A 57,671-nucleotide genomic window follows, 5' to 3' on the forward strand; every position below is an offset into this window, starting at 1 on the left:
ACTCCGAGTAGGCGGACTGCCACATCAGGAACCCGGAGAGCCGCTGCTCCCCCGAGGTGCGGATGACCAGGTCCGGATCCGGCTGGCCACGGGTGTAGAGGCGGTCGGAGATCTGCTCGTCCGTGAGCTCCTGGGCGACCTCGGCGGCACCGCGCCCCTCGCCGTCCGCCTCCACCAGCAGCTCCTTGACCGCGTCCACGATCTCCCGGCGTCCGCCGTAGCCCACCGCCACGTTCACATGCAGGCCTGTTGCATCCGCGGTGCGGGCCTCGAGATCCGCCAGGGTGCCGGCCAGGCCGGCCGGCAGCAGCTCCGAGGCGCCCACGGCCTGCACGCGCACCCGGTGGCCGTTGGGCAGCCCGTCCCCCAGGCGTTTGAGGGTGGTCCCGATGATCCCGACGAGTTGGGCCAGCTCCTCGGGCGGCCGGCTCATATTGTCCGTGGAGAGCATGTACAGGGTGACGACCTTGATGCCGAACTCGTCACACCAGCCCAGGAACTCGTGGATCTTCTCGGCCCCGGCCTGGTGCCCATCCGCGGTGGTGGCCCCGGAGGCCTTGGCCCACCGGCGGTTGCCGTCCAGCACCACCCCGATGTGCCGGGGCAGCTTGTCCCGCTCGAGGCCGGCCGCCAGCCGGCGCTCATAGAAGCTGTAGAGGACGTTCGGTAGGTGCATGCGCGTCCTCTTATCCGGTTTCCGGCGCGGCCGTGGGTGCGGCACCGGACTCATCGATCTCATCGTCGTCCCTACGGTAGCGAACTGACCCCGGACCGCGTTGTTACCCGCGGGTAACAACCAGCGACGGGACGTATCCTGATCCCATGGCACACTCCCCCTCCGGCGACCCCGCGGCTGCTCCCGCGGCGTCCGCCCGCCGCTGGCGCATGGACCGCGTGCTGGACCCACAGCACCCCGACTTCAAGCCGCGGCTGCGCGGGTGGAGCCACGCGGCCATGACACCCATCGCCCTGGCCGCGGGCATCGTCCTGATCATCCTGGCCCCGACCCCCACCCTGACGTGGGCCAGCGCCGTCTATGCCACGACCGGACTGCTGCTCTTCGCGGTCTCCGCCACCTACCATCTCGTGCAGTGGTCGCCCCGGGTGGCGATCGTGCTCAAGCGACTGGACCACACGAACATCATGCTGGTCATCGCCGGCACCTACACGCCGCTGGCCCTGGCCCTGCTGTCCCCGGAGAAGGCCACCGTCCTGCTGGTGAGCGTCTGGATCGGGGCCGTGGCCGGCGTCGCCTTCCGGGTGTTCTGGACCGCGGCCCCCCGCTGGCTCTACACCCCCGTGTACGTGCTCCTGGGGATGGCCGCCCTGCTCTACCTGGGCGACTTCTTCGCCGTCAGTCCCACCGCCGCGGTCCTGGTCTGTGTGGGCGGTGCCAGCTACATCATCGGCTCCGTGTTCTACGCCCTGAAGCGCCCGAACCTCCACCGTGAATGGTTCGGCTTCCACGAGCTGTTCCACGTCTTCACCATCGGCGGCTTCGTGTGCCACTACATCGCGATCGTGGTCGCCGTGCTCCAGCCCTAGCCTTCAGTCCGGGTTTCCGGCCCCAGTCCCCGGTCCCCGGTCCCCGGCCTCAGGGCCCAGCCTTAGGGCCCGGACCGGTCGACGAGCCCATGATTGGATAGGTCCATGCCCGCCGCCCAGCCCTCCGCGTCACCGCCGCCTCCCCACCACCCCGTGGGGCGGATCACCGCCGTCCGGGTGGGGGCCGTGCGCACGGTGCACTGGCGGGGCGAGGAGGTGCCGACCGGCGCCTTCAAGGAACCGGTCGAAGGGCCGGTGCCACTGGGGATGACCGGCCTGGCCGGGGACGAGCAGGGCGATACGGTGCACCACGGCGGACCGGAGAAGGCCGTGATGTGTTATGCCCGCAGCCACTATGCCGCCTGGCGGGCGGACGGGATCGATCTGCCCGAGGGGGCGCTGTTCGAGAACCTGACGGTGGACGGGCTGACCGAGGCCGACATCTGCCTGGCGGACGTGTGGCAGGTGGGCGATGCCGTACTGCAGGTCAGCCAGTCTCGGCGGCCCTGTTGGAAGCTGTCCTCCCGCTGGGGCATCCCGGATCTGGCCCGCCGCGTGCAGGCCACCGGGCGCACCGGCTGGTACCTGCGGGTCCTCACCCCGGCGACCGTGCAGTCCGGCCAACAGATGCGCCTGGTGGAGCGCGCCCCGGGTGCCGTGGACCTCGCCGAGCTCTCCCGCGTGATGACCGTGGACAAGGACGACCTCCCGGCCATCGAGCGCATCCTCGCCTCCCCCGGGGTCCCGGACGGCTGGCGCCGCACCCTGCAACGCCGGCTCGAGAGGCATCGGCCGGAGCAGGACGGGGCGCTGCCGGACGAGGATTCGGACCGCCTCGGGGCGTGACCGGGCTCACGACCGGAATACTTCCACCCCCGTGGAGTGTTCCCGTGGTGAACTCTGATCCACGAAACGTTGACCCGGCAAAGGAACCCATGACCACCTCGGCAGACAGCATCCGCAGCATCGGCATCCTCGGCGCAGGCCGGGTCGGGGCGGCCCTGGCCCGCCGATGCGTGGCCGCTGGATACGAGGTGCGGATCGCCACCGCCAAGCCCGCGGCGGAGATCGCCCTGCTGGCCGAGATCGTCACCCCCGGCGCCACGCCCGTCGACGCCACGGAGCTGGCCGGAACGGACCTGACCATCGTGGCGATCCCCCTGCGGAAGTACCGCGATCTGGAGCCGGCGCACTTCGCCGGCCGGGCCGTCGTCGACGTCATGAACTACTGGGCCCCCACGGACGGCGAGCAGGCGGACTTCGAGGCCGACCACCGCACCAGCAGCGAGATCATCCAGGACCACCTCGCCGGAGCCCGGCTGGTCAAGGCCTTCAACCACATCGGCTACCACGACCTCGAGGCGGACCACCGCCCCGCCGGCACCGGTGACCGCCGGGCGCTCGCCGTGGCCGGCGATCACGAGGACACCCGGAGGGCCGTGGCGGCGGTGATCGACCGCCTCGGCTTCGATGCCGTCGACGCCGGCCCGCTCGCCGCTGGCCGTGCCCTGCAGCCGGGCACGGAGATCTTCAACGGCAGCCACTCGGCCGCCCAGCTCAGCGGCCTGCTGGCCGAGGCCTGCGCCGGCGTACGGGTGTGAGGTCCACGTCGGCTGCCTCGTCTGTGTCGTGGCTGACGTCGTGGCTGAACATCGGCTGAACGTTCACCGGGGGTTCATCAGGGGTCTGGGCTGCGGCCCCAAGGGCTTGCTGTAGTCAGTCCTGATGCCGTTGGTCCGCCCCACGGGGAGAACCGGCCGGGGCATCGTCTCCACCCACCCCCACCGACCCGCGGCCTTGCCCTGCCCTGAAATCGGCCCTCCCGCTGCTGCCCACCGACGGGCGGCACGGTCGGGGTCTGCCCTTCAGCTCGTCCGGCCTGTCACCGTCGGGTCACCCGAGTGAAGGAACATCACGCATGCATCAGCGCCGCCTGCTCGCCCCCGTGGTCGCCAGCGCGATCGGACTGTCCCTGGCCTTCGGCACCGTGCCGGCCATGGCTGCCCCGACCGCCGAGCCGACCTCCGTCTCGTACTCCAACATGGTCCTGAACATCGGCTCCACCGAGGCCGACCGCAACTTCGTCTGGTACTCGTCCTCGGACTCCGCCGACCAGCAGGTCCGACTGGTGGAGAAGGGCGCAGAGGGCACCGAGGGCGCCGTCCGGCTCCTGGACTCCACGGACACCGGAACCTCGAAGGACTTCCCCGAGCTGACCTGGAACCACGCCGGGGTGACGGGCCTGAAGCCCGGTACCACCTATGTATGGGAGGCCGGCTCCGAGGCTGAGGGCTGGTCCGAGGCCTATGAGTTCACCACCCAGTCCGATGATCGACTGGATGTCCTCGTCTTCGGCGATACCCAGATCGGCTCCGGTGGGGGCGTCCCCACCGACGGCGGCGCCTGGCAGAGCACCCTGGACACCGCCCTGGAGGGCGTGGCGAACCCGGACTTCCTGCTGTCCGTGGGCGACCAGGTGAACACCCATGACAGCGCCTCCGAGTACACCGACTACCTCACCCCGGACGGGGTGCGCGGGCACGCCCTGGCCACCAACATCGGCAACCATGATGACGGCAGCGCGGCCGACGCGCAGCACTCCTACGCCGAGCACTTCAACATGCCCAACCGGACCGCCAACCCCGGCTGGAACAACGAGATGGGCAACTACTGGTACATCCAGGACAACACCCTGTTCGTCTCGTTGAACTCCAACCACCGGGTCGCCGCAGACCACGAGGAGTACGTGCGCGCGGTCGTGGCCGAGCACGGCCAGGACGTGCAGTGGAAGGTCGCCACCTGGCACCACTCCCTGTACTCCACCGCCTCCCACGCCACCGACGGTGACATCGAGGACCGCCGCGAGTGGATGCCCTCGCTGATGACCGAGCTCGACTTCGACGTGGTGCTCTCCGGTCACGACCACGTGTACAACCGCTCCAACCTGCTCTACAACGGCCACCCGGTCAACAACCCGGTGACCGAGGCCACCCCGCAGGCACCGTCCGAGCTCGCCAAGTACGAGGGTGAGGTGCTGTACATGACCATGCAGTCCTCCACGGGCTCGAAGTACTACGGCATCCAGGACGGGATCGAGTTCCCCTTCAACGCGGTCCAGTCCCAGCTACGCACTCCGGCCTACGCCCACCTCGAGGTGGACGGGGACACCCTGAGCATCACCGAGCACCAGGTCGGCGGCGAGGTCCTCGACGAGGTCTCCATGACCAAGAACGGGACCGCGAACCCCGTCGCCCCGCCCGAGGGCATCGGCCAGACGAAGTTCTCCGGCCCCGGCGTGGTGGACACCCCGATCGAGAACGTGGTCAACGAGGAGACCGGCGAGGTCACGGTGGAGGCCCGCACCCTGTCCCCGTTCGACGATGTCGAGGAGAGCGTCGGCGACGGCGCCATGGACATCGGCTCCTCGGACATCGAGATCGTCCAGGAGTCCCCGGGCGACGAGGACCCCGACGACCAGTTCGCCGGGCTGCGCTTCGACCAGGTCGGTATCCCGGCCGGCGCCACCGTCACCGGGGCGTACCTGCAGTTCACCACGGACGAGCATGACAAGACCGGCGATCCCTTCGACGTGCAGATCCACGTCGAGGACACCGGCGCGGCAGCGAAGTACACCGATGAGAACTTCGCCGTGTCCTCGCGCAGCTACCTCGAGCAGACGGTGGCCTGGAAGGACGCACCGCTCTGGACGGAGAACGGCGAGCAGGGCGAGGCCCAGCGCACCCCGGACCTGACCGCCTTGGTCCAGGCCGCCGTCGACCAGGACGACTGGGCCCGGGGAGGTGCCCTGAACTTCATGCTCTCCGGCACCGGCACCCGCACCGCCGAGGCCTACGAGGGCGGCGGCAGTGAGCAGGCCCCCAAGCTGATGGTCACCTATGTCCTGGAAGACGGGGTGACCGAGGTCAAGGGCGAGATCGTGGAGAACCGCGACGACGTCGAGCAGTACGTGGACGGTGACGACGCCGGGAAGATGGACCACGGCTCCACCGACCTGGAGATCGTGGACGAGAAGACGGACCAGAAGCAGGCCGTCGGGCTCCGCTATGCCGACCTGCAGATCCCAGCCGGTTCGGAGATCCTCTCGGCCCGGGTGCAGTTCACCACCGACGAGGCGGACAAGAACGTCGATCCGTTCAACGTCGCCATCGCCGCCGAGGCCACCGACGACTCCGCCGCCTTCTCGGACGAAGCCGGCAACCTGACCTCACGGACCCTCACCGGGGCCGCCGCCGAATGGTCGGGTATCCCGGCCTGGGACATCGAGCACGAGTCCGGCACAGCCCAGCGGACCGCCGACCTCTCCCCCGTGCTCCAGGAGGTCGTCGATCGGGAGGGCTGGGCCGCCGGCAACGCCCTGTCCCTGCTGCTGACCGGGGAGGGCCAGCGCTCGGCCGAGTCCCGTGACGGCGAAGAGGAGATGGCCCCGGAACTGTGGGTCACCTACCGCAAGGCCGGCGCGGAGCCCACGGAGCCCACGGATCCGACGGATCCGACCGACCCCGAAATCCCGGAGGTTCCGGAGGTTCCGGAGGACTTCTCGGACAACGTGCCGGGAACCGTCTACTACGCCCCGGTGCGCTGGCTTCAGCTGGAAGGCATCACGACCGGGTACACGGACGGCACCTTCCGCAAGGGCGAGGAGATCTCCCGTGGCGAATCGGTGGCCTTCCTCCACCGGTACCTCAAGCCTGAGAATGCCGCGACGCAGGAGGACCTCTCCGACGTGCACGAGGACTCGAACTTCTTCGAGGCGATCGCCTGGGCCGACGGTGCTGGCGTGACCACCGGCTACGCCGACGGCACCTTCCGCGCCGGCCAGGACGTCACCCGTGCGGAGTTCGTGACCTTCCTGTACCGAGCCTCCGGTGAGGACTTCACGGCACCGGCCGGCTCACCCTTCCCGGACGTCAACACGGCCAGCACCCACTACGAGGCCATCGCGTGGGCCTCGTCCCGCGGGATCGTCAACGGATACCGGGACGGCGACTACCGCCCCCAGGACCAGATCACCCGCGCCGAGGTCGCCAAGGTGCTGCACTACGACGACAACGTGCAGACCGACTGACCCCTGCCAGCTGACGGCTGACGGCTGAAAGCCAGAGGTCAGAAGAGGCCCGTTCCCGCAGGGATCCGTGCGGGAACGGGCCTCTTTCACCCTGCAGTGGCCTGCGGTGGTCTGCGGTGGTCTGCTGTTGTCTGCGGTTGGCTACAGTCTGCAGTGGTCCGTGGTGGCCCCGAAGGGCCACCGTGTCAGTCGCGTCCGGAGTCCGGGGCCTTCGGCTCCTGGCCCGGGCTGTCCAGATAGCCCGGGTACTTCTGCTGGAGGCTGGTCTTCTGCCGATCGAGGTCGGAGGCGGACCGGACCTGCGGGTCCCTCTCCTCATGAGGCCGGAGCTCGTCCTCGGCCAGGTGCCCCTGGTAACGCTCCACCAGCATGTCCTCGGCGTCCACCGAGCGGTACTGCACGCGGCGCACCGAGCGGACCATCAGGCGCATGACCACGATGACCATGGCCACCATCAGCGCCGTGAAGAGGAAGCCCTCGATCCCGGGGGTGACGTCGGCCTGGTCCAGTCCGGGCCGCAGCGTCGGTTCGCCCACGCCCGGCACCGGCTGCTCGGTCGCATCTGTGGCGGGGCTCGCGGCGGTGGAGGAGGTCACGGCAAGCGGGAGGAAGGCAATCACGGTAGACCAGTCTACCGGGGTGTTCCGGTGGACCGGCCGATCACCGCAGCCCGGTGAACAGGTCCGTCTCGGGCAGCGTGGTCTCCACACGCGAATCGATCAGGACGTAGTCCTCCCACGGCCAGGTCTGCCGCTGCCGGGCGATCGGGGTCGAGAAGAAGTGTCCCGCCGGGTCGATCTGGGTGCGGTGCGCCCGCAGTGCATTGTCCCGTTGTTCGAAGTAGTCGGCCACGTGGATCTGTGTGGTGACCTGGTGGCGCGTCAGCCGGAAGCGTGCGGGGGCAGTCGCACTCGAGGCCTGCTGCTCGGTCTCACCCTGCTCGGTCTGGTCCTGCTCGACGCGTTCCTGCTCGTCCTGGAGTTTCCGGAACCACGCCAGTCGCTCCACGTACGGGGATTCCTCGCCCGCGCTCAGGTAGGCCTCGTGCAGGGCCTGGAACTTCGCCGGGTTGAAGGCACGGTCGTAGTAGAGCTTGGAGACCGTCCAGGCCTCACCCGTGCCGGGATACCGGTCCGGGTCCCCTGCGGCACGGTAGGCCTCCACCGTGATCTCGTGGGATTTGATGTGGTCGGGGTGCGGGTAACCACCGATCTCGTCGTAGCTGATCAACACATGCGGGCGGAACTCACGGATCACCCGGACCAGCGGTGCCGCAGCCTGTTCCAGGGGCACCGTCCCGAAGCTACCGAACGGCAGCGGCGGCATCGGATCACCCTCCGGGAGTCCTGAATCCATGAAGCCCAGCCACCGGTGTTCGATCCCGAGTGCTGCTCCCGCCTCCTGCATCTCGGTCCGCCGGACGCCGGTGATGTCCCGGTCCAGACGCACGGAGTCCCCATAGCCCGGATTGAGCAGGTCGCCGCGTTCACCGCCGGTGCACGTGACGACCATGACCTCGGCCCCGGCGGCCTCGTAGGCGGCCATCATGGCAGCGCCCTTGGAGGACTCATCATCCGGATGCGCGTGGACGGCCATCAGCCGCAGTCCGTCCGAGGGCGGAACACCTCCGGCCTCGGGAACCGTGTGGTGTTCCTCGGGGTCCAGGGAGCCGTAGCCGGTCTGTCCCACGGACACTCCGAACTCCGGCGCACCGGTCCCGTCCGGGACATCCCGGTCGTTCGGCTCGATCCGGTCATCGGGAGAAGGGGCGTTCACGTGGCCTCGATTACTGTCGGGACTGCGGGGGGCGGCGGGATACCATGGCATGACATGACTTCCACACCCCAGACATCGGCTGACCCGGTGCCGAGTGACAGCCTAGCGAACCGGTACGGGCGCTCCCAAAGCGCGGGCCCGTCGTTCCTGAAGCGCCGAGGCAAGTGGATCGCCCTCCTCGCCCTCGTGGCGGCCATCGCCGTCACCGTCTGGTTCACGGCTTCCTCCCACAGCCGGGCCCTGGACTGGAAGGACGTGGGATTCACCATCGACTCCCCCACCCAGGCCTCGGTCACCTTCCAGCTCACCAAGGACCCCGAGGAGACGGTCCAATGCGCCGTCCAGGTCCTCTCTCCGGAATTCGCGGTGGTGGGTTGGCGCACCGTCACCATCGGTCCGGAGACCCCCACAGCAGACGCCCTCCCCTCGGACCGCACGACCATGTATGACGTCGATCTGCGCACCGACTCCCTCGGCACCAATGGCGGCGTGAACAAGTGCTGGTTCCCGTGAGGGGTGACCGGACCCGCCCGGCGTCATGACGGGTTGTTACCTGCGTCACGGCAGGAATGACGCATCTGAAGCATTTCCGTTAGAATAAGGCCCAGTACATTGTCACCCCGCCTGCCGGGGGTCGCCCGCACAGTGCCGGGTGGCTCCGCTGGCGGGGTTCTTGCATGGTCGCCCCACGGGCCGCAATCCGCGGCACAGCGTCATGCGCGCGGCGGCGTGGTGGCCCATCATCGGTCCCGCACTACCGTTGACCAGCAGATTTAAGGAGATTTCGCGTCCATGAGCACCACCGACAACGCTCCCTGGCTGACCCAGGAGGCCTACGACCGCCTGAAGCGGGAACTGGATCACATCTCCGGACCGGGGCGCCAGGAGATCATCGACCGCATCGAGCAGGCCCGCGAGGAGGGTGACCTCAAGGAGAACGGCGGCTACCACGCGGCCCGCGAGGAGCAGTCCAAGAACGAGGGGCGGATCCTCGAGCTCAAGCATCTGCTCGAGACCGCCCAGGTCGGCGCCGCCCCGGAGGACAACGGGATCGTGGAGCCCGGCATGGTCGTGGAGGCCAAGATCGCCGGTGATCTGGAGACCTTCCTGTTCGGCAATCGCGAGATCGCCGATGACAAGGACGCCATCACCGTGTACTCCGAGCGGTCTCCGCTCGGCGTGGCCATCCACGGCGCCAAGGTGGGAGACAAGCTCAGCTACGCCGCCCCCAACGGCAAGGACATCGCCGTCGAGGTCGTCTCCGCCAAGCCGTACAAGGCCTGAACAGCCTGATCGGCTGGTCCGGTCCCACTTCACAGCGCACGACGGCGGCGCACCGGTTCCCCGGTGCGCCGCCGTTGCGTTTGGGTGGGCTTGCTAGGTTGAGGGCATGCTCATCGTTGAAGAGATGTTCCTGTTGCTCACCCAGGACAACGGCACCACCGACCGCGCCCGCAGATACCGTCGCTACGGGCTCGTGGCCGCGGCCCTGACCGACCTGGCGGAGGCCGGCGTCCTCAAGATCGCCGCAGAGGGCAAGGACCCGAAGGTCACCGTGATCAGAGCGGGGATGACCGGCCAGGCCCCTCTGGATGCCATCCTGCCGGCCCTGGACGGACTGTCCGGGAAAGGGATCTCCCAGCTCACCGCCAGCTCGAAGTTGAACCCGGAGCAAGCCACCGGCCAGGCCCTCGCCCGCCAGGGAATCGTCCGGGAGGACTCCACGCTCCTCGGGGGGTCATCGTTCATGACCATCAACCCGGCCCCGGAGATCGCCCTGCGCGAGCGGCTCGGTCAGGTCCTGTCCGGGCACCGGGATCCCGGTCTGGCTGACACCACCGAGCTGGGAATCCTCAAGGCACTGAACGTGGCCCACGGCCTGTTGGGGCCCGCGCGCGGGGACCTGGACCGGCACGGGCTGTCGCGCCGCATCGAATCGGTGGCTCAGGGCATCCCGGCCGTGGAGGCCCTGAAGAGGATCGTGGACCCGATCACCGCGTCCACCCTGACGATGGCCACCGCTGCGGGGTCCGCCGACGCGAGGTGAGTGCGTGCTCTGAGCGTGTGTTCTGCGCTCGTGTTCTACGCGCGTGCACTGAGCATCTGACGTCTCCTCCACACCCGACCGTCCTCCCCTCTTGACCCACAACCCTCCCCCGGCGCCGCTAACGTGTCCGACCCCTGTGATCGAATACCAGTACTAGGACATCCGCTGGTGGGTCACCGCGGACGTTCCCATGGCGGACACGGCGAGGAGGGGAGGGACCATGGCGGAGAGCAGCGGAGGCAAGGGCAGCGGCGGAAGTGGCGGCGACAGCAGCAGCAGCAGCGGCGACGGCAGCGGCGACGGCCTGGCCGGCCTGCCCCTGACCGAGCTCTTGGCACGGTCCCGGGCGCTGGCGACCGAGTTGTCGTCCAGACTGTCCGATCCACGGCTGGTCGATTCCCTCCCCCCGCTCCGGACGGTCACGGAGGACCGCGATCACCCGGAGGACTGGGGCCTCTACGCCCATGCGGATCGCGCGGACTCCGGCCCCCCGGCGGAGGGACCGGACACCGAGGCCGCGGCGCCCACCTCTGACATCCCAGGCGGCTTCCCCGGCCCGGCCGGATCTCTGCCCGAGTTGCAGGTCGGCGTGGAGGACCTGGCCCGCGTCATCGACACCGCCCGCACCGCCCTGGCCGGCCACACGGACCGGATCTTCGAGACCCATCAGCTCCGGGAGGAACTCCTGGGCATCCCACCGGGCAAATGCGCCTTCAGGAACGGTGCGGAGTATCTGCGTGATCTGCTGCGCATCGGCCGGAGGGAGGCCACCTCCCGGATCTGCCACGCCCAACACGTCATGGCCTCGCTCACCCTGGACCACACCACGGTCGTGGAAGCGGGCATGCCCGCGTTGGCCGAGGCCGTCCAAGGTGCTGAGCTCGGCGGCACGGCGGTGGACCTGATCGTCACCACGGTGGCGGACGCCCGGCGGGAGGCCGTCTTGGCCGACGCCCCGCGCAGTGCCGTGGACGAGCTGCTGGCTGACGGCGAGGCGTTGCTGGTCGCCCAGGCCCGGGACGTGGATCCGGACACCCTGAGGAAGGTCTGTGCGCATTGGCGGTTGAGGTTCGAGGCTGCGGTGAATCCGGACGGATCGGAGCCCACCGAGGCGCAGCTCAACGCCACTCAGGGCCTGTTCTACCGGGGCAGGAGCAAGGGACTGCACGAGTGGAACCTGTGGGCTGACGATGCCCAGCACGAGATGCTCAAGACCGTGGTCTCTGAAGGGTCGAATCCCCGGCGGATCCCCGGGGACAACGAGGCCAACGGAGACCCGGACTCCGAGCCGGGTGGCGGCGGCAGTTGCGGTAGCGAGTGGTCCCGCAACTTCCTTGACGACCGCAAGGCCACCCTCGACACCAGAAGCCGGGCGCGGCTCGAACTCGACGCCCTCGTCAGTGCTTTGACCGGTGCCCTCGCCCTGGTCGGAGTGGGACCCGGCACCGGCGGTACTGGAACTGACGCCGGCACCGGCACCGGCACGTACCGGACCCGCCCCCAGATCATGGCCGTCATCGACTACGAGACGCTGTTCGAGCAGTTCGGGGCGAGCCCGCCGGGAACCAGCAGGGACCGCAGGCCGCCGGATGGGCCCGCACCGCCTCAACCCCGCATCAACAGGATCTCGACCGCGTCCTACGTGGGAGACATCAATCCGCAGACCATCCGTCGACTCGCCTGCGAGGCCGATCTGATCCCGGTAGTCCTCGGTGGCCGCGGCGAGGTCCTGGATGTGGGCCGGTCTCGGCGGCTGTTCACCCCCAAGCTCCGGCGGGCCGTCACCGCCCGCGACGGCGGGTGCACGGCGCCGGGATGCTCCATCCCCGCGCCGTGGTGCGAGGCGCACCACATCCAGCCGTGGGAGGACGGCGGACCCACCTCCGTGGACAACGGAACGCTGCTGTGTTCGCATCACCACCATGCCGTTCACGCCGGGGCGTGGGGGATCTCCGTGTGGCAGGGCATCCCGTGGTTCATCCCGGCGCGATACCTGGACCCGGGTCGGCGACCACGCCGAAATCTCTACTGGCGGCCGGGTCTGGCGGCGTAGTGGCGGCCCGGGCTCGCTGACTGTAGTGGTGGCGGCTGTAGTGGTGGTGGCTGTAGTGGTGGTGGCCAGCGGCGGCGTTACGGCGGCTAGTGCTGCACGAGCGGCTGATACCCGGAGGAGCGCAGCCGCCCGAGCACCTGCTCGGAGTGCTCGCGTCCCTTGGTCTCCATATCGATCGTGATGGTCACGTCCCCCATGCTCAGGGAACCGCCGATCCGGCTGTGGTCCACGCGGGTGACGTTGGCGTCCGTCTCCGAGATGATCCGTGAGATGTTGGACAGCTCCCCGGGGCGGTCTCGCAGGGAGATCTTCACGGTCAGGTAGCGTCCGCCGGCGGCCAGACCGGATTGGATGACCTTGAGCATCAGCATCGGGTCCACGTTGCCGCCGGAAAGCACGGCCACCGTCCGCCGGGACTCGATCCCGAGCTCTGCCAGCTTGCCCTCGAGCAGGGCGGCCACGCCTACCACGCCGGCGGGTTCCACCACCATCTTGGAGCGCTCCAGCAGGAAGACCAGTGCGTTGGCGATGGCGTCCTCGGAGACCGTCACCACCCCGTCCACGAGCTCCTTGATGATCTGGAACGGGATCTGGCCCGGCTTGCCCACGGCGATGCCGTCCGCAATGGTCGAGACGTGGGTCAGCGGCACCACGGCGTCTGCGGCCAGGGACGGCGGATAGGCCGCCGCATTCTCCGCCTGCACGCCGATGATGTTGATGTGCCGGCCTTGACGGCGCGCCATCTCCTTCACCGCCACGGCCACCCCGGCCAGCAGCCCGCCGCCGCCGATGCCCATCACCAAGGTGTCCACCTCCGGATCCTGTTCGAGGATCTCGAGGCCGATGGTGCCCTGGCCGGCCACCACGTCCGCGTTGTCGAACGGATGGATGAACATCGAACCGGATTCCTCAGCGAAGCGCTGGGCCTCGGCGAGGGCCTCGTCCACGTTGTTGCCGAAGAGCACCACCTCGGCACCGTGGTCCTTGGTGGCCTGCAGCTTGGGCAGAGCCACTCCGAGTGGCATGAAGATGGTGGCCTTGATCCCCAGCTTGGACGCCGCCAGGGCCACGCCTTGGGCATGGTTGCCGGCGGAGGCCGCCACCACGCCGTGGGAACGCTCCTCCTGCGTCAGCTTCGCCATCCGGACGTAGGCACCCCGGACTTTGAAGGACCCGGCGCGCTGCAGGTTCTCGCACTTGAGATGCACCACCGACCCCGTCAGCCGGCCCAGCGCCCGCGAGTGGTCCACTGGGGTGCGGACGATCACGCCGTCGAGCAACCGTCGGGCCTTCTCGATGTCCGCCAGGGTGACGGGCAGGGTGACGGGAAGGTCCGAACGGTCTGCCGGGGCACCGGTCGGCGCCGCCACCGGATCTGCGTTGCTGGGGGGCGTGGTGGTCACGTGGTTCCTCCGTCCTGGTCCGGCCGTCGGCCGGAGTGGTCCATCCCCGTATTCTCCTCCCCCGCCGTGGACGTGTCGCGCAGGTTGCCTGCGGCACCGTCCTCGGTGACCGGGCCGGCGTCGTGTTCCTTGCGCGAGGGGGTCTTGGCGCGCTTGAGTTCGCGGCGCGCCCTCCGTCGTTCCCGGGCCGTGGCGCCGGACGCCGCGGCACCGTCTGGCCCGTGGTCGGCCGTGCCGCCGGCGGCACGGCGGACCACCCCGTCGAGAGTCTCGTAGGCCCGGCCCCAGGGGCCCTCCAGGCTGGCGGCCCGGACCTTGAGCCGGGTGTCGCGATAATCGGACGCGCCGGCCGGTGCCGGCTCTCCCTTGAGCCACGACTCGGCGTGGAAGTACTTGATGGTGGCGTTCAGAAAGGCCATCACCGGCACCGCGAAGATCGCTCCGACCAGGCCCAGCACGGCGGTGCCACCGGCCACGGCCAGGAACACGGCCAGCGGGTGGAGACTGACGGCACGGCCCATCACCAGCGGTTGCAGCACGTTGCCCTCGATCTGCTGGACCAACAGCACCACGCCGAGCATGATCAGGGCGTTGACCCAGCCGTTGGCCACGAGGGCCAGCAACACGGCCACCGCGCCGGTCAGGAAGGCACCGACCAACGGGATGAACGAACCGAAGAACACCAGCACGCCCAGGGGCAGGGCGAGTGGGACCCCGAGGATCCAGGCGCCGGCACCGATGCCGACGGCATCCACGAAGGCCACGAAGATCTGGACCCGGACATAACTGCCGAGGGAGCTCCAGCCGGCCTGACCGGCGCCGTCGATGGCCTCACGGTGGCGGCGGGGCACGAAATTCAGGCAGAAGCGCCAGATCCCCTTGCCGTCGAACAGGAAGAAGATCAGGGCGAAGACCACCAGGACCGTGCCGGCAGCGATGTTCCCGGCCGTCGACCCGAACCCGAGCGCCCCGGAGACGATGGTCTGGCTGTTGTTCCGCACCGCCTCCGTGAGGTCGCCGGCGATGTCGTTCCACTGGTCCGTGGTCACGCCCAGGGTCTCCAGCCAGACGACGATCCCCTGGACGCCGACCACGATCTGTTCCCACATGTCCGTGAACCCCACGGCGAGCTGCTGGCCCACCAGCGTCAACAGGCCCAGCACGATGAGGATGAAGCCCAGGATGACGGCCGTGACAGACAGGCCTCGCGGCACGCCCCATCTGACGAAGCGCCGGTGGATCGGCATCAGGAGGGTGGCCAGCAGGGCGGCGACGATCAGGGGGATGACCAGGATGGAGACATGGCTGAGCAGCCAGATCCCCGCACCGGCCATGGCGAGGACCAACAGGACACGCCAGGACCAGGCGGCCGCCACGGTCAAGCCGTAGGGGATGTCCGCGGCCAGACGGTCCGCCGCCCGCTCCGCGCTCAGGTCCGATTCGTGGACCGGCCCCGTAGCCGGGGTGCCGGATGGTGGGCTCGTGTTCAACGCGCTGTCTCCTGTCCGTCTACGCTGCCAACCGTCGTCCTTCCGGTGATCCCCCAGGACGCCGAGAGCGATTCGTCCGGGTCGATCCACACGAGGCCGTGCCCGCTGTTCAGGGCGTTCGCCGGTGCGGTCATCGGTTCCACCGCGACCGCCCGGTGCCGGCCGGGGAACCGGTCCGTGAAGAAGACCTGGACATAGCCGTAGACGGGGTCGGTCCAGAGCTCCACGGCACGACCATCCGGCGCCACCAGCCCGTAGTGGTTGCGCCCGTCCTCCCCGGGGTCCAGATCCGTGAACGCGGCATCCAGCAGGTCGCTGCCGACCACACGTCCGGCACGGAAGTCCTCGTCTGTGTCCTGCACGGGACGGGTGCCGGTGGGGATCAGCCTCTCGTCGGCCAGGATCCGGGTGGCGGCTGACAGGGTGAGGGTCAGCTCCTCACTGGGCACCTCGCCCAGGCGCAGGAAGGGGTGCGCGCCGAAGGCGGCGGGCGCGGGGCGCGGCCCGCGGTTGGTGAGCTGTTGGCGCACGGTGAGGGAGCCGGCGTCGTCCAGGGTGTACGTCACCTGGTGGGTGAGCCGGAACGGGTAGCCATGCTGTGGGTGGATCTCCCCGCGCAGTGTCACCTCGCGCGCGGAGTGGGCGGTGGCCAGGAAGGCGGTGTTGCGGAGCAGCCCGTGGGTGGCATGGCCGCGGGAGGGCTCGGTGATATCGAGCTGCTGGGCCGCGCCGTCCAGCTCCCAGCGGCCGTCCCGCACCCGGTTGGGCCAGGGGGAGAGCTGGATCCCACACGCCGACGGCGGGAGCTCATCTGCTCCGAAGCTCTCCACGAGGGCGGTCCCGCCCACCTCGTAGAGGCGTAGTGCACCGGCCAGCGAGGTGATCGTGGCCTCGGCTCCGCCGTGACGGAGCTCGTACTGGGTCCCCGTGGCGGCGGGACCCCCGAAGTCGGGTGCGGTCATGGGCGTGACTCCTCGGTCAGTGACAGCGGCTTCAGTCCATTCTGCCGTGCCGCCGGAGCAAAAAGGCCGGTCCGGCACCGGGGATCCCGGGGCCGGACCGGCCAGTTGCCGGTCATTCTCAGTCGCTGCCGCGCAGGATCGCCAGGATCCGCAGGATCTCGACATACAGCCACACCAACGTGACGGTCAGGCCGAAGGCGGCGGACCAGGAGTACTTCTGCGGGGCGCCGGCCTTCACACCCTGGGTGATCGAGGTGAAGTCCATGACCAGGGAGAACGCCGCCAGGAAGACGGCCAGCAGGCCGATGCCCAGGCCGAGCAGCGGGAACTCACCGCGCAGGCCGAACATGGAGTCGGTGACGCCGAAGAGCATGAGGAACAGGTTCACCAGCGAGAAGGCTGCGTAGCCGATCATCGCGATCATGAAGATCTTCACGGACTTCTTCGAGACGCGCCACTTGCCGGAGGCGAACAGCGCCAGGGTGACGGCGAAGACGCACAGGGTGGCCAGCACGGCCTGGACGGCGATGCCCGGCCACATCTGTTCGAAGATGCCGGAGATGCCTCCGAGGAAGAGTCCCTGGGCCGCGGCGTAGATGAGGATCAGCGCGGGCGAGGGCTCGCGCTTGAAGGCGTTCACCAGGCCCAGCACCAGGCCGACGATGGCCCCCGGCAGCATCAGCGCCGGCATGTTCCAGCCGATCGCGGCACCGACCACCACGAGCAGCAGCGTGATCACGGTCTTGCCGATCACGTCGTTGTAGCTCATCCGACCGGTGTCACCCGGGCCGGCGGCGGGCTCGCGGTAGGACTGCTCCAGCTGCGCCAGCTGTTCCGGCGTGTACTGCTGCTGCTGTCCGTACTGCGGCTGGGCCTGCTGCTTCCCCTGGGCACCGCCCTGGTACCAGCTGGGCGTCTGGCTGGCGGTCCGGCCGTCACCGGAGTGCATCTGCTGCTGGAAGTTCTTGGTGTTGAAGACGGGGTTGGCCACGGGCCATCTCCTCAGGTTGGTGGCGTGCAGTCCACGTCGCGTGGATCCGGCCGGGTGTCTCGTGGAGCAAATCCGGCCTGGACCTGCAGTGGGGGCTGCGCTCAGTCTATCCGCCTTGGCTGAGAAGCAACCCGGAGCGGCCACCAGAGACGGGTGATCCGCGCTCGGCTGAATCCGCGGCGTCCCGCTCGGCCGGGTCAGGCCGCCGTCGGCCGCCGTCCGGCAGGGTGCCCCCAGTGGGACTCGAACCCACAACACAGAGATTTTAAGTCTCCCGCCTCTGCCAATTGGGCTATGGGGGCGTGGCGAACCGACCACAACGACGCCGGCCCGGCACCTCTCAAGGGTACCGGGCCGGGCGTCGTGGACCTGGGTCACATCCAGGTCAGCGCGTCACTTCTTCGCGGACTCCAGCGCCTTGGGGTTGTCGAAACGTCCGGGCTTCAACTCGCCGCCGGCCGCCTCCAGGAAGGGGTTGTGCGGGTTCTCGAGGCCTTCGAGCGGGGTGGTGTCCCGGCCGAAGACGAGCTCCATGACCCAGCCGGAGACCACGCGGGCCTTGCGCTCGTACATCGGCATGGCCAGGCCGTGGTAACCGCGGTGGGCCAGCCAGGCCGGGACGCCGGAGAGCTTCATGCCCATTGGGTTGCCCACGCCCTTGCCGAAGCCGAGACCGGCCACGGCGCCGAGGGACTTGTGCACGTATTCCTCCACGGCGCCTTCGCCGAAGCGGACCGCGAGCAGGTTGGCGGCGAGGCGCTTGGCCTGGCGTACGGCGTGCTGGGCATTCGGGACGCAGAAGCCGCCGGGACCGTCACCGGTCAGGTCGGGCACGGCACACACGTCGCCGGCGCCCCAGGCACCCTCGAGCACGCCGCCGGTGCCGTCGGAGATCTGCAGGGTCGGAGTGACCTCGATCCGGCCGCGCTGCTCCACCGGGAAGTCGGTCTGCTGGGCCACGGCGTTGGCGGCCACACCGGCAGTCCACACCAGGGTGTCGGTCTCGAAGGAGCCGGCGTCGGACTTGTCCGCCATGTTCATGAGCTTGAGCACGCCGCCCTCGGCGCCGGCCAGGGAGGTGTTCAGCAGCACCTCGATGCCGCGGGACTTCAGGTGCTCCACGACCTCCACCGCCTGGTCCTCGCCGACCTCGGGCATGATCTTGCCCATGGCCTCGATCAGCACGATGCGCGCATCCGACTGGGCCAGACGCGGGTTCTTCTTGATGGAGGACCGGATCAGGTCCTCCATCTCGGAGATGGTCTCCACACCGTTGAAGCCGCCGCCCACCACGGCGAAGGTCAGGGCGCGGGAACGGGCCGCGGGGTCTGTCAGGGTGGACGCGATCTCCAGGCGGTTCAGGATCTGGTTGCGCAGCTGGACGGCCTCCTGCACGGTCTTCATGCCGATGCCGGCCTCGCCCAGGCCCGGGATCGGGAACACGCGGGTGGTGGCGCCGGCGGTCATCACGACGTCCTGGTACGGGATCTCGAACTCGGAGCCGTCCTGGGTCTGGACGGTGGCGGTCTTGCGGGCGTGCTCGACCTTGACGACCTTGCCCTGCACGACCTCGGTGCGCTTGAGGTGGGTGCGGTGGTCCACCACGATGTGGCGTGGCTCGATGTGGCCGCCGACGACCTCAGGCAGGAACGGCTGGTAGGTCATGTACGGGTTCGGGTCCACGACGGTGACGACACCGCCACGCTCCTGAACCTTCTTCTCCAGGTTCTTGGCGACATACAGGCCGGCGTAACCGCCGCCGACAATCAGGACACGGGGCTTCGGGGACAGCTGCGGAGTGGTTGCCATGCCCCCTACCCTAAGCCCGAAGCCACCACTTCGTGAAATTTCTCACAAAGTCACAATCTCCGCTTCCGGCTGGCCCGCTTCACCGTTCGGAGGAGGACCTGCGCTGCCGCAGGAACAAGCCCACGGATGTCCCGGCCAACCCGATCACCAACACCGCGGTGCCGATCACCAGCGCCGGCTGCAGTCCGGGCGCCGGGTCCCGCGCCGCGGTGGCCTGCGGCAGGTCCGTGGGCAACGGATCCGTGCCCGACGCCGGCCCGGTCGCCTGATCGCTGGGCGCTGCGGACGGCGTGGGGGCACCGGAGGACTCAGCACGGCGGTGCACCCGGATCCAGTCGGCGAGGGTGTCCATCGGGTTGCGGTCCACGGCCCCCACCTCTGCCCCCACGGCTGCGGCGGCGTTGATGATGCCGTGGCCGTAGACCGGATCCACGCCCGGCACCCCCGCGTCCTCGGCCGTGGTCAGGATGCGGTGGATGACCTGGTGGGCGGGCATCTCCGGATGGGCCGAACGGATCAGGGCGGCCAGGCCGGCCACCATCGGTGCGGCCCCGGACGTGCCGGCCCACTCGCGCCGGTCACCACCCGGCACGGCGCCGACCAGCGGTTCCGCCGGTGCCGCGACGCCGATCGAGATGCCCTCGGTGGAGGAGTCCCAGCTCGCCGTGCCGTCCGCGGTCAGGCCCGCCACGGTCAGCACCCCCGGAATGGTGGCCGGTGCACCGGCGGTCATGGTGCCCGAGGCCCGGTTGCCGGCGGCGGCCACCACCACCACGTCGTTCTGCTCGGCGTGCAGGAAGGCCCGGTCCCAGCTCTCCGGCCAGTCCTGGCGGGTGGAGCCCAGCGACATGTTGATGACGTCCGCCCCCTGGTCCACGGCCCACGTCACGGCGCGCGCGATCTGGTCCTCCGCCGAAGGACCGTCCGTGTCCTGGGCACCGAAGTTCACGGAGACGGAGAGGAGCTTCGCCTGCGGCGCCACCCCGACGATCCCGTCCGGACCTGCCATGCCGTCCACTGCGGCGGGGGTGTCGGCAGGGGTACCGGAGGCGAGGGTGGAGGGCACGGGGCTCGCCTTCGCGCTGCGGCGTTCCTCCTCGGCCTGACGCAGCGCGGCCTCGTTGTTGCCGTGTCCGGCCAGGACCGAGGCCACCATGGTGCCGTGCTCGGCCATCTCGCCCACGGGCTCGGTTCCGGAGGCGTTGCCGGTCCCGGAGACGTCCAGGCCGCCGGCCACCTGGCCGGTCAGGTCTGGATGGTCGGCGTCGATGCCCGTGTCGATGACCGCCACGGTGACCCCCGCGCCCCGGGAGGTCTCCCAAGCCTCGCTGAAGCCGTATTCCTCGAGCCAATACTGCTGGTCCCGCCACTCATCGGCGGTGGCCGCGGGCAAGGTGCCCGGCGGGAGGACTCCCATCATCAGGGCCCCCAGCAGTAGCGGGACGGCCGCGGCGAGTGCGGCCCGGCGCCGGTTCATCCCGCCTGGGACAGGGCGATCCCGTCCAGGATGTCGTGCTCGGAGGTGGTGGCCGTGGTGACCCTGCCTCCACCCGACTGGGCCACCCTGCGCACGATCATGGACCAGATCAGGGCCCCGGCCCCGATCACGTCCGCACGCCCCGGGTGCATGTAGGGCAGGGCGGCCCGCTGGGCGCGGGTGGCCGCGAGCAGCCGTGACGCGGTGTCCGCGATGACGTCCACGTCCAGCTCGGTGCCGTGGATGGTGTCCGGCTCGTAGGCGGACAACTCCAGCGCGGCGGCGGTCACGGTGGTCACGGAACCGGCCACGCCCACGACGGCGGCCGCCTCCCCCAGCGGGACGCTCGCCTCAACCTCGTCCAGGACTGCCTCGATCTCCTGGACGGCGGCCTCGATCTCGGCGTCCGAGGGCGGGTCCGAGTGCAGGTGTCGCTCGGAGAAGCGCACGCAGCCCATCGGCACGCTCACCGCGTGGGTCACCACCGGCCCCGATCCCCCGCCCTGACCGCCGGCCGGCTGGCCACGGTCTGCCCGATCACTTTCCGTCCGATCACTATCCGCCCGATCACTTTCCGCCCGAGCACTGTGAGGGCGGAGTTCACTAGTGATCTCTGCCCTCAAAGTGCCGAGGACGAACTCGGTCGATCCCCCGCCCAGGTCCACCACGAGCACCGGGCCGGGCCTCTGGCCATCGGTCTCGTCCGCGAAGCGCGAGGCCAGCACGGAGGCCGCACCCGCGAAAGACAGGGCCGCCTCCTCCTCGCCCGAGACGACCTCCGGCTCCACGCCCAGACGGTCCCGGATGCCGGCGGTGAACTCCGCGGCGTTGGCGGCGTCCCGGCTGGCGGAGGTGGCCACGAAGCGGACGGATTCGGCCCCGAACTGGCGGATCAGCGCCGCATAGTCCTCGGTGGCGGCGAAGGTGCGCGCCATGGCGGCCTCGGACAGCCGTCCGGTGGCGTCCACCCCCTCACCGAGCCGGACCACGCGCATCTCCCGGTGCAGGTCGACCAGCCGCGGTGCTCCCGCCCCGGCGTCCTGACCGGACTCGAGGCGGGCCACCAGTAGTCGGATGGAGTTGGTGCCGCAGTCGATGGCGGCCACGGTCCGCGTCCCGGGAGCCGGCTCCGGTTCCAGCTCCGGCTCCGGCACGGCGGCCCCCTGCACGGGGTTCCTCTCCCCGGCCAGTCGTCTCACGTGCCGACTGAGGTCCTGGCTCGGCACGGGCGCCGCCTGGTCCCACGCGCCGACACAGCGGCAGGTCTCCGCCGTCCACTCCTGGCCGACCAGCACCAGGGCCTCGTCTCCGAGGGGGTTCACTCCGGGTCCGGCGGCCAGGGCGTGGCCCACGAGCACGTGCAGGCACTTGACCCGATCAGGCATACCGCCGGCGGAGATCCCGGAGATCTCGGGGACTCCGTCCGTGCCGGCCACCAGGCCGATCCGGGCGCGTTCGACCAGGTAGGCCTCATGGGCGGCACGGTAGCGGGCGGCCAGAGCCTCGTCCCGGCCGAGCCGTTCGGTCATCTCCGCCATGGTCCCGGCGGCCTCCAGCCGGGAGACGGCTGCGGTCAGCACGGGGTGCGTGAGGTAGAAGGTGGTCGGGAACGGGATGCCGTTGGACAGTCGCGGGGCCGTGGTGGCCACCAGCGGATTGCCACACACGCACCGGGCACCGATCTCGACGACGTCACGTGCCGGGCGGTTCAACTGCCGGCTGATGGTGTCCAGATCCTGCTGCGTGGGGGTACGGTCCGGGTTCTGCGTCATGGTGTTGATTGTGCCCTGTCGAGTCGGAGGTCAGTCGGTCCCCGCGCGCACCACGGAGTCCCAGAGGGCGTCCGCCCACGGGAGGTCCGGGTTGACCTCGCCGGGACTGGCGGGCGCGGGCACCGGATCCTCCACCGCCTCGTCGCCGCCGATGACCATGTAGGTCTGTTCGCCGGGCATCACCAGGTTGAAGCGTTCTCGGGCCTGCTGCTGGATGTAGGCCGGGTCATCCCACCGCGAGATCTCGTTCGTGAAGTCCTGTTCCAGCTGCCGCTCCGCGACGATGTCCTCCTGGACGGCCCTCAGTTCGGCCTGCTGGTCCAGGAACACCCGAAGCGTCGGGGCCAGCAGCACGGCCGCCACGAAGAGCACCACCAGGAAGGCGACCGAGCGGCCGGTGAAGTTCCGGGCGGGGACGGGCTCCACCATGGCATGTGTCTGGGGCGCCGCCGCAGCCGCCGACGACGCGGAGGTCCGGCGTCTCTGCGAGTTCTTGCGGCGCAGGCGCGGGGTGGATCGGCTCAGCAGGGTGCTGCGGGTCTCGGCGCGGCGCTGCTCGGGAGTCAGCTCCGGCTCGACCTCGGACTCCAGTTCAGGGGCCTCCACCCCGGGACCCTCCGCTGCGGAGGCCTCGGCTTCCGGGCCCTCTGTCCCGGCCGTCCCGGCTGTCCCGGGCGCCGCGGCCGCCCCGTGACGCGAGGGCGCGGCATCGAGGGGGATGACCTTCGCCGAGTACCCGCCGACGGGATGGGACGCGGAACCGGCGCCCTCGAACCGAGGTGCGGGGCCGACGTCGTACCCGGGGTGGAAACCGGCCGCACGGGAGGAGGCGCCCGCGCCGACGTCGGCGAGCTGGCGCTGCGAGGTCTTGGGTACCCGTGGACGGCGAGTTGCCATCTGTACCTCCCGCGTGCTGATCAGAAACCGGACGACTGACGTGAAAACCCGGCGGCGGGCCGGGTCCTACTGAGGATAACGGCTGACCCGCCGGCAGCCGGGGCAGCGCGCCGGACCACCATCACTTTCGGGGCAATCCCCACGGGTGTGGATTGCCCCGAGAGCTCAGGGACGGGGACCGTGGTGCGGCCGGTGTGCCGCCGGCAGCGGGCTCAGGCGCGGCGAACGCGGGGGAAGGCCGAGGCGCCCGAGTAGATCGCGGAATCGCCCAGCTCCTCCTCGATGCGCAGCAGCTGGTTGTACTTGGCCACCCGATCCGAGCGGGCCGGCGCGCCGGTCTTGATCTGGCCGGCGTTGGTGGCCACTGAGAGGTCTGCGATGAAGGTGTCCTCCGTCTCGCCGGAGCGGTGGGAGATCATGCAGTGGAACAGGTGGCGCTGGGCCAGCGAGATCGCGTCGAAGGTCTCCGTCAGCGAGCCGATCTGGTTGACCTTGACCAGCAGGGCGTTGCCGGAGGCCTCATCGATGCCGCGCTGCAGGCGCTCGGGGTTGGTGACGAACAGGTCATCCCCGACGAGCTGGACCTGCTGACCCAGGGCGGCGGTGAGCTGGGCCCAGCCGTCCCAGTCGTTCTCGTCCAAGGGGTCCTCGATCGAGATCAGCGGGTAGTCCGCCACGAGACCCTCGTAGTAGGCGATCATCTCGGCGGAGGACTTCTGCTCGCCCTCGAAGGTGTAGGTGCCCTTCTCGCAGAACTCGGAGGAGGCCACGTCCAGGGCCAGGGCGATCTGCTCCCTGGGGGTGTAGCCGGCCCGGGTGATGGCCTCGGTGATGAGGTCCAGGGCGGCGCGGTTGGACGGCAGGGACGGGGCGAAGCCGCCCTCATCCCCCAGGCCGGTGCCCAACCCGCGTTCCTGCAGGACCTTCTTGAGCGTGTGGTAGACCTCGGTGCCCCAGCGCAGGGCCTCGGAGAAGCTGGGTGCGCCGATCGGGGCGATCATGAACTCCTGGATGTCCACGTTCGAGTCGGCGTGCGCACCGCCGTTGAGGATGTTCATCATCGGCACGGGCAGCACGTGGGCGTTCGGCCCGCCCAGGTACTTGAACAGGGAGAGGTCCGCGGAGGCGGCGGCGGCGCTGGCCACGGCCAGGGAGACGCCGAGGATGGCGTTGGCACCGAGGGTGCCTTTGTTCTCCGTGCCGTCCAGATCGATCATCAGGGCATCGATCAGGCGCTGGTCCGTGGCGTCCTCGCCCTCGAGCTCATCGGCGATGTTCTCGATCACGGCATTGACCGCGCCGAGCACGCCCTTGCCGAGGTAGCGGTCCGGATCCCCGTCGCGGCGCTCCACGGCCTCGAACTCACCGGTGGAGGCGCCCGAGGGCACCGCAGCGCGACCGAGGGAGCCGTCCGTCAGCAGGACCTCCACCTCCACGGTGGGGTTTCCGCGGGAATCCAGGATTTCACGGGAATGGATGGCGTCGATCAGGGCCATGTGCGGTCTCCTTTGAAGGGCTTCTTCGGTGGCGGCGGCGCGGGGTGCAACGCGGGTTCAGCCTATCCCGTCGCGGCGGGACCCGAGAGGTCGTGACGCAGCTGGGCCAGGTGCCGCCGCAACGCCCGCTCCGGGTCCAGTCCTACGGCGCGGGAACGTTGGACCAGGGCGAACAGCGCGGAGCCCAGTGCGGTCTCGTCCTGCAGGGCAGCGGGATCGAGGGCAGCGGGGTCGAGGACGGCGGACTCCCAGGCCGCAGAGTCCAAGGCAGCAGGGCCCGGGCCCGACGACGGCCGGCCGGGTTCCGCCAGCGGGTTCACCGGTTGCCGGGCGGCCCGGTCCACGACCTTCGCCGCGGCCGCCAGGGCCGGCAGGTGGGCGGGAACCTGGGCGAAGGCCGCGGGATCAGGCACCGGCTCGGTCTCGGCGCCGACTGGCTGGTCTGCGCGTTGAGCTGCGCGTTCGGCCTTCTTGATCCGCTCCCAGTTCTTCTCGATCTCCTCGAGGCTCGCCGCGGCGAGATCCTCGGCGGGCAGCAGACGGCCGTCCGGGTGGAAGACGTGCGGATTGCGGCGGATCATCTTGTCCGTGATGGCCTCGACGGTGCCGTCGAAGGTGAAGCCGCCGGCATCCTGGGCGATGGCCGCGTGCAGGACCACCTGGAACAGCACGTCCCCCATCTCCAGGCGCAGCCGCTCGTAGGTCCCCTCCGCCCGCGCCTGCTCGGGCCAGCCCGCCGCGGGCGTGGACTCGATGACCTCCACGGCCTCATAGGCCTCCTCGATGAGGTACTCGGTCAGCACATCGTGGGTGAGCCGCCGCGTCCACGGGCAGTGCTCCCGCAGCCGGGCGACCACCCAGACGAGCCGGTCGACGGGCTCACTCATGCACGCTCCATCATCCAGCGGTGCTCACGCGTCGGTGTCGTCGGTGTCGTCGATGGCCTCCAGGCGCACGGGGCCCTCGCCGTCCGCGCCACCGGCGATGGCATCCCCCCAGGACTCGACGAGCAGCTCGGCCAGGGCCTCCCGGTCCTCCAGCGGCAGGAACGCGGCCTCGGCCGCGTTGAGCTGGAAGTCGAGCAACTCCTCGAGGGAGTAGTTGAAGACCTCGGCGAGCAGGTAGAGCTCGTCCGTCAGGGACACCCCGCTCATCAGCCGGTTGTCCGGGTTGATGGTCACGCGGAAGCCCAGCTGGGCCAGCATGTCGATCGGGTGCGTGGAGATGGTGCCCCCGTAGGAGGCGATGGCGCCGGTCTGCAGGTTCGAGGACGGGCAGACCTCCAGGGCGATCCCGCGGTCGCGGACCCAGGCAGCGGTGGCGCCGAGGTCCACGAGGGCCTGGTCCTCCCCCACCGGTTCGCCGGTCTCGTCCGTGGCGTTGAACTCCACCGTGATGTCATCGGCGATCCGCACGCCGTGGCCCAGGCGCAGGGCCCTGCCGTTGACGAGGGCGTCCTGGATGGAGGTGATCCCGTCCGACTCCCCCGCGTGGACGGTGGCCGGGAACTGCTGGGTGGCCAGCCAGGTGAAGGCCTCGGTGAACCGGGACGGCGGGAAGCCGGTCTCGGGCCCGGCGATGTCGAAGCCGACGGCCCCGGTCTCGCGGTGGCGCACCGCGAGCTCGGCGATCTCCTGCGAGCGGTCGTTCTGGCGCATGGCCGTGATGAGCTGGCCCACCCGGATGGACGTGCCCTCCTCCTCGGCGGACTCCACGCCCTGATCGAGCCCGGCCTGGACGGCCTCGACGGCCTCGTCCAGGCTCAGCCCGCCGGCGGTGTGCTGCTCGGGGGCCCAGCGGATCTCGGCGTAGACCACACCGTCCTCCACCAGGTCCTCCACGAACTCGCGGGCCACGCGCTGCAGGCCTTCGGCGCTCTGCATGACGGCGATCGTGTGGTCGAAGGTCTCGAGGTAGCGCTCCAGCGTGCCGGAGTTCGCGGATTCCGCGAACCACTCGGCCAGGGAGTCGGCGGTGTCAGCGGGGAGTTCGTGGCCGATCTGTCCGGCCAGGTCCAGGATGGTGGCCGGCCGCAGGCCGCCGTCCAGATGATCGTGGAGGCTGATCTTGGGCAAGGTTGCCAGATCGACGTCGAGGGGCGAGGGGGCGGAGAATTCGATCGCGTCAGTCACGGGGCGAGTCTACGGCAGGGGCACCCGCCTGCTCAGTCGACTCCGCCTGCTCCGCTTGTCCAGCCGTCTCAGCCGTCTCGACCGGTCCTGCCGGTCCTGCCGACGACGGGACGCGGACGGCCCACCGCGCCAGGATCCGTCTCAAGACCTGGTCCGCCAACCAGCCGACCGCCGCCGCCGCCACCACGGCCACGGTGATCTGCAGCAGCGTGTTGTCCATCCAACCGGTGGTGGCCTTGGCGATGCCGATGGAGTACGCGGACCACAGGAACGCCGCGAAGACGTCCAGCACGGTGAACCACAGGCGCGGATAACCGGTGGCTCCGGCCGTGTAGTTCACGGCCACCCGGCCGCCCGGGATGTACCGGGCCGTGCAGATCACCATGGCGCCGTGGCCGTCCAGGGCACGGCGGGCGCTGCCGATCGCGCGCCGCACGGTGCGGGTCCGCATCCAGCGGAAACGGTCGATCCCGATGGCCCGGCCGAGACTGTAGGCGATCTGGTCACCGGTGATGGCGCCCAGCGCACCGAGCAGCCACACCCACCACAGGGACACGGTGTCCGCATTCCCCGAGATCGAGGCCAGCGCCACGATCACCGACTCGGAGGGCACCAGGGGGAAGAAGCCGTCGATGGTGCACAGCAGGTACACGGCGGCCAGGACCCACCACTGGCCTGCGGCGTGGAGGACGGCCTCCTCGATGAGCTGGAACACCCGTTCAGCCTAGCGACTGGAACCGGTCCGCCGGCCCTCGGCAGCCAGGATTCCGGGATGGTTCCGGGGCGTCCCGGAGCAGCCCTCCGGGCTCAGTCGATGCGGTCGATGATCAGGGGCCGCGGGGCGAAGCCGTCCGCCGCGGCGGTGCCTGCGCCGGCCACCTCGAAGCCACCCTCCAGCGCGGCCATCGCCCGGTCGAACTGCTCCGGGGTGTCCGTGAGCAGGGTCAGCAACGGCTGGCCGGCCTGCACGGTGTCCCCCGGCTTGGCATGCATCCGTACCCCGGCGGCGGCCTGCACCGGGTCCTCCTTGCGCGCCCGCCCGGCCCCGAGCCGCCACGCGGCCAGACCCACAGACATGGCGTCCAGGCGGGTCAGCACCCCGGACTCGGGTGCGGTGATGACGTGGGACTCCCGGGCGGTGGCCATCGGGGCGTCCGGGTCTCCGCCCTGGGCGGAGATCATCCGGCGCCAGACGTCCATGGCGCGGCCGTCCGCCAGGGCTTCGGCCGGGTCCACTCCGGTCACCCCGGCGCCGGCCAGCATGGCGCGGGCCAGTTCCACGGTCAGCTGCACGACGTCGGCCGGTCCCCCACCAGCGAGGACCTCCACCGATTCGGTCACCTCGATGGCGTTGCCCGCGGTCAGCCCCAGCGGGGTGTCCATATCCGTGAGCAGGGCCGAGGTGTTCACCCCGGCGTCCCGCCCCAGGTCCACCATGGTGCGGGCCAGCTCGCGAGCCATCGGCTCGGTCTTCATGAACGCGCCGGAGCCACACTTCACATCCAGCACGAGGGTGTCGGTGCCTTCGGCGATCTTCTTGGACATGATGGAGGAGGCGATCAGCTCGATGGCCTCCACCGTGCCGGTGACGTCCCGCAACGCGTAGAGCTTCTTGTCCGCCGGGGCCAGGCCGGCACCGGCGGCGCAGATCACGGCGCCGATCTCGGAGAGCTGGTCCATCAGCGCGGCGTTGGAGAGCTCCGCCCTCCACCCGGGGATGGCCTCCAGTTTGTCCAGCGTGCCACCGGTGTGCCCCAGCCCGCGGCCGGAGAGCTGGGGTACGGCCACGCCGTACACCGCCACCAGCGGAGCCAGCGGCAGCGTGATCTTGTCCCCGACCCCGCCGGTGCTGTGCTTGTCCGCGGTCGGCTTGGGGCCGGCGTCGGGCCCTGTGCCGCGCAGCGCGGAGAAGTCCATCCGCTCACCCGAGGCGATCATCGCGTTCGTCCAGCGCGCGATCTCCCTGCGGTCCATGCCGTTGAGCAGGATGGCCATGGCCAGGGCGGACATCTGCTCCTCCGCGACCACGCCGCGGGTGTAGGCGTCCACCACCCAGTCGATCTGGGGGCCGGTGAGCGTCTGGCGGTCGCGCTTGGCGCGGATGACCTCGATCGCGTCGAAGGGTTCTGCGGTCCGGGTCATCGGGTCCTCTCATCCGGCTGGTCCTGCCGGGCTTGCTGGTTCTGCTGGGTCTGCGGGTTCTGCTGGGCCTGCTGGTTCTGCGCCGTCCGCTCCGTCATGGCGGACATGTCCGCCGGTCCGAAGGCAAGGGGCAGGACCTCCTCCATGGTCAGTTCGCCCTCCGGGCCCATCAGGCGCATGCCCGGGGCCTGGAATTCGGAGAGCAGTTGGCGGCAGCGACCGCACGGCATCAGCACCTGGCCGTTGCCGTCCACGCAGTAGAACGCCACCAGCCGTCCGCCGCCGGTCATCTGCAGGTTGGACACCAGCGAACATTCCGCGCACAGGGTCAGCCCCAGGGAGGCGTTCTCGATGTTGCAGCCGGCCACCACGCGGCCGTCCTCGACCAACGCGGCGGCCCCCACGGGGAACCCCGAGTACGGCACATAGGCGCGCGTCATGGCGGCGCGCGCCGTGGACTCCAGTCGCTGCCAGTCGATACCGGATGCCGTGCGGGTCAGGCGCGGCAGGGACGCTGTCAGGGGGATGTCATCCTCGAACGGGTCGGCGCTCGGGTGGGCGAACGGCTCGCCGGCTCCGTACTCATGCTGTTCCACGGCTACTCCTTCACTCGTCCTTCACTACTCCTTGACATACGGCGAGCCCGCGGCGGCCGGGCCACGGGAGCGGCCGACCAACCCGGCCACCACCAGGACCGTCACGAGGTACGGCAGCATCGCCATGAACTGGCTGGGGACGGGCGTGCCGAGGATGGCCAGCACGTACTGCATGTTGGTGGTGAAGCCGAACAGCAGCGCCGCGAAGAAGGCCCCCAACGGGTTCCAGCGTCCGAAGATCACGGCAGCCAGGGCGATGAACCCCTGTCCCGCGGTCATCTCCTTGGAGAAGGAGGAGGCGGACACCAGCGTGAAGAAGGCGCCGCCCATGCCGGCGATCGCACCGCCGAGCAGCACGTTGATGTACCGGGTGCGGATGACGTTGATCCCCACGCTGTCCGCGGCCTTGGGGTGCTCGCCGACGGCCCGCACGCGCAGCCCCCACTTGGTGTGGAACAGGCCGATGTACAGGACGATCACGATCAGGTACATGCCGTAGCCCAGCAGGGTCTGGTCGAACAGGATCGGTCCGATGATCGGGATGTCCGCCAGCACCGGGATCCGCAGGGACGGGAAGTGGGGCGGCGAGTTCAGGGTGGAGGAGTTCGAGGCCAGCACCGTGCTGAACAGGAAGCTGGTCAGACCCGCCACGAGGACATTGAGGACCACACCGACGATGATCTGGTTGACCAGGTAGCGGATGGAGAACACCGCCAGCAGCACCGAGACGAGCACACCCGCCACCACCGCGGCGAGCAGGCCGGCCCAGACAGAGCCCGTGACCGAACCGGTGACGGCCGCCGTGAAGGCGCCGGCCAGCAGCTGGCCCTCGATCGCGATGTTGACCACGCCGGCCCGTTCCGAGAGGACGCCGGCCATGGAGCCGAAGATCAGTGGAATGGCCAGGGTCACCGAACCGGCGATCAGGCCGGTGAGGAACACCGTGGTGGTGTTGGCGGCACCGACCACCCAGATCAGGAAGCCCATGACGAACAGGGCGGCGAACACGGCGGAGATCCAGCCGGCGACGGTGCCGGAGCGGCGTACCTGCAGGTAGCCCCACACGGTCAGGGCCGCGAGCAGCACCGTCACGGTCCACCCGAAGGGCACGGTGGGCGCCACCACGTCCGGGATCTGGACCGCGTCGGCGTCCGTGGAGATGCGGAAGGTGGCCGAGGCGCCCGAGGCGTTCAGCGCGAACACCACGAGGGCGACCACGGTGAGCACCGCGAAGGCGATCGGGGTGGTCCCATGGCGGACGACATCCCTGGTCGGTGCCGCGGCGTCGGAGGCGGCCGGGGTTGCCGGGGTTGCCGGGGTGGGATCACCGGCTGAGGTCACGGTGGTGCTCATCGCTGCTCGCCTTCCGCGTCAGGGGTGGTACCGGCGTCGTCCGGTTCGCCGGGGTCCGGTTCAGCGTCGCCCGCCCCCGGGCTCTCCCCGATACCGGCCGTGTCGGACTCGACCGCTACGGCGTGGCCGCCAGACGCTGCGGTGGTACTGGCCACGGCTCCCGCCAGGGCCGGCTGGGTGACGGGGTCCGCGGACTTGCGCAACTGCAGTGCGTCGGGAGCCGGCAGTCGGAAGATCAGTCGCACCAGGGGCGGTGCGGCGATGAACAGCACGATCATCGACTGGATGATCAGCACGATGTCGATGGGGACACCGGTCTCCGTCTGCATGGTGACACCGCCGGCGCGCAGTGCACCGAACAGCAGGCCCGCACCGAAGACCCCGATCGGATTCGATCGTCCCAGCAGGGCCACCGTGATGGCGTCGAAGCCGAAGGACCCGGCGACGTCCGTGTTCAACATCTTCTCCGTGCCGGCGACCTGGCTCATACCGGCCAGACCGGCGAGCCCGCCGGAGATGCCCATCACGACCACGTACATACGCTTCACGGACACCCCGGCCGTCCGGGCCGCATCCGGGTTGGCGCCCACGGCGCGTAGCTGGAATCCGATGGTCGAGCGCCGCATGAGCCACCAGGCGAAGACGGTGGCCAGCAGGGCCACCACAAAGCCCCAGTTCAGGCGGAAGGAGTCCCCGAACAGCAGCGGGAACTGCGCGGAGGCCGGCAGGAAGTCCGAGACCGGGTTGGTCGAGCCCTCACGCTGGAGGACCGGGGTGTAGAGGAGATAGGTGACCAGGTGGATGGCCACGTAGTTGAGCATGATCGTCAGGATGACTTCGTGCGCGCCCGTGAGGGCCTTGAGGAACCCCACCACGGCTCCCCACAGGGCGCCGCCGAGGATGCCCATGATGATCACCAGGATCAGGTGCAGCCCGGGGGGCAGCTGCAGGTGGACGCCGAACCAGGTGGCGAACATGGCACCGAAGATCATCTGCCCCTGGCCACCGATGTTGAACAGGCCCGAGCGGAAGGAGATGGCGATGCCCAGCGAGATGATGATCAACGGGGTGGCCACCGTCAGAGACTCCATCAGCGGGTAGATGCCCTGGCTCAACGTGTCGCTCCGGTAGTTGAAGATCGCCCCGCGGAACAGGGCCGCGTAGGCGGAGGACACCGCGGTCCAGGCGGCCGCCAGCGCGTCCCCCGGACGGGCGAAGAGATACCCCGCGGACTCGATGACGTCCTCGTCCGTGAAGACGATCAGCAGGGCGCTGATGACCAGGGACAGCACGATGGCCAGGACGGTCACCGTGCCGTTGCCGGCCAGGACGTCCCGCATCGAGAATCCACCGGTGGGGCGGTCGGCCGTCCCGCCGGGCTTCGGACCGAAGGCGGGAGCGGCGGTGCTCTCGGTGGTGGCGGCACTCATACCGATTCTCCCTTCGGGGTGGTGGCTGCTGGGGTGGTGGCTGCTGGGGTGGTGGCTGCGGGACTGGTGGCCGCGGCGGACTGGCTGGCCGTGGCCGGGTCCACTCCGGCCATCATCAGGCCGAGCTCGTCCCGCGAGGTGTCACCCGGGACGATCCCGATGATCCGACCGTGGTACATCACGGCGATCCGGTCCGCCAGGTCCAGGACCTCGTCCAGCTCCGTGGAGACGATCATCACCGGGGTGCCGGCGTCCCGCTCGCGGATGATGCGGTCGTGCAGGAACTCGATCGAGCCCACGTCCACCCCCCGTGTGGGCTGGGAGGCGATGAACAGCCTGAGCCCGTCCACGAGCTCTCGGGCCATCACGACCTTCTGCTGGTTGCCGCCGGACAGCGTCCCGACGGGCAGGTCCACGCCCTGGGTACGGACGTCGAACTCTTCCACCCGCCGCTCCGCGAGGTCGCGGATGGCCTTGAGGTTCAGTTGGAAGCGGCCGCCGGCCGGCGGGCGGTCGAAGCGGTTGAGGACCAGGTTCTCCGCCACGGTGAAGGAGCCCACCAGACCATCCGTGGACCGGTCCTCGGGGACATAGCCGACCCCGGCCCGGATGATCTGCCGGGTGCTGCGGCCGAGCAGCTCCTCGCCGTCCAGCCGGACGGATCCGTGGGCCTTGTGCAGGCCCATGATGGCTTCCGTCAGCTCGGTCTGTCCGTTGCCCTGCACTCCGGCCACGGCGAGGACCTCGCCCTGGCGGATGGAGAAGGACACCCGGTCCACCAGCCGGACACCCTCGGGACTCAACACGGTCAGGTCGTCGACGGTGAAGGTCTCCTCCCCCAGGTTCGGGGCGGACTTGGTGGTGTTCAACTCCACGGCGCGGCCGACCATGAGGGCGGCCAGTTCGGAGGGCTCGGCCTCCGGGTCCGCGGTGCCGACCAGCCGACCGCGGCGCAGCACGCTGATCACGGTGGAGATGGCCTTGACCTCGCGCAGCTTGTGGGAGATGAAGACGATCGCGGTACCGTTGTCCCGCAGCCTGCGGATGATGTCCAGCAGCTCGTCCGTCTCCTGGGGGGTCAGCACGGCGGTGGGCTCGTCGAGAATCAGGACACGCGCGTTCCGCACAAGCGCCTTGATGATCTCCACGCGCTGCTGGACGCCGACCGGAAGGTCCTCCACCAGCGCGTCCGGGTCCACGTGGAAGCCGTACTCGTCCGAGATCTCGCGGATCTTGCGGCGAGTGGCCTCGAGGTCGAGGAGGCCGGCGGCGCGGGTGCTCTCATCGCCGAGGGCCACGTTCTCCGCCACCGTGAAGACGGGGATGAGCATGAAGTGCTGGTGCACCATGCCGATGCCGGCCTCCATGGCCTCCCCCGGCCCGCTGAATCGCACCGGGGCGCCGTCCACCAGGATCTCGCCTGCGGTGGGCTCATAGAGGCCGAACAGCACGTTCATCAGGGTGGATTTGCCGGCACCGTTCTCCCCGAGCAGGGAGTGCACCTGGCCGGATTCCACCGTGAAGTCGATGGAGTCGTTGGCCGTGAAGGCACCGAATTTCTTGGTGATGCCGCGTAACTCGAGTTTCACCGTGCTCCAGCCATTCTGGCCTTGAGAAGACCGTTGCAGTGTTCGGGGCTCTTGGGAGAGATCATCTCAGGACGAGGACGGTGGGGCGGCCAGTAGGCCGCCCCACCGCGGGGCCCGTCATCCGGACCGGTCAGGCGATCAGACCTCCGGCGAGTAGTCCGAGTTGACCTCGATGGAGCCATCGATGATCCCTGCCTTGATCTCGTCCAGCTCGGACTTCATCTCGTCCGAGACCTCGGTGTCGAAGTCGTGGAAGGGGGCGAGGTCCACGCCGCCGTTCTCCAGCGTGCCCACATAGGGCTCGCCGTCGAACTCGTCGGCCAGGTCGGACTCGATGACGTCCTGCACGGCCTCACCCATGAGCTTGACCACGGAGGTGAGGATGATGTCCCCGTTGTCCGTGGTCTCGAAGCCGTCGGAGTCGACCCAGATGACCTTGGCCTCCTTGCCGCCGGCGTTGGCCTCCGTCACGGCGTCCAGGGTGCCCAGACCCACCGGCCCGGCCACGGGCATGATGATGTCCGCGCCCTCGTTGATGAAGTTGGAGGTGTTGGTCTTGCCGTTGGCCTGGTTCTCGAAATCGCCGGTGAACGAGCCGGTCTTGGCCTCGCGGTTCCAGCCGAGCACCTCGACCTCGGCGTCCTTCTGCTCGTTGTAGTACTCCACACCGGCGGCGAAGCCGTCCATGAAGATCGTCACGGTCGGGATCTCGGCGCCGCCATAGGTGGCGACCTTGCCGGTCTCCGTGGTGCCGGCGGCCAGGTAGCCCGCCATGAAGGAGCCCTGGGCCGTGTCATAGATCAGGCGCTTGACATTGTCCGGGAACTCCGGATCCGTCACGTCCACCCCCATGAAGTGGGTCTCCGGGTTGTCATTGGCGACCGGCTTGATGGTGTCACCCAGGAGGAAGCCCACCCCGATGATCATGTTGCAGTCGGCCTGCAACATCGAGTTGACGTTCGGGGCGAAGTCGGACGGGGAGGTCGACTCGGCCTCGAGGGTCTCGATGCCGAACTCCTTCTCCGCCGTCATCAGCCCCTCGTAGGAGGACTGGTTGAAGGACCGGTCGTCGAAACCGCCCTGGTCGGAGACGATGCAGCCTTTGTAGTCGGAGTTGTCCGTGCCCACGGCCGCGGCGTCCGAGCCGGCAGCGCTGGAACTTGGGGCCTCCGGAGCCGCGCCGCAACCGGCGAGGAGCAGTCCGGACACGCCCAGGACGGCGGCCGGCAGGAGTGCCTTACGAGACAGGGGGGATGCGATGCCCATGATGATCCTTCGGTGCGAGTGAGTGGGCTTCAGGGGTGCACGCAGGTCATCCTCGACCTGTTCCACGGGTGTCCGCGCCCAGATGACGGACAGTTACCGGGGAGTTTACCCAAAGTTGGCAGGAAACGCTTCAGAAATCGGATCCGAGATGTACAACAGGTTGGTCACTGGACTCCGGCGAGCGTCCGGAGGGCCGCGGCCGTGAAGATGCGCATGCCCACACCGATCGCCCGTTCGTCCGGCGCATAGTCCCCCATGTGCAGGTCGTAGACCGGTCCGCCCGGGGTCCGGGTCCCCAGCCGCAGCATGGCCCCGGGGACCAGCTGGGTCATCCACGCGAAGTCCTCCCCGCCCATGGACTGCGGCGTCAACTGGATGGCCCTGGATCCCAGCTCGTACCGGGCGGCATCCTCGATGAGGTCCGTCTCCGCCTCCGTGTTGACCACCGGTGGGACGCCCCGGATGTGCTCCAGGTGGACCTTCACGCCGAAGGGCCGTGCCACCTCCTGGACCACCTCGTCCAGCAGGTCTCCGGCGGATTCCCACACCTCGGCGTCCAGGCACCGCATGGTCCCGGCCAGGTAGCCGGAGCCGGGGATCGCGTTCGGTGCCGCCCCCGCGTTGATCTGTCCCCACACCACGGAGACCGCCGAACGGACGTCGATGCGTCGGTTCAGCACGGCCGGGACGTGTACGGCGATCGCGGACAGCGCGTAGACGAGGTCTTCGGTGAGGTGCGGGCGTGAGGTGTGTCCGCCGCGTCCGGACAGGCTGATCTTGATGGTGTCCGCCGCCGAGGTGATGGCGCCGATCCGCGTGCCGATCGTGCCGACGTCGAACCGGGGTTCGCAGTGCGCGGCCAGGATCCGTGGGATGCCCTCCAGGGTGCCCTGCCGGATCACGGACAGCGAGCCACCGGGCAGGCGCTCCTCGGCCGGCTGGAAGATGATGCGCACCCGGCCCGCCAGCGGCAGGTGGGCGAACCCGGGACCGGACCGGCCGTCGTCGCCCAGGATCCGGTGCAGGGCCAGTGCGGTGCCGGTCATCACCGAGGTGTGGACGTCATGACCGCAGGCGTGAGTCACCCCGGGGGTCCGGGAGGCGTACTCCAGGCCGGTCTGCTCCGTCAGCGGCAGCGCGTCGATGTCCGCGCGGAGACCGAGGACGATCGGCCCGGAGCCGATGTCCACATAGGCCCCGGTGTCCTCGAGCTTGACCGGTGACAGCCCGGCGGCCGAGAGGGTCTGCAGGATGCGGTCCGTGGTGCGGTGCTCGTCATAGGAGAGTTCCGGATGAGCGTGCAGGTCCCGGCGGAAGGCCACCACGGCGGGCTCGAGTTCCCGGACCAGGGGGGTGACCCGTGGCAGTCCCGGATCGTCCAGGACGGGTCGGGACTCATGCATCACGGGACTCATCCATCACAGGACGTCGTCGTCGCCGTGGGCCTTGAGGGACTCCACCGCCTGCTTCACCGACTGGGCATGCTCCGTGGTCGTGACCAACAGGGCATCCGGGGTGTCCACCACCACGATGTCCTGCACCCCGATCAGGGCGATCACCCGCGCCGTATCCGTCACCACCACACCCGAGGCCTTGGAGGAATACACCCGCGGGGTCTCACCGATCACCGTGATCCCCGAGGCCCGCTTGGCCGGATTCAACCGGGCGATCGCCGCGAAATCCCCCACGTCATCCCACGTGAACCCACCCGGGATCACCGCCACATCCCCCGCCGCAGCCGCCGGCTCCGCCACCGCATAGTCAATGGCGGTCTTCTTCAACCCCGGCCACACCCGCGCCATCGTCTCCGCCTGCGCCGCCGTGCCCCACGCCTTCGCGATCTGGACCACCCCGGCATGCAACTCCGGCTCATTCACCGCCAGATGCTCCAACATCAAGGACACCGGGGCCACGAACATGCCCGCATTCCACAGGTACTCCCCCGAGGCCACGTACTCCTTCGCCACCGCCTCGGCCGGCTTCTCCACGAACGCCGCCACACTCTTGGCATGCGGGGCACCCTCAACAGTCAAGGCCTCACCCTGCCGGATGTACCCGAACCCCGTGGCCGGGTGCGTGGGCCGGATCCCGATCGTCACGATCTTGCCCGTGGCCGCCGTGGCCACCGCCTCAGCCACCGCCTCCTGGAATTCCCCCACCGGGGTGATCACCTGATCCGCCGCGAAGGAACCCATGATCGTCTCAGGATCACGCTCGAACAGGATCGCCGCCGCCAACCCGATCGCCGCCGCCGAGTCCTTCGGCTCCGGCTCCAACACCACGTCCTCACCGGCCAGGTCCGGCAACTGCTCGCGCACCGCATCCTCATGGGCCTCACCGGTCACCACCATCACCCGGTCCCCCGCCAACGCGGCCAGACGGTCATAGGTGGCCCGGATCAAGGTCTGCCCCGAACCCGTCAGATCATGCAGGAACTTCGGGGCAGCCGCCCGCGAGAGCGGCCACAACCGGGTGCCCACACCACCGGCGGGGATCACTCCATAGAAGCGATCCAGCCCCGGAGTACCGGAGAGGTCCGCGGCTGGCTGGCCATTGAGTTCGGGGTCAGTCGTCACACGGGACAGCATAGGTGACGGTCTCCCACCAGCCCGGCAGCGCCCCACCCGCACCTCGCCCGCGGTGACACGTGCCACACCGAGACCAGACCGGGTCAAAAAGGGGCCGAGAACGACAAGACGGACTAGTCTGTCGTGGAGGAATGCACTCGCACCGGCGTTTCCATGTGCCCACTGGAGGTAGCACAGGCGCCCCTGCAGTCCCTGGGAGGTTTATACAGTGTCAACTGCGACATCAGCGCAGGCCCCGGCGAAGTCCGGCCGTGGGACCCTCTATCGCGGCAACGAGGGAATGTGGTCGTGGGTGATCCATCGGATCACCGGCGTGGCCATCTTCTTCTTCCTGCTGGTCCACGTGCTGGACACCTCATTGGTGAGGGTCTCGCCGGAGGCCTACGACGCCGTGCTCGGTACCTACAAGAACCCGCTGATGGCGGTCGGTGAGGTCGGCCTGGTGGGCGCCATCATGTTCCACGCCTTCAACGGCATCCGGATCATCCTGGTCGACTTCTGGAAGGGCGGCACCAAGCACCACAAGAAGATGCTCTGGACCGTCGTGGTCGTGTGGGTCATAGCCCTTGCCGCCTTCGCCATCCGCCACCTGATGCTTGCTCTGGGAGGTCACTGAGCCATGAGTGCCACTGCTGAATCCACGATCGCCGCCCCCCGCACGGGACGAATCGACCCCAAGTACACCCGCGGCACGTCCACCCGCGGCAACGCCGAGATGCTGACCTGGCTGTTCATGCGGATCTCCGGCGTCGCCCTCGTCGCCCTGATCTTCGTCCACCTGTTCTCCAACCTGATGGTCGGGGACGGCATCAACGGCCTCGACTTCGGGTTCGTGGCCGGCAAGTGGGCCGATCCGTTCTGGCAGTTCTGGGACCTCGCCATGCTGTGGTTGGCCATGCTGCACGGCACCAACGGCGTACGCACCATCATCAACGACTACGCCGAGCGTGACGGGGTGCGGTTCTGGCTGAAGATGGTCCTCTACGCGGCCACGGTGGTCATCATCGTCCTGGGCACGCTGGTGATCTTCACCTTCGAGCCCTGCCTGGTCGGAGCCGAGGGAACCCTGTTGGACTCCTCCCCCGCGTTCTGCGAGAGCCTCTGACCCCCTCCGCGTCCCACTGACCCACCGAGATTTTCTCGAGTAGAAGGAACTCAACGCATGCAGGTACACAAGTACGACGTCGTGATTGTCGGTGCCGGCGGCGCCGGCATGCGCGCGGCGATCGAATCCGGCCAGCGCGCCCGCACCGCGGTGCTGACCAAGCTCTACCCCACCCGTTCGCACACGGGGGCCGCGCAGGGCGGCATGTGCGCCGCCCTGGCCAATGTCGAAGAGGACAACTGGGAGTGGCACACCTTTGACACCGTCAAGGGCGGCGACTACCTGGTGGACCAGGACGCCGCCGAGGTCATGGCCAAGGAGGCCATCGACGCGGTGCTCGACCTGGAGAAGATGGGCCTGCCCTTCAACCGCACCCCGGAGGGCCGGATCGACCAGCGCCGCTTCGGCGGTCACACCCGCGACCACGGCAAGGCCCCGGTCCGCCGCGCCTGCTATGCCGCCGACCGCACCGGCCACATGATCCTCCAGACCCTCTACCAGAACTGCGTCAAGCATGACGTCGAGTTCTACAACGAGTTCTACGTCCTGGACCTGCTGATGGTGGACGAGCCGGGCACCCGCGCTGACGGAACCCCTTTCACGCAGAAGCGCGTGGCCGGCGTCGTGTCCTATGAGCTGGCGACCGGCGAACTGCACATCTTCCAGGCCAAGTCCGTGGTCTTCGCCACCGGCGGCGCGGGCAAGGTCTTCAAGACCACCTCCAACGCCCACACCCTGACCGGCGACGGCATGGCCATCGCCTACCGCAACGGCCTGCCGCTGGAGGACATGGAGTTCATCCAGTTCCACCCGACCGGCCTGGCCGGCCTGGGCATCCTGCTCTCCGAGGCGGCCCGCGGCGAGGGCGGCATCCTGCGCAACTCGGACGGCGAACGCTTCATGGAGCGCTACGCCCCGACCATCAAGGACCTGGCCCCCCGCGACATCGTGGCCCGGTCCATGGCGGAGGAGGTCCGCCAGGGCCGTGGCTGCGGTCCGAACAAGGACTACGTGCTGCTGGACCTGACGCACCTGGAGCCGGCGCACATCGACGCCAAGCTCCCGGACATCACGGAGTTCGCTCGCACCTACCTCGGCGTGGAGCCCTACACCGAGCCGGTGCCGGTCTTCCCGACCTGCCACTACGTGATGGGCGGTATCCCGACCAACATCAAGGCCGAGGTCCTCCAGGACAACGACACGGTGGTCCCGGGCCTGTACGCTGCCGGCGAGGTCGCCTGCGTGTCCGTGCACGGTTCCAACCGCCTGGGCACCAACTCCCTGCTGGACATCAACGTCTTCGGCCGCCGCGCCGGCATCTACGCCGCCGAGTACGCCGCCACGGCGGACTTCGTCGAGTTGCCGGAGAACGGCGAGGCGCCGACGATCGAGCACATCGAGAGCCTGCGCTCCGCCACCGGCACCGAGCGCGTGGCCGAGCTGCGCTCCCGCCTGCAGGAGGTCATGGACGCGGACATGCAGGTGTTCCGCACCGAGGAGTCCATCCGCCGGGCCCTGGACGAGATCGAGTCGCTGCGCGTGCGCTACGAGCAGGTCGCCGTGCAGGACAAGGGCAAGAGGTTCAACCTGGACCTGCTCGAAGGTCTGGAACTGGGCTACCTGCTGGACATGGCCGAGGCCATGACCGTGGCGGCCCTGCACCGCAAGGAGTCCCGCGGTGGTCACTACCGCGAGGACTATCCGGACCGTGACGACGAGAACTGGATGGCGCACTCCATGCTCTACCGCGATCCTGACTCCGAGATGGAGGGGGTCAAGGGCATCCGGTCCGAGACCAAGCCGGTCGTTGTCACCCGTTACCAGCCGATGGAGCGTAAGTACTGATGAGCACCACAATCAACGAACCCGCAGAAGGACCCTCCAAGGTAGATCTCGGCGCCCAGGGCGGCGGAACCGGGGAGATCCCGAGCTTCGACGTCACGCTCAGGGTCCGCCGCTACCTGCCCGAGACTTCCGAGGAGTCCTACTGGGACGAGTGGAAGATCACCATGTACGGCACCGACCGTGTGCTGGACGCCCTGCACAAGGTCAAGTGGGACCTGGACGGCACGCTGTCCTTCCGCCGGTCCTGCGCCCACGGCGTCTGCGGCTCCGATGCGATGCGCATCAACGGCCGCAACCGCCTGGCCTGCAAGGTCCTGCTGAAGGACCTCGACCTGTCCAAGCCCATCCTGGTGGAGCCCATCAAGGGCCTGCCGGTGGAGAAGGACCTGATCGTGGACATGGACCCGTTCTTCCAGTCCTACCGCGAGATCATGCCGTTCCTGGTCAACAAGGGCCCGGAGCCCACCAAGGAGCGCCTGCAGTCCGCCGAGGAGCGGGAGCGCTTTGATGACACCACCAAGTGCATCCTCTGCGCCGCCTGCACCTCCTCCTGTCCGGTGTTCTGGACCGACGGCCAGTACTTCGGTCCGGCGGCCATCGTCAACGCCCACCGCTTCATCTTCGACTCGCGCGACGATGCCGGTGACATGCGCCTGGAGATCCTCAATGACAAGGAGGGTGTGTGGCGCTGCCGCACCACCTTCAACTGCACCGAGGCCTGCCCCCGCGGCATCCAGGTGACCAAGGCCATCGCCGAGGTCAAGCAGGCCGTGCTGGCCGGGGCGTTCTGACCCCTCCCCCACCGACCTGCAGCAGGCCTGTCCCAGGCACGAGGAAGCCCCCCGGAGATCATCTCCGGGGGGCTTCCTCGTTGCCGCTGTGCGGGCAGGTCGAACTGGTTCGGTCTGCCCGCACCGTAGATCAGGCGCGGCGGGAGGCGAAGTACGCGTTGTTCTCGCGGGAGAACGCGACGACGATCCAGACGACGTTCACCACGATGTACACGACGCTCAGGATCAGCGAGATGATGCCGATGGCCGCATTGGCCTCCATCATGGCGCCCATGCCGAACAGGCCATAGACCGTGAACAGGGCCCCGAGTGCAGCGAGCACGGTGCCGAGGATCCGGGCCCAGCCCTTGACCTTGCGCAGGCCGAAGAACACGACGAGGTACAGGACCACGGCCACGACAAGGTTGGCGATGGCGAAGGCCATGCCACCCATCACACCGGCGCTGACGAACTGGTCGAGCTGTTCGCCGGACAGTGTCTGGCCCTGCGCCTCCATCTGCTCCTGCAGCTGGGTGCGGATGGTGTCCTCATCCAGCCCGAAGAAGCCCATGATGCCGGAGACGACGTAGACCGCGAAGGAGGCCAGGGTCAGGGTCTTGAGCAGGCCGAACTTCTTCGGCTCGGCCACCTCCTGGCCGACGGCGCCGGAGTCATATGCGGCGGTGCCGTACTTGGATCCGTCCTGGCCCAGATTCTGTCCCTGGCCCTCGAAGGCCGGGTTGCCGTAGGGCTGTTGCTGTCCCGCGGCCCCGTAGGGCTGCTGTGGGTTCTCTGTCATGGTGTTACCCCTCTCTATCTGATGAAAAATCTCTCTTGCCGGGCTACTCGTACCGCAAGGCCTCGATCGGGTCCTTCTTGGCGGCACGGGCGGCCGGCATGGTGCCGGCCAGGAAGGCGATCACGAGGATCAGCGCCACGATCAGCACGATGGACAGCGGGTCCACGGCGAACAGGCTCAGCCCGGCGACCCCGCTCAGGGGGCCGTTGACCAGGGCGGCGTTGCCGCCCACGCCGATCGCCACGCCCAGGCCCACGCCGATCACGGAGCCCATCACCCCGAGCAGCACGGCCTCGGTGGAGAACAGGCCGAAGACCTTGCCGCGGCCCATCCCGAGGGCCTTCATCAGCCCGATCTCCCGGGTCCGCTCCTGCACGGACATCAGCAGCGTGTTGACGATGCCGAAGCTGGCGGCCAGCAGCGCGATCAGCGCGAAGCCGTTGAGGACCCACGTCACCGTGTCGATGATCCCCGTGATGACGCCCAGCTGGTCCTCCAGGGTCAGGCCCATGAGACCCTCGTCCGTCAGGGCGGCCTTGACCGCCGCCTCGTTCTCCGCCAGGTTCTCCACGGTGGCCACAGCCTGCACGTAGGACTGGGGCTGGTCCACCTCCAGGCCGGAGTTCTGCACGTCGTTGAGCTCATGGTTCAGGGAGCTGGAGGGCATGGGGCTTCCGCCCACGCCGGAGATGGCCTGCTCGGAGACACCCACGATCTCGGCCTCGACCGTCTGCTCCTGCTGGGCCAGGTCCTTGAGGCCGATGGTGACGCTCTGGCCGATCACCGCATTCGGGTCCTCGGTGTCAAAGGCCGGCAACCAGGTCTCCGGCACCGTGAGCTGATGCGCCTCGGGGTCCGGCAGCTCACCGGCGGCCAGCTCCATGCTGTCACCGTCCGAGGGGAAGCCGAGGTTGTCCACCACGAACTGGTCTCCGGCCTCGGTCTGCAGGTAGTCGGCGGTAACGAAGACGATGGGCTCGACGTCCGTGACCGAGTCGATCCCCCGGATGGTCTCGATGTCATCGTCGGTCAGCATCTGCATGCCGAACTCCCCGGTGGCACCGGACTGCTCCGGGTCGTACTCCTGGGGCTCGGTGCTGGTGCTCATCTGCTGTGACGGGTCGGCCCCGGGCATCACATAGATCTGATCGGTCTCACCGAAGCCGGACACCATGGTGTCCACGTACTTGTTGATCCCGGCGCCCAGTCCTGAGGTCAGAGTGAGGGTGAAGGCACCGATGACGATCGCGATGACCGTCAGGAAGGTCCTGGTCTTGGACCGCATGGTGTTGCCCAGCGCGGTCTTGACGACGTCTACGCTCCTCATGCCTGCTCCTCCCCGGTTCCGTCGGTGGATGCGGTTCCGTCGGAGGATGCGGTTCCCGAGGTGCCCGGCGGGGCGTCCACCGGCGCGGGGGCGGCGTGCCTGCCACGCCCGCCCGGCTGACGCGATCCCTCCCGGGAGGCCTGTCCGACGCCGGCGCCGGCGGCCTTGGCGGCCTCGCCCCGTTCATCGGCGATGATCAGACCGTCCTGCATCAGCAGCCGGCGGTCGCAGCGGGCGGCCAGGTCGTCGTCGTGGGTGACGATCACCAGGGTGATGCCCCGGTCCCGGTGCAACCCGAAGAGGATGTCCTCCACGACCTCACTGGTGGCCGTGTCCAGGTTGCCCGTGGGCTCATCGGCGAAGAGCACGGTCGGGTTGTTGACGAGCGCGCGGGCAATGCAGACGCGCTGCTTCTGGCCGCCCGAGAGGTCCGTGGCCTTGTTCTTGGCCTTGTCCGCCAGCTCCAGCTGCTCCAACACCTCCAGGCCACGCCGCTTGCGTTCCGCTGCGGGGACACCGGCGATCTTCAGGGGCAGGATGACGTTCTCCAGCACCGTCTGGTTGGCGTTGAGGAAGAACTGCTGGAACACGAACCCGAAGGTGTCGTTGCGCAGGGCGGAGACCTGGGAGGCCTTCAGCTGGCTGACGGGGCGCCCCTGCATGGCCACCACGCCGGACGTGGGGTCGTCCAGGAGCGCCAACAGGTGCATCAGCGTGGACTTCCCTGAGCCGGACTTGCCGACGATCGCCAGCGATTCGCCCTGCTGGATCTCGAAGGTCAGGCCTTTGAGGGCGTCGAAGCGGGATGGCCCGCGCCCATAGACCTTGACCAGGTTCTCCGTCTCAAGAACGGGTACTGACATGCGGGACCTTTCCTGGTGACTCTCGTCGGGGTGGGATTCCCTGCCAGTATGTCAGGTCACCCCCGGCTCGACGGCGTCACCACGGGCAGTCCCACCGAGAGATGACAGGTGTCATGGGTGCCCATGACACGGCCCGGCGGCCAGCCGATCCGCCGGCTGCCGGTGCCCTGATCAGCGGCTCGGCGGCAGGAACCCGACCTTGGCGTACACGTCCGCCAGCACCGGCGCGGCGACCTCGCGGGCCTTGGCCGCCCCGTGGTCCAGCAACCGATCCAGCTCGGCCGGGTCATCCATCAGCTCCAGGGCCCGCGTGCGGATCGGGGCCAGCCGCTCGACGACGGCCTCGGCCAGGTCCACCTTGAGGTGGCCGTACATCTTGCCGACGTAGGCCTCCTCGAGCTCGGGGATGCCCCGGCCGGTGAAGGCGGCGAAGATCGAGAGCAGGTTGGACACCCCGGGCTTGGCCTCCCGGTCGAAGCGGACCTCCGTGCCGTCGTCGGTCACGGCGGACTTGATGCGCTTGGCGGTGACCTTGGGCTCGTCGAGGAGGTTGATCAGCCCGTTGGGCGAATCGGCCGACTTGGACATCTTGGACGTGGGGTTCTGCAGGTCGTAGATCCGGGCGCCGTTCTCCGGGTAGAAACCGGTCGGCACCACGAACGTCTCCCCGTGCCGGGAGTTAAACCGCTGGGCCAGATCCCGCGTCAACTCCACATGCTGGCGCTGGTCATCCCCCACGGGCACACCGTGCGGCTGGTACAACAGGATGTCCGCGGCCATCAGCATGGGATAGGCCAGAAGCCCGACGCCGGCCGCTTCCGCGCCCTGTCGGGCCGCCTTGTCCTTGAATTGCGTCATGCGCTGGGCTTCGCCCATCCCCGTCATACACATCAGGATCCAGGCCAGCTGGGCGTGCTCGGGCACCTGGGACTGCACGAACAGGGTGGAGCGCTCCGGGTCGATCCCGGCCGCGATGTACTGCGCCGCAGTGTTGCGTGTGCGCAGGCGCACAGCCTCCGGGTCCTGCGGGGTGGTGATGGCGTGCAGGTCCGGGATGAAGAAGTAGGCGTCGAAGTCCTCCTGGACCTGCACCCAGTTCACGAGGGCACCGAGGTAGTTCCCCAAGTGGAGGGAGTCGGCGGAGGGCTGCATGCCGGAGAGCACGCGGTGCCGGGTGCCGGCGCCGGCCAGGTGGGCGGTGGCGGCGGTGTCCTGGGCCAGGACGTCGGCCGGCGTGGTCCGGGCGGTCCGGGATGGGGTGTCACTCTTGTCAGTCACGGGTTCTTCCTCAGAACTGGTAGTCGACCACGAGCGGGGCGTGGTCGGAGAAGCGGGTGTCATAGCTGGGGGCGCGGTCCACCACGGCCGAGGTGGCCTTGGCGGCCAGCTCCGGGGTGGCTGCCTGGTAGTCGATGCGCCAGCCGGTGTCATTGTCGAAGGCCTGCCCCCGCTGGGACCACCAGGTGTAGGGTCCTTCGACCTCGCCCGCCAGCCGGCGGTGCACGTCCACGAAGCCGATCTCCTCGCCGAAGAAGCGGTCGAAGTAGGCCCGTTCCTCGGGCAGGAAACCGGCCTTCTTGGTGTTGCCGCGCCAGTTCTTGATATCCAGCTTCGTGTGGCCCACGTTGAGGTCACCGGTCACCACGGCGTAGTCCTTGGTGGCCCGCAACTCGGGCAGGTGCCGGATCATCTCATCGAGGAAGCGGTACTTGTCCACCTGCTTGGGGGTGTCCACCACTCCGGAGTGGACATAGGCGGAGACCACCGTGAGGGTCTTGCCGTCGGGGGCCCTCAGGTCCGTCTCGATCCACCGTCCGGAGTCGTCGAAGTACGGGTCACCGATCCCGACCCGCGTGTCCTGCGGTTCCAGCAGGGTGGCGATCGCGACGCCGGCCCGACCCTTGGCCGCAGCCGCCGTCTCCACCACATGCCAGTCCTGCCCGGTGATGTCCTCGAGCAGAGCCTCCACGATCTCCTTCGGCGCCCGGACCTCCTGCAAGGTCAGGATGTCGATGCCGCGGCCGGCGAACCAGGTGCCCATCCCCTTGCGGTGGGAGGCACGGAGGCCGTTCACATTGACGGTCGCCAGGCGCAGGGCGCCGTCCGCCTTGGGGGCGTGGGCGTTGGTGTGGATGACGGGCTGGGGTGCGGTATCGGCGGAAGTCACGCGTTCCAGCCTAGCGGGAGCGAGAACCGGGGCAGGTCAGTTGATGACCTCGCCGGCGATCGGGTCCTCCGCCCCCGGGGACCGGCCCGGCCGCTGGTCCGGGCCCGGTTCCGGCTTCGCTCCCGAGTCCTTGAGCATGTCCCGGGCGTTGGCGGAGGTGATGTGGATGGTCTCCAGGGCGCGGGTGACCATGTCCGTGTCAGCCTCGGCGCCTTTGGCCAGCTCCTCGGTGACCACCCGGGCCTGCACCTGGACGATCTTGAAGGAGTGCTCGAGCTTGGTGTCACGCATCGAGTCGGCCGGCTCCGGCGCGCTGCCCCGGTCCTGGACCTGCGGGGCCAGGGAGGCCGAGAAGTTCTTCATCTTGCGGTCCACGCTCCGTGCACCGCGGCGCACGCCGAGGACCACGAGGACGGCCAGCACGAGCCAGCCGGCCGAGACGGCCACCAGCAGCCAACCGATCACGTCATTCTGGTTGGCGGCGAACAACAGGGCCACCAACAGGATCACCACCATGGCGGCGAACGTGATGCCACTGCCCTTCGAGGCCCAGCCCAGACCCCGGGCCCCGGAGCCGGACTGGCCGGACTGGCCGGCGTTGCGCTTGTTTCCACTCTCCACTGACTGCATACCTTGATTATCCCGCATGTGACGGCCCGCAGTGTCCCGCCGGGCTGCTGATCGCCACCGGCTTAGTCTGGTGGACATGCCCGCCTCCTCCCGCCCCTCCCTCTCACGGCGTCCCGCCGCCCGGCCGGCGTTGTGGTCCCGGGGCTTCATGCTGGCCTGTCTGGCCAACATCATGATGTTCTTCAACGTGCATTTCCTGCTGTCCACCGTGGCGGGTTACACCGTCGCCCGGTTCGCGGTCGGCGATTCCGTGGGCGGCGCCGTGGCATCGGTGTTCATCCTGGGCACCCTCGTCTCCCGTGTCCTGGCCGGGCCATTGATCGAACGGTTCGGCTCCCGCCCGCTGTTGCTGATCGGCTTCGCCGCGTTCGTGGCGGCACCGCTGCTGTACTGGGCCTCCGGGTCCGTGTTGGTGCTACTGCTGGTCCGCGCCGTCCACGGGCTCACCTTCGGGGTGTCCTCCTCCGTGATCGCCGGGGCCGCCGTGAACCGGCTCCCGGTCTCCCGACTGTCCGAGGGCACCAGCCACTACTCCTCCTCCACGCTGATCGGCGTGGCCGCCGGCCCCCTGATCGGGCTGGCCCTGGCCGGCTCTGCTGCCGGAGCCGGCGTGGGTGGCGGGTTCGGACCGGTCGCCGTGATCGCCTCCGCCGTGTCCCTGTTCGGCCTCGTCACCGCATGGTTCATGGACGTCCGTCCCCGTCAGCCGGAGCCCGGTACTGCCTCGGCCGATTCCCCGGCGGCAGGTCCCCCCGTGACCGGCTCCCCGGCAGACGACACCGCAGCCACCACTACCGCCGCTGCCACCGCTGTCCCCGCGGCCGCCCCCCGGCCGAGATGGGCGCGCTATGTGGAACCCGGGGCGGCACCCACGGCCATCGTGGCGTCCCTGTACTCACTCGGGTACGCCGGGATCGTCACGTTCCTGGCCACGCTCGCGGTGGACCGCGGCTTCGGGGCCGTCGCCAGCCTGTTCTTCGCGGTCTACGCCGGCACCGTACTCGTCTCCCGCCTGTTCACGGGACGGCTCATGGACCGCCGGGGCGCAAACGTGGTCATGCTGCCCGCCTTCATCCTCTTCGCCGCCGGGCTCGCGGCCATCGCCGCCGCGGACCACGTCTGGGTGCTGCTGACCGCGGCCGTGCTGGTGGGCCTCGGCTACGGCCAGCTGCTCTCGGCCGGGCAGGTCATCAGCGTCACCCGGGTCCCCCGGGAGCATGCCGGCATGGGCGCCTCGACCTACTTCCTGGGGATCGACCTCGGCATGGGCGTCGGCCCGCTGCTCGCGGGCGTCCTCGTCCAGTGGTGGGGCACCGGCGGACTGTTCTGGGTCCTCGCCGGATTCGTCCTGGCCCTGCTGCCGGTGTACTGGCTGCTCCAGGGGCGGCAGCTGCACCGGGAGGACCGCCGGTGAAGACGCCTGCCCCGTCCCAGTCCGTCGGTCAGCCGGCCGGTGGGAACCGCATCCTCGTGGTCCTGCTGGTGCCGCTGTTCATGTCGCTGATGAGCGTCAGCGTGGTCAATGTGGCCCTGCCCGCCATCGAGGACGGGCTCCACGCCACCTCGGCCGACCTCCAATGGGTGCTGGCCGGTTACGCCCTGTCCTTCGGCGTGGTCCTCGTGGCTGCCGGACGCGCGGGTGACCTCTGGGGGCGCAAGCCGCTCTTCATCGCGGGCATCCTGTTCTTCACCGTCGGATCGCTGGCCGCCGGCCTGGCGGGGGACCCCCTGATGCTCAACCTGTCCCGGGTCGTGACCGGTTTGGGCTCCGGGCTGCTCAATCCCCAGATCATCGGCATCATCCAGAACGTGTTCCAGGGCCGCGCCCGCGGCCGGGCCTATGGATTCTTCGGCACCATCGTCGGTCTCGGGGTGGCCATCGGTCCGACCCTGGGCGGCGTGATCATCGGCGCCCTGGGCCCGGAGTGGGGCTGGCGCGTCACCTTCCTCATCAACGTCCCCTTCGGGGTGCTGTCCGCCGTCCTGGCCGTGGTCTGGCTCCATCCCCCGGCGCGGGACCGGGCCGCGGAGGGCCGCCGCACGCTGGCTGCCCTGGACCCCGTCGGCGTACTCCTGCTGGCCTCCGCCGTGGTCCTCGTGATGCTCCCCTTCATCCTGCCCGGGACCTGGTTCCTGCTGGTGCCGGCCATCGTGCTGCTCGTGGCCTGGTGGGTGTGGGAGCGGCGTATGAAGGCCCGGTTCCCGGCCACGGGACGCGCGCCCATGGTGGATCCGGCGCTGTTCCGTATCCCCTCCTTCAGCTACAGCACGGTGACCACGGCGTTCCTCCTGGGGGCCATGCCCGGGCTGTGGGCCGTCCAGGCCATCGTGACCCAGCAGGGGCTGGGCCTGTCCGCGCTGGCCGCGGGCCTGACCTCGATGCCCCCGGCGATCGCGATCATGGTCCTCTCCCCCTGGATCGGCCAGCATGTCCACCGCCGAGGCCCGCTGTTCGTGGTGCTGGGCGGGGTACTGGCGATGATCGCCGTGGTCCTCGGTATGGTCGCCTTCCACCAGATCGCCGCCGGCGCCTGGCCGTACTGGACCCTGGCCGCCTGCCTGTTCCTCTTCGGCCCGGGCCAGGCCCTGCTGATGACCAGCACCCAGGTCCTCACCATGCACGAGGTCCCGCTGCACGCGGCTGGCGCCGCCGGCGGGGTCTCCCAGACGGCCCAACGCGTGCTGACGGCCATCGGCCTGGCCGCCGTGACCGGGGCCTTCTACGCCTCCCTCTCGGCCTCGGAGGAATCCAGTACAGCCGTGGCCCACGGTGACGCCGCCGACGCAGCCCTGCTCGTGGTCCTGGGCCTGTTGACGGTCACCCTGACGGCCGGCGTGCTCGACTACCTCCGGCGCCGCCGCAACGGCACCCTGGTCCTCGAGGACTGACCCCGCACCACCGATCACGGCCTCAGTTGAGGTCGGGAATCGCCGGTGGAGTCGACAGTTGCCGCTCTCATGATCGGGGGCAGGCCGGGGAAGGCCGGGGAAGGTTCAGCGCAGGAACAGCGCCTTCAGCCGGTGGGACGTGAAGATCAGCCCGCCGCAGATCATCACCGCGAAGTACAGCACGTGCACGCCGGTCCACCCCGTGAAGACGCCGGCCCCCAGCTGGCGCAGCAGCTCCACGCCGTGCCACAGCGGCAGCACCTGGATGACCCACTGGACGGGATCCGGGTACACGGACAGCGGGAAGAACGTGGCGGAGAACAGGAACATCGGCATCAGCACCACCATGATCCAGTCCATCTGCTGGAACTTCGTCATGTAGCTGGTCACGGCCATCCCCACGGAGGCGAAGGCGAACGCGATCATCAGGGCGGCGGGCACCAGCAGCAGGGCCCACCAACTCGTCACCAGTCCCAGTGCGGACATCACCACCAGGAACGCCGCCGAATACAGTCCACCGCGCATCAGCGCCAGCGTGATCTCCCCCAGCGCGATGTCCACCGGTCCCAGCGAGGTGTTGAGCATGGTCTCGTAGAGTCTGGACATCCTCATCTTGAAGAACACGTTCCAGGTGGAGTCGTAGATGGCGCCGTTCATGGCGGACACGGCCAGCAGCGCCGGGGCGATGTACTCCCCGTAGCTCACCGGTCCCGCCGGCCCGGCCACGTCCCCCACCAGCGAGCCCAGCCCGATCCCCAGACTCAGCAGGTAGAGCACCGGTTCCACGAAGCCGGACACGAAGATCGCCCAGTTCGAGGTCTTCAAGGCCTGCAGCCCCCGCTCCACCACCACCCGGATCCGGCCCGCGTACATCCCGGCCCCCGGCCCGGTCCGCACCGTCAGTTCCGGCATCGCGGGCACGACGTCGGCCGGCCGGCTTCCGGTGACCACCGCACCGGGTGCGGTGGCAGCGGCCCGGGCGGGCCGGCGTCGTGCCGTGGTGTGTCCCTTCCCCGGCCTCACCACCGCGTCCCGGTCCGCCGAGCCGGGGACCCAGCCCAGGCGGCGGGTGTAGATCCGGCGCACGAGGATCCAGCCCAGGATGGCGAGCCCCAGCAGGTACCCCACGTGCACGGCGGTCAGCCAGGCGGGGTTCTCCATCCCGTAGGAGGCGATCCGGCCGAGCTGGGCGGCGTGCCACTGCGGGGAGATCCAGCCGATCCACTGCAGGCCGATCGGCAGGGCGCTCAGCGGGTAGAAGGTGGCGGAGAACAGGAACAGCGGCATGATGACGAAGCGCTGGACCAGGGCGAACTGGCCTGCGTCCCGCCGGAGGGTGGCGGCGAAGGCCATCAGGGGCAACCCCACGGCGAGCCCACCGAGGCAGGCGGAGAGCACCTGCAGCCAGCCCCAGGGACTCGAGACCGCCCCGAAGGCCAGCATGATGAGGAAGAACAGGACGGACTGGACCAGGTAGCGCAGCAGCACCGCGGTGATGTGGCCGGCGGCGATCTGGTGCGGGGCGATCGGGCTGGCCTGCGGGCCGAAGTAGAGCCGGTGCCACTTGAACCCGTCCATCACGGGATAGGTGAACTCCGTGGACGCGGCCATCAGGGTGCCGGCGGCCAGCAGGGCCGGGGCGATGAACGCCAGATAACCGACTCCCCCGACCCCGCCGGTCCCGTCTGCGGCTCCGGCGCCGGCCGAGGCGTCGCCGCCGATCAGGCTGGCCAGACCCATACCCATGGCCAGCAGGTAGACCAGCGGCTCCCCGATGGCGGAGACCAGGATGACCCCGCCGTAGCGGCGCATGTTCTGCAGGTAGTGCTCGGCGTAGAACCAGGCGCCGAACCGGCGGACCCGGGCGGCGGAGGCGGCAGGGTCCAGCGGGAGGGCCGGAGCCGGCGGAACGGCAGGGCCCGGCGGGACGGGACGGGCCTCAGTCAACGAGGCTCCTGCCGGTCAGCGTGAGGAAGACGTCCTCCAGCGAGGACCGGCGCACCAGGGAGGTGATCGGCTCCAGGCCCAGTCCGGTCACCGCGTCCAGCGCGGCCTCCCCGTTCTGGGCGTAGACCAGCACCCGGTCCGGCAGGGGCTCGATCCGGTCCACCCCGGTCAGCTCGCGCTCCAGCCGGCGGGCCGCCCCGGCATTGTGGGCGGCCCCGAAACGCAGTTCCAGCACCTCGCGGCTGGAGTGTTCCCGGATCAGGGCGGCCGGGGAGCCCTCGGCCATGATGCGGCCGTGGTCCACCACGATCAGCCGGTCGCACAGCTGTTCGGCCTCGTCCATGTAGTGGGTGGTCAGCACGAGCGTGGTGCCCTGCTCCTTGAGCCGGAACAGCCGGTCCCACAGGGTGTGCCGGGCCTGGGGGTCCAATCCGGTGGTGGGTTCGTCCAGCAGCAGGACCCGGGGTTGGTTCACGAGCGCCCGGGCGATCACCAGCCGGCGCTTCATGCCGCCGGAGAGGTCGTCCACCCGCGTCTCGGCCTTCTCGGTGAGCTGGGCGAACTCCAGCAGTTCGGCGGCCTTGGGCCGCAGGTAGGAGTAGGGCAGGCCGAAGTACCGGCCGTAGACGATCAGGTTGTCCCGGACGGTGAGTTCCTCGTCCAGGTTGTCCTGCTGCGGCACCACGCCGAGATGGGCGCGGACCTCGGGTCCGTGGCGCTCCGGGTCCAACCCCATGATGGTCAGGGTCCCACCGGTGCGCTGGGACACCCCGCCGATCATGCGCATGGCGGTGGATTTCCCCGCGCCGTTGGGGCCGAGCAGCCCGAAGGACTCCCCGGGACGCACGGCGAAGTCGATCCCGTCCACCGCGGTGAAGTCGCCGTAGCGCTTCGTCAGCCCCCGGGCCTCGATGACGGGTGGGGCCGCGGAGGCGGCCGACGCGGACGAGGAGGCGGCCTCGGCGGGACCGCTGAGATCCGCATCACTTCTTTCAGGACTCACCCGGGCGAGTGTAGCCGGAACCGGAGGATGCCGGCAGGCCCCTCGCCTTTACCAACAGAGGTGCCTGGACGGGCCGTCGTCACCGGGTGGACCTTTCATCGGGGCATGCCGAGACGAAAGGTCCATCCGATGACGACACCCTGTGCGGTTCAGGAGCTGCGGTTCTGGAGCTGCGGTCCAGGAGCTGCGGTCCAGGAGCTGCGGCTCAGGAACGCGCGGCGACGGCCCTCTCTGCGGCCTCCACCACGTTGGCCAACAGCTCCACGCGGGTCATCGGGCCCACGCCGCCGGGGTTGGGCGCCATCCAGGAGGCCTTCTCGGCCACCGCCGGGTCAACGTCCCCGGTGATCCTGGCCTTGCCGTCCTCACCCTCGACGCGGGAGACGCCCACGTCCAGGACGATCACGCCCTCCTTGACGTCCTCGGCCTTGACCATGTGGGCCACGCCGGCGGCGGCGATGATGACGTCCGCGCGGGCCAACTCGGCCTTGAGGTCCTTCGTGCCGGTGTGCGCCAGCACCACGGTCGCGTTGACGTCCCGGCGGGTCAGCACCAGACCGGCGGGCCGGCCGATGGTCACCCCGCGGCCAATCACGAGCACGAGCTTTCCGTCCAGCTCGATCCCGTAGTGCTTGAGCAGTTCCACGCAGCCCTTGGGGGTGCACGGCAACGGGGAGTTCAGCTCCCCACCCACGGAGGCCACGAGCCGGCCCAGGTTCATGGGGTGCAGCCCGTCCGCATCCTTGTCCGGATCGATGGCCTCCAGCACCCGGTCCGTGTTGATGTGCTTCGGCAGCGGCAGCTGCACGATGTACCCGGTGCACTCGTCGTTCGCGTTGAGCTCCGCCAGCACGGCCAGGAGCTCCTCCTCGGTGGCGGTGTCCGGCAGGTCACGGCGGATGGAGGTGATGCCCACCTCGGCGCAGTCCCGGTGCTTGCCGGCCACGTAGGACTGAGACCCTGGGTCCTCCCCCACCAACACGGTACCCAGTCCGGGCACCACGCCCTGATCCTTGAGGGCTGCCACGCGGCCGGCCAGATCCTTCTTGATGGCGGCCGCGGTAGCGCGTCCGTCGAGCTTCTGTGCGGTCATGACGAGGTCACGCTTCCTTGCAGGGTAGACCGGAATGAATACCTATCACCATAGTGATTGAGCCCGCCCCTGTCACCAGCCCTCCAGTCCGTCGTACAACGGGAAGTCCGCGGCCAGGCGGTCCACCCGGGCCTTGAGTGCCACCACGTCCGGGCCCGGCTTCAGCGTCTGGGCGATGATGTCCGCCACCTCGGTGAACTCCTCGGCGCCGAAACCGCGGGTCGCCAGGGCCGGGGTCCCGATGCGCAGACCGGAGGTGGTCATCGGCGGACGCGGGTCGAAGGGCACCGAGTTGCGGTTCACGGTGATGCCCACCTCGTGCAGCAGGTCCTCGCCCTGGCGCCCGTCCAGTGCGGCGTGGCGCAGATCCACCAGGATCAGGTGCACGTCCGTGCCTCCGGTCAGCACGGAGATCCCGTGCTCGGTGACATCGGCGGCGGTCAGTCGCTCGGCCAGGATCTGGGCGCCCTCGATGGTGCGGGCCTGGCGTTCGGCGAACTCCTGCGAGGCGGCGATCTTGAAGGCCACCGCCTTGCCCGCGATCGCGTGCATGAGCGGGCCGCCCTGCTGACCGGGGAACACGGCGGAATCGATCTTCTTCTTGTACTCCTGCTTGGAGAGGATGAAGCCCGAGCGCGGGCCCGCCAGCGTCTTGTGCGCCGTGGAGGTCACCACATCGGCGTGCGGCACCGGGTTCGGGTGCAGCCCGGCGGCCACGAGGCCGGCGAAGTGGGCCATGTCCACCCACAGCTTGGCGCCGACCTCATCCGCGATGGACCGGAACGCCTCGAAGTCCAGCTGACGCGAGTAGGCGGACCAGCCCGCCACGATCATGGCCGGCTTCTCCGCCAGGGCCTTCTCGCGGACCTTGTCCATGTCGATCCGGTAGGTGTCCGGGTCCACCTCATACGCGGCGATCCGGTAGGTCTTGCCGGAGAAGTTCAGCTTCATCCCGTGGGTCAGGTGCCCGCCGTGCGCCAGGGACAGGCCCATCAGGGTCTCACCCGGCTGCAGCAGCGCGGTCATCAGGGCCACGTTCGCCTGCGCACCGGCATGGGGCTGCACGTTGACGTGCTCGGCGCCGAACAGGGACTTGGCCCGCTCGATCGCCAGGTTCTCCGCCACGTCCACGTGCTCGCAGCCGCCGTAGTAGCGGCGTCCGGGATAGCCCTCCGCGTACTTGTTGGTCAGCACCGATCCCTGGGTCTGAAGGATGGCGCGCGGAACGAAGTTCTCGGAGGCGATCATCTCCAGGGTGTCCCGCTGGCGGCCCAGCTCCAGGCCGAGGACCTCGGCGATCTCCGGGTCCACGGCGGACAGCGGCTGGGTGTTCAGGGAGGTGCGGTCGGCGAATGCTGCGGTGGGCTCTGTCACGGAAGACTCCTGCTGGCGTAGTCACGGTTCTTGGGCCGCCGCCGGACCCAGGCGGGCGGTCCGGAGGCCTGCACGGTCGGGCCGCCTTCAACGGGCAGCCGATCCGTGTTCGCCGCTTCCCGGTGGTGGTCCACCTTCGCCAGTCGCGGCCTGCGCCCCATCGTAGCGCGGGACCGGGCCTGAGCCGTTCTCGTTTCCCTGACATACTGCGCCTCATGAGCTCTTCACCGTTCGAGTCCACGCCCCTGCTGGCCACCGTGGTGATCGGCGCCGGCCAGGCCGGGCTCAGTGCGGCCGGCCAGCTGCTGCGCAAGCGCCTGCGTCCCCAGGAGGACTTCGTGGTCCTGGACGCCAACGACGGCCCGGGCGGCGCCTGGCGGCACCGCTGGGACGCCCTGACCTTCGACGCCGCCCATGGGATCCATGACCTGCCCGGGTTGGCCCTGGGCACCCCGGATCCGGCAGAACCCGCCAGTCGGGTGGTCGCCCGGTATTACGGAGACTTCGAGCGCCGATTCGGCCTGCCCGTGGTCCGCCCGGTGAAGGTCGCCTCCGTGGAGCACCATCTGGAGGGCTCCGATGTGGCCGGCGAGACCGGTTTCTTCACTGTCACCGCCGCCGATGGCCGCATCTGGCGGGCCCGCACCGTCATCAACGCCACGGGCACCTGGGACAGCCCGTACGTCCCCTACTACCCGGGGATCGCCGAGTTCACCGGCCGCCAGCTCCACACCCGGGGTTTCACCGCCGCCTCCGACTTCGCGGGGCAGCGGGTCCTGGTGGTCGGGGGCGGCACCTCCGCCCTGCAGTTCCTGCTCCAGTTGGACGAGGCCGGCGCCCGGACCGTGTGGACCACGCGGCGCGAGCCGGACTGGACGGACCGCTTCTTCGATGCCTCCTGGGGCGTGGACGTGGAGACCTCCGTCTCCGCCCGCACCACCATGGGCCTGCCGCCGCTCTCGGTGGTGGCGGCCACCGGCCTGCCCGTCACGGAGCAGTACCGGGCGGGGCTGGCCTCCGGCGTGCTGATCAGCCGCGGCCCGCTGCGCCGCATCACCCCCACGGGCGTGGTCCTGGACGGCCCGGGGCCCGACGGCGGCTCCCTCCCCTCCCAGGGGCGCGTCGCGGACGGCCTGCTGGCACCGGGCGGGTCAGCGGCCGGCGGCCTCGAGGCGGCTCCCGCCCTGGCGGGGCGGGCCTGCACGGAGGTGTCCACGGAGGATCCGCTGACCACGTGGGAGACGGACGTGGACAGCATCCTGTGGGCCACCGGGTTCCGGGCCACCATGGACCACCTCGCCCCGCTGCACGTCCGCGAGCGCGGCGGCGGCGTGGTGATGCATGCCGACGGGGTGTCCGTGGCCAAGCGGCCCGGGCTCTTCCTGGTGGGTTACGGTGCCTCCGCCTCCACGATCGGCGCCACCCGGGCCGGCCGGCGGGCCGCGGTCAGGGCTGCCGAATCGACCGCCGGGTATTTATGAGTTACTCGGAATATGCCATACTGGAGACATGACCCAGAACACCCCGTCCGGAGCCGCGCCCCTGGCGTGGGCCGCCCGCATGCGGGCTGCGGGACTGCGGGTCACCAAGCAGCGGCTGGCCGTCTTGGAGGCCTTGGAGCAGAGTCCGCACGCCACGGCGGACGAGGTCCTGACGCACGTACGGCAGTCCCTGCCGGGGATCACGGTGCAGTCCGTCTACACGGTGTTGCACTCCCTCACGGGCGCGGGGCTGCTGCGCCAGCTTGACCTGGCCAACTCTCCGGCCCGCTATGAGACCCGGGTGGCGGACAACCACCACCACGCCGTCTGCACGGACTGCGGCCGCATCGAGGACGTGGCCTGCGCCGTGGGCCACGCCCCCTGCCTCGCCCCCTCCGAGACGCACGGGATGACCATCCAGGTGGCCGATGTCGTCTATCAGGGCCTCTGCGCGGACTGCGCGGCCCACCCGGCGGGC

General features: G+C 69.4%; 48 protein-coding genes, 1 tRNA gene and 2 pseudogenes (2 of these 51 only partly in view). 16 read left to right on the forward strand and 35 right to left on the reverse strand.

Annotation, left to right across the window (positions count from 1 at the left end; genetic code table 11):
- On the reverse strand, positions 1 to 676 hold the 5' portion of the coding sequence (locus tag ACSU1G_RS20435; protein ID WP_439281835.1) for an isoprenyl transferase. 98 nt of this gene lie to the left of the window's left edge; only the first 676 of its 774 coding nucleotides appear in the window; it begins with the start codon at positions 674 to 676; its stop codon lies beyond the left edge, outside the window.
- 146 nt (positions 677 to 822) lie between these two features.
- Here ACSU1G_RS20435 and trhA point away from each other — a divergent pair, with 146 nt between their 5' ends.
- The 4 genes from trhA (at position 823) to ACSU1G_RS20455 (ending at position 6,631) form a co-directional block, all read left to right on the forward strand.
- Positions 823 to 1,545 (forward strand): PAQR family membrane homeostasis protein TrhA, encoded by a 723-nt coding sequence (gene trhA, locus ACSU1G_RS20440; protein WP_439281836.1) that lies wholly within the window; start codon positions 823 to 825, stop codon positions 1,543 to 1,545.
- A gap of 105 nt (positions 1,546 to 1,650) precedes the next feature.
- Positions 1,651 to 2,391: an MOSC domain-containing protein gene (locus ACSU1G_RS20445; RefSeq protein WP_439281837.1), complete on the forward strand. Its 741-nt coding sequence runs from the start codon at positions 1,651 to 1,653 to the stop codon at positions 2,389 to 2,391.
- Between the two features lie 89 nt (positions 2,392 to 2,480).
- Positions 2,481 to 3,146: an NADPH-dependent F420 reductase gene (locus ACSU1G_RS20450; RefSeq protein ID WP_439281838.1), complete on the forward strand. Its 666-nt coding sequence runs from the start codon at positions 2,481 to 2,483 to the stop codon at positions 3,144 to 3,146.
- A gap of 317 nt (positions 3,147 to 3,463) precedes the next feature.
- Complete coding sequence (locus ACSU1G_RS20455) at positions 3,464 to 6,631, forward strand: S-layer homology domain-containing protein (protein ID WP_439281839.1); 3,168 nt, start codon at positions 3,464 to 3,466, stop codon at positions 6,629 to 6,631.
- A gap of 185 nt (positions 6,632 to 6,816) precedes the next feature.
- Here ACSU1G_RS20455 and ACSU1G_RS20460 read toward each other — a convergent pair whose 3' ends face one another.
- Together ACSU1G_RS20460 and mca are read right to left on the reverse strand one after the other, a co-directional pair.
- Complete coding sequence (locus tag ACSU1G_RS20460; protein WP_439281840.1) at positions 6,817 to 7,251, reverse strand: hypothetical protein; 435 nt, start codon at positions 7,249 to 7,251, stop codon at positions 6,817 to 6,819.
- Between the two features lie 40 nt (positions 7,252 to 7,291).
- Positions 7,292 to 8,227, reverse strand: a complete 936-nt coding sequence (gene mca / locus ACSU1G_RS20465; RefSeq protein ID WP_439282005.1) for a mycothiol conjugate amidase Mca — start codon at positions 8,225 to 8,227, stop codon at positions 7,292 to 7,294.
- Positions 8,228 to 8,461: 234 nt separating this feature from the next.
- Here mca and ACSU1G_RS20470 point away from each other — a divergent pair, with 234 nt between their 5' ends.
- From ACSU1G_RS20470 to ACSU1G_RS20485, 4 genes are all read left to right on the forward strand, one after another.
- On the forward strand, positions 8,462 to 8,920 hold the full coding sequence (locus ACSU1G_RS20470) for a DUF4307 domain-containing protein (protein WP_439281841.1): 459 nt from the start codon (positions 8,462 to 8,464) through the stop codon (positions 8,918 to 8,920).
- A gap of 279 nt (positions 8,921 to 9,199) precedes the next feature.
- Entirely contained in the window at positions 9,200 to 9,691 is a 492-nt protein-coding gene (greA, locus tag ACSU1G_RS20475; protein WP_439281842.1) for a transcription elongation factor GreA, read from the forward strand.
- A 106-nt stretch (positions 9,692 to 9,797) separates the two neighbouring features.
- A complete protein-coding gene (locus ACSU1G_RS20480) occupies positions 9,798 to 10,454 on the forward strand; it encodes a GOLPH3/VPS74 family protein (RefSeq protein ID WP_439281843.1) in 657 nt (218 codons plus the stop codon).
- Between the two features lie 220 nt (positions 10,455 to 10,674).
- Complete coding sequence (locus tag ACSU1G_RS20485; protein ID WP_439281844.1) at positions 10,675 to 12,507, forward strand: HNH endonuclease signature motif containing protein; 1,833 nt, start codon at positions 10,675 to 10,677, stop codon at positions 12,505 to 12,507.
- Between the two features lie 86 nt (positions 12,508 to 12,593).
- Here the strand turns inward: ACSU1G_RS20485 and ilvA are convergent, their stop codons facing one another.
- The 22 genes and pseudogenes from ilvA to ACSU1G_RS20595 form a co-directional block, all read right to left on the reverse strand.
- On the reverse strand, positions 12,594 to 13,877 hold the full coding sequence (gene ilvA / locus ACSU1G_RS20490) for a threonine ammonia-lyase (RefSeq protein WP_439282006.1): 1,284 nt from the start codon (positions 13,875 to 13,877) through the stop codon (positions 12,594 to 12,596).
- 29 nt (positions 13,878 to 13,906) lie between these two features.
- On the reverse strand, positions 13,907 to 15,400 hold the full coding sequence (locus ACSU1G_RS20495) for an AI-2E family transporter (protein ID WP_439281845.1): 1,494 nt from the start codon (positions 15,398 to 15,400) through the stop codon (positions 13,907 to 13,909).
- Positions 15,397 to 16,362, reverse strand: coding sequence for an aldose 1-epimerase family protein (locus tag ACSU1G_RS20500; protein ID WP_439281846.1), 966 nt, complete (start codon positions 16,360 to 16,362; stop codon positions 15,397 to 15,399). Before ACSU1G_RS20500 ends, ACSU1G_RS20495 begins: the two co-directional genes overlap by 4 nt.
- Positions 16,363 to 16,480: 118 nt before the next feature.
- Complete coding sequence (locus ACSU1G_RS20505; protein WP_439281847.1) at positions 16,481 to 17,353, reverse strand: Bax inhibitor-1/YccA family protein; 873 nt, start codon at positions 17,351 to 17,353, stop codon at positions 16,481 to 16,483.
- A 228-nt stretch (positions 17,354 to 17,581) separates the two neighbouring features.
- A tRNA-Leu gene (locus ACSU1G_RS20510) sits at positions 17,582 to 17,655 on the reverse strand.
- Positions 17,656 to 17,746: 91 nt separating this feature from the next.
- A complete protein-coding gene (locus ACSU1G_RS20515) occupies positions 17,747 to 19,162 on the reverse strand; it encodes an NAD(P)/FAD-dependent oxidoreductase (protein WP_439281848.1) in 1,416 nt (471 codons plus the stop codon).
- A gap of 79 nt (positions 19,163 to 19,241) precedes the next feature.
- Positions 19,242 to 20,639 carry a S8 family peptidase gene (locus ACSU1G_RS20520; RefSeq protein WP_439281849.1) on the reverse strand — a complete coding sequence of 466 codons (1,398 nt, stop codon included), beginning with the start codon at positions 20,637 to 20,639 and terminating at the stop codon, positions 19,242 to 19,244.
- The gene (locus ACSU1G_RS20525) at positions 20,636 to 21,745 is read right to left on the reverse strand and encodes a Ppx/GppA phosphatase family protein (RefSeq protein ID WP_439282007.1); all 1,110 of its coding nucleotides are present in this window, start codon (positions 21,743 to 21,745) and stop codon (positions 20,636 to 20,638) included. Before ACSU1G_RS20525 ends, ACSU1G_RS20520 begins: the two co-directional genes overlap by 4 nt.
- A 249-nt stretch (positions 21,746 to 21,994) precedes the next feature.
- A pseudogene (locus ACSU1G_RS20530) lies at positions 21,995 to 22,411 on the reverse strand (DUF501 domain-containing protein); the annotation flags it as partial.
- 30 nt (positions 22,412 to 22,441) lie between these two features.
- The gene (locus tag ACSU1G_RS20535) at positions 22,442 to 23,308 is read right to left on the reverse strand and encodes an FtsB family cell division protein (protein ID WP_439281850.1); all 867 of its coding nucleotides are present in this window, start codon (positions 23,306 to 23,308) and stop codon (positions 22,442 to 22,444) included.
- 212 nt (positions 23,309 to 23,520) lie between these two features.
- On the reverse strand, positions 23,521 to 24,804 hold the full coding sequence (eno, locus tag ACSU1G_RS20540) for a phosphopyruvate hydratase (RefSeq protein WP_439281851.1): 1,284 nt from the start codon (positions 24,802 to 24,804) through the stop codon (positions 23,521 to 23,523).
- 62 nt (positions 24,805 to 24,866) lie between these two features.
- A complete protein-coding gene (locus tag ACSU1G_RS20545; RefSeq protein WP_439281853.1) occupies positions 24,867 to 25,691 on the reverse strand; it encodes a MazG nucleotide pyrophosphohydrolase domain-containing protein in 825 nt (274 codons plus the stop codon).
- Positions 25,692 to 25,715: 24 nt separating this feature from the next.
- Positions 25,716 to 26,936 carry an adenosine deaminase gene (locus tag ACSU1G_RS20550; RefSeq protein ID WP_439281854.1) on the reverse strand — a complete coding sequence of 407 codons (1,221 nt, stop codon included), beginning with the start codon at positions 26,934 to 26,936 and terminating at the stop codon, positions 25,716 to 25,718.
- Complete coding sequence (locus tag ACSU1G_RS20555) at positions 26,929 to 27,651, reverse strand: DedA family protein (RefSeq protein ID WP_439281855.1); 723 nt, start codon at positions 27,649 to 27,651, stop codon at positions 26,929 to 26,931. Before ACSU1G_RS20555 ends, ACSU1G_RS20550 begins: the two co-directional genes overlap by 8 nt.
- Positions 27,652 to 27,743: 92 nt before the next feature.
- Positions 27,744 to 29,078: a thymidine phosphorylase gene (locus ACSU1G_RS20560; protein ID WP_439281856.1), complete on the reverse strand. Its 1,335-nt coding sequence runs from the start codon at positions 29,076 to 29,078 to the stop codon at positions 27,744 to 27,746.
- 101 nt (positions 29,079 to 29,179) lie between these two features.
- Positions 29,180 to 29,605, reverse strand: a pseudogene (locus ACSU1G_RS20565) (cytidine deaminase); the annotation flags it as partial.
- 93 nt (positions 29,606 to 29,698) lie between these two features.
- Positions 29,699 to 31,027 carry an ABC transporter permease gene (locus ACSU1G_RS20570; protein ID WP_439281857.1) on the reverse strand — a complete coding sequence of 443 codons (1,329 nt, stop codon included), beginning with the start codon at positions 31,025 to 31,027 and terminating at the stop codon, positions 29,699 to 29,701.
- Positions 31,024 to 32,457, reverse strand: a complete 1,434-nt coding sequence (locus ACSU1G_RS20575) for an ABC transporter permease (RefSeq protein ID WP_439281858.1) — start codon at positions 32,455 to 32,457, stop codon at positions 31,024 to 31,026. The genes ACSU1G_RS20570 and ACSU1G_RS20575 overlap by 4 nt, the downstream gene beginning before the upstream one ends.
- Positions 32,454 to 34,046: an ABC transporter ATP-binding protein gene (locus ACSU1G_RS20580; RefSeq protein ID WP_439281859.1), complete on the reverse strand. Its 1,593-nt coding sequence runs from the start codon at positions 34,044 to 34,046 to the stop codon at positions 32,454 to 32,456. Before ACSU1G_RS20580 ends, ACSU1G_RS20575 begins: the two co-directional genes overlap by 4 nt.
- A 138-nt stretch (positions 34,047 to 34,184) precedes the next feature.
- Positions 34,185 to 35,312 carry a BMP family lipoprotein gene (locus ACSU1G_RS20585; protein ID WP_439281860.1) on the reverse strand — a complete coding sequence of 376 codons (1,128 nt, stop codon included), beginning with the start codon at positions 35,310 to 35,312 and terminating at the stop codon, positions 34,185 to 34,187.
- Positions 35,313 to 35,476: 164 nt separating this feature from the next.
- Entirely contained in the window at positions 35,477 to 36,715 is a 1,239-nt protein-coding gene (locus ACSU1G_RS20590; protein ID WP_439281862.1) for an amidohydrolase, read from the reverse strand.
- Positions 36,716 to 36,730: 15 nt separating this feature from the next.
- Complete coding sequence (locus ACSU1G_RS20595; RefSeq protein ID WP_439281863.1) at positions 36,731 to 37,888, reverse strand: mannose-1-phosphate guanylyltransferase; 1,158 nt, start codon at positions 37,886 to 37,888, stop codon at positions 36,731 to 36,733.
- A gap of 220 nt (positions 37,889 to 38,108) precedes the next feature.
- Between ACSU1G_RS20595 and sdhC the strand changes: the two genes are divergently transcribed.
- The 4 genes from sdhC to ACSU1G_RS20615 are packed head-to-tail and all read left to right on the forward strand — an operon-like array spanning position 38,109 to position 41,641.
- Entirely contained in the window at positions 38,109 to 38,516 is a 408-nt protein-coding gene (sdhC, locus tag ACSU1G_RS20600) for a succinate dehydrogenase, cytochrome b556 subunit (protein WP_439281864.1), read from the forward strand.
- A 3-nt stretch (positions 38,517 to 38,519) separates the two neighbouring features.
- Positions 38,520 to 39,005, forward strand: coding sequence for a succinate dehydrogenase hydrophobic membrane anchor subunit (locus ACSU1G_RS20605; RefSeq protein WP_439281865.1), 486 nt, complete (start codon positions 38,520 to 38,522; stop codon positions 39,003 to 39,005).
- Positions 39,006 to 39,062: 57 nt separating this feature from the next.
- Entirely contained in the window at positions 39,063 to 40,850 is a 1,788-nt protein-coding gene (gene sdhA / locus ACSU1G_RS20610) for a succinate dehydrogenase flavoprotein subunit (protein WP_439281866.1), read from the forward strand.
- Positions 40,850 to 41,641, forward strand: a complete 792-nt coding sequence (locus tag ACSU1G_RS20615; protein WP_439281867.1) for a succinate dehydrogenase iron-sulfur subunit — start codon at positions 40,850 to 40,852, stop codon at positions 41,639 to 41,641. The genes sdhA and ACSU1G_RS20615 overlap by 1 nt, the downstream gene beginning before the upstream one ends.
- Before the next feature lie 130 nt (positions 41,642 to 41,771).
- Here the strand turns inward: ACSU1G_RS20615 and ACSU1G_RS20620 are convergent, their stop codons facing one another.
- The 6 genes from ACSU1G_RS20620 to ACSU1G_RS20645 form a co-directional block, all read right to left on the reverse strand.
- Positions 41,772 to 42,419 (reverse strand): hypothetical protein, encoded by a 648-nt coding sequence (locus tag ACSU1G_RS20620; protein ID WP_439281868.1) that lies wholly within the window; start codon positions 42,417 to 42,419, stop codon positions 41,772 to 41,774.
- 43 nt (positions 42,420 to 42,462) lie between these two features.
- A complete protein-coding gene (locus ACSU1G_RS20625) occupies positions 42,463 to 43,746 on the reverse strand; it encodes an ABC transporter permease (protein ID WP_439281869.1) in 1,284 nt (427 codons plus the stop codon).
- Positions 43,743 to 44,609 carry an ABC transporter ATP-binding protein gene (locus ACSU1G_RS20630; protein ID WP_439281870.1) on the reverse strand — a complete coding sequence of 289 codons (867 nt, stop codon included), beginning with the start codon at positions 44,607 to 44,609 and terminating at the stop codon, positions 43,743 to 43,745. The genes ACSU1G_RS20625 and ACSU1G_RS20630 overlap by 4 nt, the downstream gene beginning before the upstream one ends.
- Before the next feature lie 171 nt (positions 44,610 to 44,780).
- A complete protein-coding gene (gene trpS, locus ACSU1G_RS20635) occupies positions 44,781 to 45,887 on the reverse strand; it encodes a tryptophan--tRNA ligase (RefSeq protein WP_439281871.1) in 1,107 nt (368 codons plus the stop codon).
- Between the two features lie 10 nt (positions 45,888 to 45,897).
- The gene (locus tag ACSU1G_RS20640) at positions 45,898 to 46,743 is read right to left on the reverse strand and encodes an exodeoxyribonuclease III (RefSeq protein WP_439282008.1); all 846 of its coding nucleotides are present in this window, start codon (positions 46,741 to 46,743) and stop codon (positions 45,898 to 45,900) included.
- Between the two features lie 69 nt (positions 46,744 to 46,812).
- Positions 46,813 to 47,406 carry a hypothetical protein gene (locus ACSU1G_RS20645; protein ID WP_439281872.1) on the reverse strand — a complete coding sequence of 198 codons (594 nt, stop codon included), beginning with the start codon at positions 47,404 to 47,406 and terminating at the stop codon, positions 46,813 to 46,815.
- Positions 47,407 to 47,482: 76 nt separating this feature from the next.
- On the opposite strand from ACSU1G_RS20645, the gene ACSU1G_RS20650 reads away from it, so the two are divergent.
- Both ACSU1G_RS20650 and ACSU1G_RS20655 read left to right on the forward strand, forming a co-directional pair.
- Positions 47,483 to 48,820, forward strand: a complete 1,338-nt coding sequence (locus ACSU1G_RS20650) for an MFS transporter (RefSeq protein WP_439281873.1) — start codon at positions 47,483 to 47,485, stop codon at positions 48,818 to 48,820.
- Positions 48,817 to 50,295: an MFS transporter gene (locus tag ACSU1G_RS20655; RefSeq protein ID WP_439281874.1), complete on the forward strand. Its 1,479-nt coding sequence runs from the start codon at positions 48,817 to 48,819 to the stop codon at positions 50,293 to 50,295. Before ACSU1G_RS20650 ends, ACSU1G_RS20655 begins: the two co-directional genes overlap by 4 nt.
- A gap of 105 nt (positions 50,296 to 50,400) precedes the next feature.
- Here ACSU1G_RS20655 and ACSU1G_RS20660 read toward each other — a convergent pair whose 3' ends face one another.
- The 4 genes from ACSU1G_RS20660 to glyA all read right to left on the reverse strand — a co-directional run bounded on the left by ACSU1G_RS20660 (position 50,401) and on the right by glyA (position 55,712).
- On the reverse strand, positions 50,401 to 52,242 hold the full coding sequence (locus tag ACSU1G_RS20660; RefSeq protein WP_439281875.1) for an ABC transporter permease: 1,842 nt from the start codon (positions 52,240 to 52,242) through the stop codon (positions 50,401 to 50,403).
- Complete coding sequence (locus tag ACSU1G_RS20665) at positions 52,235 to 53,155, reverse strand: ABC transporter ATP-binding protein (protein WP_439282009.1); 921 nt, start codon at positions 53,153 to 53,155, stop codon at positions 52,235 to 52,237. Before ACSU1G_RS20665 ends, ACSU1G_RS20660 begins: the two co-directional genes overlap by 8 nt.
- A gap of 295 nt (positions 53,156 to 53,450) precedes the next feature.
- Positions 53,451 to 54,338, reverse strand: a complete 888-nt coding sequence (locus tag ACSU1G_RS20670; RefSeq protein ID WP_439281876.1) for a bifunctional methylenetetrahydrofolate dehydrogenase/methenyltetrahydrofolate cyclohydrolase — start codon at positions 54,336 to 54,338, stop codon at positions 53,451 to 53,453.
- A gap of 72 nt (positions 54,339 to 54,410) precedes the next feature.
- A complete protein-coding gene (gene glyA / locus ACSU1G_RS20675; RefSeq protein WP_439281877.1) occupies positions 54,411 to 55,712 on the reverse strand; it encodes a serine hydroxymethyltransferase in 1,302 nt (433 codons plus the stop codon).
- A gap of 215 nt (positions 55,713 to 55,927) precedes the next feature.
- Between glyA and ACSU1G_RS20680 the strand changes: the two genes are divergently transcribed.
- Both ACSU1G_RS20680 and ACSU1G_RS20685 read left to right on the forward strand, forming a co-directional pair.
- The gene (locus tag ACSU1G_RS20680; protein ID WP_439281878.1) at positions 55,928 to 57,193 is read left to right on the forward strand and encodes an NAD(P)-binding domain-containing protein; all 1,266 of its coding nucleotides are present in this window, start codon (positions 55,928 to 55,930) and stop codon (positions 57,191 to 57,193) included.
- A 28-nt stretch (positions 57,194 to 57,221) separates the two neighbouring features.
- Positions 57,222 to 57,671, forward strand: the 5' portion of a protein-coding gene (locus ACSU1G_RS20685; protein ID WP_439281879.1) for a Fur family transcriptional regulator. It continues 42 nt past the right edge of the window; only the first 450 of its 492 coding nucleotides appear in the window; the start codon lies at positions 57,222 to 57,224; its stop codon lies beyond the right edge, outside the window.

It is taken from the genome of Microbacterium sp. A93 (genome assembly GCF_051842835.1).

Excerpts from the sequence above, each read along its gene's own strand:
- trhA (WP_439281836.1), top strand. The coding sequence starts at position 823 with ATGGCACACTCCCCCTCCGGCGACCCCGCGGCTGCTCCCGCGGCGTCC.
- ACSU1G_RS20445 (WP_439281837.1), top strand. The coding sequence starts at position 1,651 with ATGCCCGCCGCCCAGCCCTCCGCGTCACCGCCGCCTCCCCACCACCCC.
- ACSU1G_RS20450 (WP_439281838.1), top strand. The coding sequence starts at position 2,481 with ATGACCACCTCGGCAGACAGCATCCGCAGCATCGGCATCCTCGGCGCA.
- ACSU1G_RS20455 (WP_439281839.1), top strand. The coding sequence starts at position 3,464 with ATGCATCAGCGCCGCCTGCTCGCCCCCGTGGTCGCCAGCGCGATCGGA.
- mca (WP_439282005.1), bottom strand. The coding sequence starts at position 8,227 with ATGGCCGTCCACGCGCATCCGGATGATGAGTCCTCCAAGGGCGCTGCC.
- ACSU1G_RS20470 (WP_439281841.1), top strand. The coding sequence starts at position 8,462 with ATGACTTCCACACCCCAGACATCGGCTGACCCGGTGCCGAGTGACAGC.
- greA (WP_439281842.1), top strand. The coding sequence starts at position 9,200 with ATGAGCACCACCGACAACGCTCCCTGGCTGACCCAGGAGGCCTACGAC.
- ACSU1G_RS20480 (WP_439281843.1), top strand. The coding sequence starts at position 9,798 with ATGCTCATCGTTGAAGAGATGTTCCTGTTGCTCACCCAGGACAACGGC.
- ACSU1G_RS20485 (WP_439281844.1), top strand. The coding sequence starts at position 10,675 with ATGGCGGAGAGCAGCGGAGGCAAGGGCAGCGGCGGAAGTGGCGGCGAC.
- ACSU1G_RS20500 (WP_439281846.1), bottom strand. The coding sequence starts at position 16,362 with ATGACCGCACCCGACTTCGGGGGTCCCGCCGCCACGGGGACCCAGTAC.
- ACSU1G_RS20515 (WP_439281848.1), bottom strand. The coding sequence starts at position 19,162 with ATGGCAACCACTCCGCAGCTGTCCCCGAAGCCCCGTGTCCTGATTGTC.
- ACSU1G_RS20520 (WP_439281849.1), bottom strand. The coding sequence starts at position 20,639 with ATGAACCGGCGCCGGGCCGCACTCGCCGCGGCCGTCCCGCTACTGCTG.
- ACSU1G_RS20535 (WP_439281850.1), bottom strand. The coding sequence starts at position 23,308 with ATGGCAACTCGCCGTCCACGGGTACCCAAGACCTCGCAGCGCCAGCTC.
- eno (WP_439281851.1), bottom strand. The coding sequence starts at position 24,804 with ATGGCCCTGATCGACGCCATCCATTCCCGTGAAATCCTGGATTCCCGC.
- ACSU1G_RS20545 (WP_439281853.1), bottom strand. The coding sequence starts at position 25,691 with ATGAGTGAGCCCGTCGACCGGCTCGTCTGGGTGGTCGCCCGGCTGCGG.
- ACSU1G_RS20560 (WP_439281856.1), bottom strand. The coding sequence starts at position 29,078 with ATGACCCGGACCGCAGAACCCTTCGACGCGATCGAGGTCATCCGCGCC.
- ACSU1G_RS20570 (WP_439281857.1), bottom strand. The coding sequence starts at position 31,027 with ATGAGCACCACCGTGACCTCAGCCGGTGATCCCACCCCGGCAACCCCG.
- ACSU1G_RS20575 (WP_439281858.1), bottom strand. The coding sequence starts at position 32,457 with ATGAGTGCCGCCACCACCGAGAGCACCGCCGCTCCCGCCTTCGGTCCG.
- ACSU1G_RS20585 (WP_439281860.1), bottom strand. The coding sequence starts at position 35,312 with ATGGGCATCGCATCCCCCCTGTCTCGTAAGGCACTCCTGCCGGCCGCC.
- ACSU1G_RS20590 (WP_439281862.1), bottom strand. The coding sequence starts at position 36,715 with ATGCATGAGTCCCGACCCGTCCTGGACGATCCGGGACTGCCACGGGTC.
- ACSU1G_RS20605 (WP_439281865.1), top strand. The coding sequence starts at position 38,520 with ATGAGTGCCACTGCTGAATCCACGATCGCCGCCCCCCGCACGGGACGA.
- sdhA (WP_439281866.1), top strand. The coding sequence starts at position 39,063 with ATGCAGGTACACAAGTACGACGTCGTGATTGTCGGTGCCGGCGGCGCC.
- ACSU1G_RS20615 (WP_439281867.1), top strand. The coding sequence starts at position 40,850 with ATGAGCACCACAATCAACGAACCCGCAGAAGGACCCTCCAAGGTAGAT.
- ACSU1G_RS20620 (WP_439281868.1), bottom strand. The coding sequence starts at position 42,419 with ATGACAGAGAACCCACAGCAGCCCTACGGGGCCGCGGGACAGCAACAG.
- ACSU1G_RS20625 (WP_439281869.1), bottom strand. The coding sequence starts at position 43,746 with ATGAGGAGCGTAGACGTCGTCAAGACCGCGCTGGGCAACACCATGCGG.
- ACSU1G_RS20630 (WP_439281870.1), bottom strand. The coding sequence starts at position 44,609 with ATGTCAGTACCCGTTCTTGAGACGGAGAACCTGGTCAAGGTCTATGGG.
- ACSU1G_RS20645 (WP_439281872.1), bottom strand. The coding sequence starts at position 47,406 with ATGCAGTCAGTGGAGAGTGGAAACAAGCGCAACGCCGGCCAGTCCGGC.
- ACSU1G_RS20650 (WP_439281873.1), top strand. The coding sequence starts at position 47,483 with ATGCCCGCCTCCTCCCGCCCCTCCCTCTCACGGCGTCCCGCCGCCCGG.
- ACSU1G_RS20670 (WP_439281876.1), bottom strand. The coding sequence starts at position 54,338 with ATGACCGCACAGAAGCTCGACGGACGCGCTACCGCGGCCGCCATCAAG.
- ACSU1G_RS20680 (WP_439281878.1), top strand. The coding sequence starts at position 55,928 with ATGAGCTCTTCACCGTTCGAGTCCACGCCCCTGCTGGCCACCGTGGTG.